Source organism: Janthinobacterium sp. HH104 (assembly GCF_001758715.1).
In the GTDB taxonomy this organism is placed as follows: domain Bacteria; phylum Pseudomonadota; class Gammaproteobacteria; order Burkholderiales; family Burkholderiaceae_D; genus Janthinobacterium; species Janthinobacterium aestuarii.
Map to the genome: position 1 here is coordinate 686,340 of NZ_LRIB01000013.1, position 44,857 is coordinate 731,196.

The following is a 44,857-nucleotide window of genomic DNA, read 5'->3' on the forward strand; positions in this document are numbered from 1 at the left end:
TCAACGCCATCTACGGCAAGCTGATGAAAAAGCCGGCGCAAACCCATGCGGGCGCCGTGAGCAAGGATGGCATCCGCGCCACCCAGCGCCTGTGGCTGGCGTACCGCGATGCCTGGATGAACTTTGGCGCCGTGCGCTATCCATCCGTGACGAGCGAAACCTGGGCCGGCCGGCTGACGTCACGGCGCAATGTACAACTGCAAGACTTGCTGGAGAACTAAAACATGCGGGAAGCGTACTACCACGAAGACGATTTTTGCATGATCGAACTGCTGCCACTGGATAACTTGCAGCACTGTCTGACGCAGATGGGCGAGCAAGAGGCGTTTGCCGACGCGCACCGCAGCGGCGCCGGCTGGACGCAGATGTACGTGCCCGAGGCGCCGCCGTCGCAGATGGGTGCGCTGGGCCTCACGATGGAACAGCTGCGGCTGGCGCTGGCCGACGCCTTGCCGCCGTATGACGCCGTCTACACGGGCTACAGCACTTACCGCGTGGAATGCAAGAACGTGCTGGCCTTTGGCGGCGACAAGACGGAGACCCTGTTTGCCGGCCTGGACGACAAGGGCATCGTGTGCGACCTGTGGTGCAGCGACGCCATGCCCGAGCTGTTGCTGCTGCCCTTGAAAGAGCAATTGCTGCTGGCCGACTGGGGCGCGGGGTTTGCGTGTCCGCTATCCGATGGGGAATTGTTTGCCCGTTATCTGCAGGAGTATGAACTGAACTGATTACTCGCAGGCGATGGCGTTCGGCTGCGCCACCTTGACCACCGACGCCAGGCGCGCCATGTCGTTGCCGTCGCCTTGCTCCACATACGGTTGATAGCTGTCGATGACGATGCGCGCACGCGCCTGCCAGCCGCAATTGTCGGCCTGGCCTGCGGGCACGCGCAGCAGACGGCGTGCCTCGCCATCGTTGGAAAAACAGAACCACGCATCGTGCGTGGCGGCAGGGCGGGGCAAACGGCCCCACTGCGCCTTGTCGGGCGCGAAGCAGACGCGCTTGCCGATGATCTCCAAGCTCATCTCGTCCGTGCGCGCGCTGTACTGGCCGTCGAGCACGATCGGTGTTTGCGTTTGCGCGTGGGCGGACAGGCAGGCGGTGGCCAGGAGGAGGGTGGCAGCAAGTTTCATGCGTTTCTTTCAGGGCTGGCAAGACGAAGTGCCAGTATAACCGTGGGGGCCGGAAACGAAAAAAGCCCATCCGTGAGGATGGGCTTTTTAGTACTGCGCATTCGTGGTAGGCCGTGCGGGATTCGAACCTGCGACCAACGGATTAAAAGTCCGCTGCTCTACCAGCTGAGCTAACGACCCGAAAGAGGCCGCATTATATATCAGTTGAAAAAGAATGCAAAGCATTCCTGTGAGAAAGTGCTGGCCTGCTAGTGCAGGGCAGCCGTGAGTTTCAGCACTTCGTCGATGCTGGTCGTGCCATCGATGATTTTGCGCGCGCCGGCGATGCGCAGCGGCGTCATGCCGTCGAGGATGCTCTGGCGGCGCAGCGCGTGCAGGTCGGCGCCGGCCTTGACCAGCTGGCCGAACGTTTCCGTCACGCTCAGCAGTTCATAAATGCCGGCACGCCCCAGGTAGCCGCTGTGCCGGCACAGGGTGCAACCGACGGGGCGGTACCCGGCGGCCGGCCGCTCCAGCTGGCCGCCCGTCAGGCGTTGCCATGTCGCGGCGTCGGGGGCGTCGTCCAGCTGTTTGCAGCCCGCGCACAGGCAGCGCAGCAATCGCTGCGCCAGCACGCCGATCAGGCACGCTTCCAGCAGATAGGCGGGCACGCCCAGTTCCAGCAGGCGCATGACGGCCGAGGGCGCGTCATTGGTGTGCAGGGTCGACAGTACCAGGTGGCCCGTCAGCGCTGCCTGGATGGCCATCTCGGCCGTGGCCAGGTCGCGGATTTCTCCCACCATGATGATGTCGGGATCTTGCCGCATCAGCGCCCGCACGCCATCGGCAAACGATAGCTCGATGCCGGCTTGGGTTTGCACCTGCATCTGGTTGAAGGCCGGTTCGACCATTTCGATGGGGTCTTCCACCGTGCACACATTGACTTCGCTGCTGGCCAGCGCCTTCAAGGTGCTGTACAGCGTGCAGGTCTTGCCCGAACCGGTAGGGCCCGTTACCAGCACGATGCCGTGCGTGCGCGCCGTCAGCTGGCGCCAGCGTTCGGCATCCGCCGGCGGAAAGCCCAGGTCAAACAGGCTCTTGACGGCCACTTCCGGGTCGAAGATGCGCATGACGAGCTTTTCGCCGAAGGCCGTGGGCAAGGTCGACAGCCGCAGTTCGACTTCCTGACCCTGCGCATTGCGCGTCTTGATGCGGCCATCTTGCGGACGGCGCTTTTCCACCACGTCCATGCGCCCGAGTAACTTGATGCGCGCCGTCATGGCCAGCAGCACGACGGGCGGCAATTGATAGGCCTGGTGCAGGCGGCCGTCGATGCGCAGGCGTACGAGGCCCGCGTCGCGCTTCGGTTCCAGATGGATGTCGGAAGCGCGCTGGGCAAACGCGTATTGCCACAGCCAGTCGACGATGCGCACGACGTGCTGGTCGTTGGCGTCGAGGCTGCTCTTGTTGCGCCCTAGTTCCACCAGTTGTTCGAAATTGTGGCGCAGCGCCAGGTCTTGCGTGGACGCCTGCCGGGCTACCTTGACGGAACTGGCCAGGCTGAAAAATTGCGCGATGGCGTCGGCGATGTGCAGCGGGTTGGCGATGACCAGGCTCAGCTTGCGTGGCGCAAGATTCCCCAGCTGCGCCTGCCAGGCGAGCGCATAAGGCTGGGCCGTGGCGATGACGATGCGGTCAAGCGTGCTTTCCACGGGCAGGATGTTGAAACGGGCCGCATAGCCTGCCGTCATGACGTCGGCCACCTGGCTGAAATCGATGTGCAGGGGATCGATGCGCACATACGGCAAGCTTGAGCGTTGCGCCAGCCACGCGCACAGGGTATCGAGCGTGAGTGCGCCGTGGGCGATGCTGCACAGAGGATGCAAGGCCGGCGCCGGCAGCAGGGCGGCCTGGGTGCCGATGGCGGCCGCCTGCACCGCATCGAGCAAGCCGTCTTCCTGCAGCCAGGCCAGCAGTTGCGGCAGTTCCAGCGGCGTGTCGGGCGAGGTGGAAGAGGGGGGAGGGGAAGCGGGCATGGCCGGCGCCTTTCCAGGCTGCCGGCCTTGCCTGGACAGGCCGGCGGTTACAGGGTGCTGACGATGCCCTTGACCCAGGATTTGGCGGGCAGCTTGGTCTCGGCGACGATCTGCTTTGCGCGCTCGAGCAGGGCGGCTTGCGCTTCGGCATCGAGTGCCACTTTCGTCTTGAACGCGATCGCCACCACGTTCCCATCATGGACTTCCGGCAGGCAGACCACCTGTTCAAACGCAAACTTCATCGCCTTGATGTTTTTCGCGTAGCTGGGATGGTCGCCAAACAGGTTGACCGTCATGATGCCGTGCGGCGCCAGGCAAGCGCAGCAGGCGGTATAGAAATCGGCGCTATCGAGCACGGGACCGCGCGCCGTGGCGTCATACAAGTCCACCTGCAGGGCGTCCAGGGTGCCGTGATTGGCGTCGTCGTTGACGTAGTCGAGCGCATCCATCTCGCGCACGTGCAGGCGCTCGTCGTTGGGCGGCAGCTTGAACATCGATTCGCAGATGGTGATGACGGACGGATTCAGTTCGATGGCCTCGACTTGCGCCTGCGGGAACTGGCGGTAGCAGAACTTGGTCAGCGCGGCCGTGCCCAGGCCCAGCTGGGCGATACGCTGCGGCTGCTCGATCCACAGCATCCACGCCATCATCTGCTGCGCGTATTCGAGTTCCGGCCAGTCCGGCTTGCGGATGCGCATGGCGCCCTGCACCCATTCCGTGCCGAAATGCAGATAGCGCACGCCATCCATTTCCGACAGGGTGACAGGGGCGTAGCGGGGCTTGCGCGCGGGGCGCGAGGATTCGACTTGTTCGATGGATTTTCGTTTGATAAGCATAAGGCGGCCTGAAAGTGTGCCGCATTATAGCCCGTGCCGGAGCGCCATAAAAAATGCCAGCCGCTGGGGCTGGCATGGTATGGGCCGGTTGCTACTCTTACTGTTGTGCGGGCTCGATCGATACACGCAGACGGATGCGCTCGCCCGGATCGTAGGACATGATGCTCGTGTAGTTGCGGCCGCGGTAGTCGTAGGTGACCTGGTAGCCATTGTTGCGCGATTCCCAGTGGTCGACCTGACGGCATTGCTTGACGGCTTGTTCCTGCATGCCACCCTGGTAATTGTTCTGGTTGTCGACACGGTCGCCGACGACGGCGCCGGCAATCGCGCCAGCGGCTGCGGCGGCCGTGCGGCCATTGCCGCCACCGACCTGGCTACCGAGCAGGGCGCCAGCGATACCGCCGACGATGGAGCCGCCAGCGCTGCGCTGTTGCGGCGGCGCCTGGACTTGCACGTATTCCGTACGGCATTCCTGGCGTGGACGGTTGATCTGTTCCACTTGCGGCACGACGCGCACGACCTTGCCGAAATCTTCAAAGTCGGCGGCCTGGGCGAGTGGCAATGCACCGATACAAAGGGCTGACATCATCAATTTGGCTTGCAAGTTCATTTGTAACCTCGTTATCTAGAGAATCTTTCAGGGTATTTTTTACAACTTGGGACTATAGTAATCCCGCCAGACCGGGACAAGTGTTTCGGCTGGCAACAAAATGTAACAGCCCAAGTCCCTTGCCCCACAGTCTGTAACATGCACTTTCAATCGATACAAGATGTTGAAATGACTTGAAACCAGCGGTTTGTAACAAATCTTGCGTTTGACATCATATTCGGGTTGATTCATGCAGGACAACACGTTACCCTAATACGCGTATGGCTTATATAAAATCGCACTGAATCGCATAAAAGTTGATACAGATCGAATCACCGCGTGCGCATTGACCCGCGTGCGGGGATGCAATAAGAAGAGCAGCTAGAAGAGATCCATACATAACAGGTCGATTTGAGGGAAAAATGAGTTTGTTACTAACCGTGCCGCCCAACCTTGTCCAGTCCATCCGTGCCTTTCGCGTGACCGAATTACAAGACGAGGCGATCCGTCTCGGGCAGCACTTTTTATATGCACATTGCAACGCTGGACAGACCAAACAACAAGTCATCGGCATTATTGCAGAAGCATTCCTGTTTCCGAAAAACCTGGCGAAGAATTTCGATGCGCTGCGCCTGTGCCTGACGGACACCATGTTCAAGGCGGGCACGCAGACAGGCTTCCTGGTGGTGCTCGAGCAATTGCCAAATACGCAAAAATTCGACAAGGAAGCGCGCGAGATCCTGCTCGACGTGTTCCGCGACGCGGCCGACTACTGGGCCGAGAAGAAAGTCCCGTTCCGCGTCTTCTATTCGTTCGAGTAAACACTTACTCACGTTGTGATAGCGTAAAATCAGCCTTTTTCCCGCTTGGCAGGCAGCATTGTCCGGCGAAAGCGCTTGTTGTGCGATCATGTTGCGGCGCAACAATATCGCCGGCCTTTCTTGGTTCGCATCGCCATAGCGGGTACAATGCGCGCTATGAAAAATATCGTTATCCTCATTTCCGGACGCGGCAGCAACATGGAAGCGGTCGTACGCGCGGCGCAAGCCGAGCAATGGCCAGCCCGTATTGCCGCCGTCATCAGTAACCGGGCCGATGCCCAGGGATTGGTTTTTGCCGCGGAACATGGGATAGCGACCGCAGTCGTTGCCAACAAGGATTATGCCAGCCGCGAACAGTTCGATGCGGCGCTGCAAGCCGTGATCGACGGTTTTGCCCCCGACCTGGTCGTGCTGGCCGGTTTCATGCGCATCCTGACGCCGCCCTTCGTCGAGCATTACGCAGGGCGCATGCTCAATATCCACCCGTCGCTGCTGCCGCTGTTCCCGGGCATGGCGACACACCGCCAGGCGCTCGAGGCTCGTGTAACGGAACACGGCGCGACCGTGCATTTCGTGACTGCCGAGCTCGATCATGGCCCGGCCGTGGCAAGCGCGAAAGTCCCCGTCTTGCCAGGCGACACAGAAGAGAGCTTATCGGCGCGCGTGCTGGTACAGGAACATCTGCTTTACCCGCGCGCCATCCGCCTGTTCATTGACGATAAACTGTCAGTCGAGCATGGCCAGGTCCGCGTGGACCCTCAATAAAATATTACAGAAAGAATAACAATGAGATTGCCACCAGCGATACTTGCCAATGCTGAAGAAGTATTGCGCGAAATTTTACGTTTCACGGCCCCGGCCGACACCACCCTGTCGCGCTATTTCCGCGACCATCCGCGCCTCGGTTCGCGCGAACGCGGCGCCATTGCCGAAGGCATCTATGCCGTGCTGCGCAACAAATCGTTCTTCACGGACTTCGCCGAAGCGGGCAGTGGCCCGACCATGCGCCGTTTGACCATCCTCGGCCTGGCCGAAGCGGTGGGCGCCGATTCGCTGGGCGGCCTGACGGAAGAAGAAGTGGAATGGCTGGAACGCATCACGCAGATCGACCGCAGCCTGATGCCGTCGAACATGCGCGCCAACATGCCGACCTGGCTGTTCGACAAGCTGATCGCCCAGTTCGGCGAAGCGGAAACCATGACGCTGGCCGATGCGCTGAACGCGCCGGCGCCGCTGGACTTGCGCGTGAACTCGCTCAAGGCCACGCGTGACGACGTGATGCTGGCCCTGGCCGAAGCGCCGATCCTCAGCACGCCGACGCCCTATGCGCCGCTGGGTTTACGCGTGATCAAGAAGCCATCGCTGCAAAACCTGCCCCTGTTCCAGAGCGGCGCCATCGAAGTGCAAGATGAAGGCAGCCAGATCCTGTCGCAAATCGTCGGCGCCAAGCGCGGCGAGATGGTGGTCGATTTCTGTGCCGGCGCAGGCGGCAAGACGCTCGCATTGGGCGCGCTGATGCGCAACACGGGCCGTTTGTACGCATTCGACGTGTCGGAAAAACGCCTGGCCAAGCTGAAGCCGCGCATGGCCCGCAGCGGCCTGTCGAACGTGCATCCGGTGCAGATCGCGCATGAGCGCGATGCCAAGATCAAGCGCCTGGCCGGCAAGATCGACCGCGTGCTGGTCGATGCCCCATGTAGCGGCCTGGGCACCCTGCGCCGCAATCCGGACGTGAAATGGCGCCAGCAGCCGAACTCGATCGTCGAGCTGCAAGCCAAGCAGGCAGCCATCCTGGCCGGCGCGGCACGCCTCGTCAAGGGCGGTGGCCGTCTGGTGTACGCCACCTGCAGCTTCCTGAATGAAGAAAACGATTTTATCGCCGAGCAATTCCTGGCGGCCCATCCGGACTTCACCCTGGTGCCGATGAACAAGGTGCTGGCCGAGCAGAAGATCGAGCTGGAAATGGGCGACTACCTGAAATTGTTGCCGCACCTGCATCAGACCGACGGTTTCTTCGCCGCCGTGTTCGAGCGCAAGGTTATGCCGAAAAAAGTCTACGCCGATGAAAAACCGGCCGACGACGTTGACGCCGAGCCAGCCGAATAAGTTTGTCACCGGCCATCGCTGCAGCATCGCAGCGGTGGCCATGCACTTGCGCCAGCCAGTCTGGCGCAGGCTGTGGGCACCCCGCCCGTTTGTTTTCCCGCACCACCTTCCAGATTCCATCCGCCATGAATGAAACCCCGCTGCTCAACCTGATCACTGACTTTGTCGACGATTTCCGTCAACCGGCCATCCTGTGGCAGGCGCTGGTCATCGTCGGCTGCCTGGCCCTGAGCTGGCTGCTGGTGCGGCAGTTGCGCGTGTTCCTGCACCAGCGGGCCGAGGCGGCCGCGACGCCGGCCACGCCGGAAACCCTGCAGCGCACCGATAGCTTTATCCGCATCCTGACGCCCGTGCTGGCGGCCATGCTGCTGGGCATTGCGCAGCATTTCCTGGCCAAGTTCCAGTCGGTGAATCTGCTCAGCATCGCCATCCCCCTGTGCACGTCGATGGCGCTGGTGCGCTTCGGTTTTTATGTGCTGCGCCGCATTTTTGCCCGTCATGGCGATATCAGCCCCACCATGTTGCTGCTGGAAAAGATCTTCACGGTCGTTGTATGGGCCGGCATGGCCCTGTACATCACAGGCCTGTGGCCGGAGCTGCATACCTTTCTGGAAAGCATCGTCGTGCCGCTGGGACGCAACAAGGTGTCCGTGGCTGCTATCTTGCAAGCCGCTATTTCCGTAGCCGTGCTGCTGGTGCTGGCCATGTGGGCCGGCACTTCGCTCGACGAGCGCCTGATGAAAATGCAGGGCCTGCACACCTCCTTGCGCGTAGTGCTCTCGCGCATGGGCCGCGCCGTGCTGATCCTTGTTTCCGTGCTGGTCAGCCTGTCGCTGGTGGGGATCGACCTGACGGTGCTGTCCGTGTTTGGCGGCGCCTTCGGCGTGGCGCTGGGCTTCGGCTTGCAAAAGATCGCCGCGAACTTCGTCTCCGGTTTCATCATCCTGCTCGACCGCAGCCTCACCATCGGCGACATGATCACGGTCGGTCAATTTACAGGCAAGGTCACGCAGATCAATACGCGCTATACTGTGTTATTGGGTGGCGATGGGGTTGAATCCATCGTGCCCAATGAAATGCTGATTTCCGGCGGCGTCCAGAACATGTCGCTGAGCAACCGCATGGTCTGGCTGTCGACGGCCGTGTCGGTGGGTTACGAAACGGACCTGGACGTCATCTTCCCCTTGCTGGAAGAGGCGACCGCCAAGGTGCCGCGTGTGTCGCAAAGCAATCCGCCATCGGCTACCCTCGTGCGTTTCGGCGCCGACGGCCTCGATGTGCAGATCGGCTTCTGGATCGCGGATCCGGAAAACGGCACGGGTGGCGTGAAGTCGAATGTGAACCGCGCCATCTGGCGCACCTTGCAGGAACATAAGGTCACTGTACCGTTTCCGCAACGCGAATTGCGTATTGTTGGTACGCCTCCTGCCCCGCTCGCCAGCGCGGCAGACGGTGAGTCCGCGCCATCCGGCACCCAGCCTTAACCTCGCTGCCTGCCTCCGATTTTGCCTGATAGCACCCATTAGGGCGTACAATCACGCCTAAAATTAACTCTGCCGGACCTCCAGAGTCACTGGAGCGACCGTGCGCACGCCCTGTCCACTTGGAGTAGTAGTAATGACATTGAGTTCCGTTTTACACGACGTTTTGCAGTTCATGGCAACTGGCATTACCGATCTGTCCGCATGGCAAGTTTTCCTGTACACCATGGTGGTCACCCACATCACGATCGCCAGCGTCACGATTTACCTGCACCGCCATCAGGCCCATCGGGCGCTGGAATTGCATGCGCTGCCCAGCCATTTCTTCCGTTTCTGGCTGTGGCTGACGACGGGCCAGGTCACCAAGGAGTGGGCCGCCATCCACCGCAAGCACCATGCCAAGTGTGATACGGAAGAAGATCCGCACAGCCCCGTGACGCGCGGCATCAAGAAAGTGTTCTGGGAAGGCGCCGAGCTGTACCGCGCTGAATCGAAGAACATGGAAACCATGGCCAAGTATGGCCACGGCACGCCGACGGACTGGATCGAGCGCAATCTGTACACCAAATACAGCTGGTTGGGCGTGGTCATCCTGTTCTTCGTGAACTTCGCCCTGTTCGGCGTGATCGGCATTTCCGTGTGGGCCGTGCAAATGATGTGGATCCCGATCACGGCGGCAGGCATCATCAACGGCATCGGCCACTACTGGGGCTACCGCAACTACGACTGCGCCGACGCGGCCACCAATATCATTCCCTTCGGCATTTTGATCGGCGGCGAAGAGTTGCACAACAACCACCATACCTATGCGACGTCGGCCAAGCTGTCGTCGAAATGGTATGAAATCGATATCGGCTGGGCATATATCCGCGCGCTGGAAATGCTGGGCCTGGCCAAGGTGAAAAAACTGGCGCCGGAACCGAAGTTCTCGCACGGCAAGCTGGAAGCGGACTTCGAGACCTTGCAGTCCGTCATCGCCAACCGCTATGACGTGATGGCCAAGTATGCGAAATCGATCAAGCATGCCTGGAAAGAAGAACTGGAACACCTGAAGCACAAGGCCGAGCTGGAAAAGCGCTTCCTGAAATCGTCGCGCAAGCTGATGCAGCGCGAACCGGGCAAGCTGGCCGATGCGCATCACGAACAGTTGTCGGAACTGTTCCAGCACAGCAAGGCGCTGGAAACCATGCACCACATGCGCGTGGAGCTGGGCGCCATCTGGGAGCGTTCGCACTTTACGCGCGAGCAATTGCTGCAAAAGCTGCAAGACTGGTGCACGCGCGCCGAAGCGTCGGGCATCAAGTCGCTGCAAGACTTTTCCTTGCGCCTGCGCAGCTATGCATAAGTAAGCTGCGGTAGCAGATAAAAGCCCTGGTTTCCAGGGCTTTTTTTCGTCGGTACAAAGGTGAAGAGAGTCGGTCGAAAATCAGGGCGAAAAAAAACCGCTCATCGGAGCGGCTCTTTTTACAGAACACAATATCAATTACTTGATTTTGGTTTCTTTGTACGTTACGTGCTTGCGTGCTTTAGGATCGAATTTCATGATCTCCATTTTCGCAGGCGTCGTACGCTTGTTTTTGGTAGTCGTGTAGAAGTGACCCGTACCGGCGGTCGATTCTAACTTGATTTTGTCGCGGCCTGATTTTGCCATGATAGCTCCCTTATTCTGCTAATTAGACTTTTTCGCCACGAGCGCGCATATCGACCAATACGGCGTCGATGCCGACTTTATCGATGACGCGCAGACCGGCGTTGGACAAACGCAGGGAGACCCAGCGGTTTTCAGATTCAACAAAAATACGACGATTCTGCAAGTTAGGCAAAAAACGACGTTTGGTTTTGTTGTTTGCATGGGAAACATTGTTGCCGACCATCGGCTTCTTCCCAGTGACTTGGCAAACACGTGCCATGGCGCACTCCTTAAAGATATTCCAAATTGGAAAAACGAGAGTATATCCAAAATAAGCAGATTTATCAATGACTTGCGAAAAACAATTGTGTCATGTTGTATTGAAATAATTTAACAATTTGACTTTTACCCTTCCTCATAGGGAAAAGCACTGGTAAACAGCGCTGTTTACTGCTAGACAAGCCTGCTTCCTTTGTCACGTATGTCCTTGTTTACACATGGTTAACTGCGGTGGAGCGGGCTCTGGCCTAGATTTGCCCATGTTCCGCAAACGAATGCACTTGCCGCCCGGCCACGACGAAATGGTCGAGGATGCGCACATCCACCAGCGACAAGGCTTGCACCAGCGCGCGCGTCAGCAGCAGATCCGATTCGCTCGGTTCCGGCGTGCCGGACGGATGGTTGTGCGCCAGCATGACGCTGGCCGCGTTGTGCAGCAGCGCCTGCTTGACCACTTCGCGCGGATACACGCTGGTGTGGGTGAGGGTGCCGCGAAACATTTCCTGGGTCGTGATCAGCCGGTTCTTGACGTCCAAAAACAACACGTGAAACGCTTCATGCGCCAGGTTGCCCAGAGTCAGGCGTAAATAGTCTTTGACCGCGTGCGGCGAATTGAGGGCCTGGCCCGCCTGCAAGTCCTCGATGATGGCGCGCCGCGCCAGTTCCAGCACCGCTTGCAGCTGGGCGAACTTGGCGCTGCCCATGCCGTGCACGGCGGAAAAACTCACGAGGCTGGCGCCAAACAGGCCCCGCAAGGAGCCGAAGTGCTCGACCGTATCGCGCGCCAGCTCCACGGCGCTCTTGCCGCGCACGCCAGTGCGCAGGAAGACGGCTAGCAATTCAGCGTCCGACAGCGATTGTGCGCCATCCTCGATCAGGCGTTCGCGCGGCCGTTCGCCGGCTGGCCAATCCTTGATGCCCATGTTGCCTCCCCGGTGCGCCCAGCTGGTCGTGGCGCCTGCCGATGATTGTCGCGCCTTCCCCGGGCGGCCATGCTGCGCTAGCTCGTCTTTATGTCAGGTCGTGCTAAAAAAACAAAAGCCAAGATGCCCGGAGCGGGTATTTTCAGGCGCTATCATTTGCCTGTCGTTGCATTCCATGCAAGTTGCAGCGACGGGGAGTCAGGGCCCTGAACTCAATGTCTTCCACTTGTTTTACAGGAGCAGTCATGCCGTACATCAAAGTTATCAATGGAGTCATGCAAGAGTTCAACGCCGCCGGCGTCAACACGGGCAAGGTCAGCGGCATCGGCCTCAATTCGCACGCGTACCTGGAGCGCCGCACCTGGAGCGCCGTAGCCGCAGCCACGACGACGAATGACAGCAACCCCGATTACCCGGCCGATTTTCCCTATCTCGCCGCCAATGGTTTCAAGTACATCCAGGTGATGATGGCGCCATTTAACGGCACAATGGCCGACGGCACCGGCTATCAGGTGTGGGACTACGTTGTCGGCAAGCCAAAATTTGCCGACGACAACACGGTCGTGGACCTGGGAATCAACGATACATACTGGGCTGCGGTGAAGGCGCTGCTCGACTGTGCGCTGGCCAACGGCATCGGCATCATTGCCTGTCCGTTCTGGAATCCCTATGCCGTGCCGGAGTTGGTGGGGGAGGCGGGCGCTACACGAACCGAGCACGATGTAATCGCGCGCGCTGCACTGATCAATCCTCAATCGAAAACACGCCACTATATGCGTGCCTTTGCCCAGGCGTTTGCGCAGCGCTACAGCAACCACGCCGGCATCGCCGCGTGGATGGCTGCGCAGGAACTGATGGCCGGGGCGAAGATAGACTTGAATTCGACGCGGGAAATCATCCAGGAAACGGCGCAATTGCTGCGCGACAACGATACCCTGGCCCGCATGATTTCGTCCGGCAATGCGGGCATTGCCCATACCTCGCCCCGTCAAGGCTCCTTGCAGCAATATGTTGAGGAAACCCTGCCATTCATGAATCCGGATCCGGTCGACTGTCTGTGCGAAAACCTGTTCCCGGGTAACGAATATGTCAGCAGTGGCCTGCTTGAGGGCGCGGATTTGCCATCCGACTTCGTTTCGTCTTCGCTCGCTTATTTGCAAGTGATGCAGCGCGCGGCCGAGAAATTAGGCAAACCGTATTACCTTGGCAGCTTTTGCCTGTCTAAAAAGCAAGAAAGGGCCTTGCAAGATACCGAACGGCAGGACAATTTGCACGCATTGCTGAGCGCCATACGCCGTACGGGTGTGCAACTGGCATGTTACTGGGCCTGGAATGCGGGCAAAGCCATGGAGGTCGGCGAAATGAACCTGGTGCAGACGCCGACGCATACTAACGAACGCGAGCCTGTCTGGAACGCCTTGCGCGGCGACGACGCCATCCGCCCTGCACCGCCCAAGCCGTGTTTCGGCGTGACGAAGACCTTGCAGTTCCAGCCTGGCCTGATGCTCACCGTGCCTTCGTCCGTGCGCTACGAGAGTGCGGATTTTTCACTGTCGTATTGTATCCGGCAGCAGGCTGTAACCTCGACCAAGGACGTTGATCAAGCGTTCATCAAGCGCCAATCGAATAGCAAAGGCTGGGCGCTGCTGCAAAAGTTTATTACTACGCAGAACAATCTGAGCACCTACCTCCAGTTATGGGGAGGAAATGCCGTGAGCTCGAACAGCAATGGCCACGGTGCGAAGGTGGATGTCACTGACCGCTGGCTGCGCTGCACTTACACCGTCAAGCATGATGGTTCCATCAGCCTATACGTCGACGATTTTCTCATGTACCAGGGGAACAAAATGGCGCAGCCATTCGTGAACGCTGCGGGCACACCCTTGGTGATCGGTCGTGCCGTCAATGCGCTGGAGCAGGGCACGCCCGCCTGGCAGTTGTCGGACGTTATCCTGTACGACCGCGTGCTGACGCCCAAGGAAGTGTATGACTATGGCCAGTACGGCATCGTGCACCGGCCTGTGGGGCGCTGGAAGCTCGACGGCAACCTGGAAGACAGCTCGGGCTTCGGCAATCATGCGAGCACGCCTGGCGGGTTGACGTACGTCAACGTCGGATAAGTGACAGGGTACGCGGCCATGTTTTTTGACAAAAGCATGGCCGCGCCGAGATGGCATGGGGCGCGCTGGCTCAGGGTGGCTTACAATATCGTTTTGCACCAGTTACTTGAAAACTACTATGTCCAACGAGCAACCAGCAGTCGTCACCGAAGCGGCTTACCTTACCCTGCATTATCGTCTTGCTACTGTTGACGGTACTGACATTGTCACGACCTTCAGCGGCAATCCCGCGACCTTGATGCTGGGACAGGGCCAACTGGCGCCATTCCTCGAGCAGCGTCTGCTGGGCTTGCCTGAAGGCACGCACCAGACGTTCGAGCTGGCAGCGGGCGAAGGCTTTGGCGAGCGCAATCCCGAGCTGGTGCAATCCGTCTCGCGCGCTACCCTGGACGAAAACTCGGTGCCGGGCGCCGACTACAAGATCGGCGACCTGGTCGACTTCGCCGCGCCGGGCGGCGGCCGCTTTGCCGGTGTGCTGCGCGAAATGCGCGACGATTCGGCCCTGTTCGACTTCAACCATCCGCTGGCCGGCCAGCCGCTGCGCTTTGAAGTCAAGCTCATTTCGGTCCTGTAAGGAGTAGCGATGGATAAAGAACTGTTACTGGCCCAGCCCCGCGGTTTTTGCGCTGGCGTCGACCGGGCGATTGAAATCGTCGAACGCGCCTTGCAGCAATTTGGCGCACCGATCTATGTGCGCCATGAAATCGTCCATAACGCCTATGTGGTGGCCGATTTGCGCAACAAGGGCGCCATTTTCATCGACGACCTCGATGACGTGCCTGCCGGCAATACGCTCGTGTTTTCCGCCCACGGCGTGTCGAAAGCCGTGCGTGCCGAGGCGGAATCGCGCGGCCTGAGCATTTTTGATGCGACTTGCCCGCTGGTCACCAAGGTGCACATGGAAGTGGGCAAGATGCGCCGCGAAGGCCGCGAGATCATCATGATCGGCCACGATGGCCATCCCGAGGTCGAGGGCACGATGGGCCAGGCCGATATGGGCATGCATCTGGTGGAAACGCTCGACGATGTGGCGAAATTGCAGGTCGCCAATCCGGAGAGCCTGGCCTATGTTTCGCAAACAACGTTGTCAGTTGACGACACCAGCGACATTATTGCGGCTTTGAAAGCGAAATATCCGAATATCGCCGAGCCGAAAAAAGGCGACATTTGCTACGCCACCACGAACCGCCAGGAAGCCGTGAAATTCATGGCGCCGCTGGTGGAAGTGGTGATCGTCGTGGGTAGCCCGAACAGCTCGAATTCGAACCGCCTGCGCGAAGTGGCAGACAAGATGGGCACGCCTGCCTACATGGTCGACAATGCCTCGCAGATCGACCCGGCGTGGCTGGAAGGCAAGCTGCGCGTGGGTGTCACGGCTGGCGCCTCGGCGCCCGAGGTGCTGGTGCAGGCCGTCATCGACCGCTTGAAAGAGTGCGGCGTGAAGAGCGTGCGCCCGCTTGACGGCGTGCAGGAAGCCGTCACGTTCCCGATGCCGAAAGGCCTCGACGGCATCAAGCGCGACGTCGCCTGAGGCTGTACGGCTGCTGAGTATCGATGAAATAGTTACCTCAAAACCGAATTTAATTCGGAAATGATTGATTTATTCCAAGCTTAGTTTTTGCAAAAGATCGTTATGATTGCTTCAAGCTTGAATATGTTGTCGTTATGACTAAGCAAGGTCACGCCTGTTTTCAGTGCGTGCACCATGTTGGTGAGAACGGTCCAGGGATGGCACTGCAGGAATTCTTCCTCCGGTGCCGTTTTTGTATCAGCGGCATGTTCTGGCGGAAGTTGTTCCCGAAAAATGCATATTTGATAGGGCAATCATGGATACATTCATCCAGCAGATCATTAACGGCTTGGTGTTGGGCAGCATGTATGCCTTAGTCGCCCTCGGTTACACCATGGTGTACGGCGTGCTGAACCTGATCAACTTCGCCCACGGCGACGTGCTCATGATCGGCGCCATGGTGGGCTTGACCATCCTCAAGCTGCTGGGCATTTATGTGCCCGACTGGCCCGGCTATCTGAAGCTGGCCACCGCCATCCTCGGCGCCATACCCATCTGTATTCTGGTCAACATCATCATTGAGCGGGTCGCCTACCGCCGCCTGCGCAATGCCCCCCGCCTCGCCCCCCTGATTACCGCCATCGGCGTCTCCATCCTGCTGCAAACCTTCGCCATGATGATCTGGACGCGCAATCCCTTGCCCTTCCCGCAATTGCTGTCGACCGACCCCATCAACATAGGCGGCGCCGTGATTTCGCAAACGCAAGTGTTGCTGCTGGCCCTGGCCGCGCTGTCGATGGGCGGATTGGTGTTGCTGGTGGAAAAAACCCGCATGGGCCGCGCCATGCGCGCCACGGCGGAAAACCCCCGCGTGGCAGGGCTGATGGGCGTCGATTCCGACAAGGTCATCGTGGCCACCTTTGCCATCGGTGCCGCGCTGGCGGCCGTGGCCGGCGTGATGTGGGGTGCCAACTATGCCTCCATTCAATTTTCCATGGGCGCCATTCCTGGTCTGAAAGCGTTCTGCGCGGCGGTGCTGGGCGGCATCGGCAATATCTACGGCGCCATGCTGGGCGGTATCTTGCTGGGCATTATCGAAAGCCTGGGCGCCGGCTATATCGGCGACATCACGGGCGGCTTCCTGGGTAGCCACTACCAGGATATCTTTGCCTTCGTCGTGCTGATCATCGTGCTGACCCTGCGCCCGTCCGGCATCATGGGCGAACGCGTGGCCGACCGTGCCTGATGTGAAACTGGGAGATTAAATCATGGCACTACTCGATTTTGACGCTAAGAAAAATCCGGCCAAGGCCTACGCCGGCATGCTGGGCCTGGCCGCGCTGCTGATGGTGTTCCCGTTTTTTGCCGCCCAGTTCGGCAACTCGTGGGTACGCATCATCGACATGGCCTTGCTGTACATCATGCTGGCCCTGGGCTTGAACATCGTTGTCGGCTTTGCCGGCCTGCTCGACCTCGGCTACATCGCCTTCTACGCCGTGGGCGCCTACCTGACGGCCTTGCTGGCGTCGCCCCAGTTCGCCATTCTGCTCGAATCGGTGGTGAATCAATATCCGGTGCTGGGCGAAACCCTGGTGCAGCTGATGGGGCCGGAAATCCGCGAAAACGGCATCCATTTGTCGATCTGGATCATCGTGCCGCTGGCCGCTTTTGTTGCCGGCCTGTTTGGCGCCCTGCTGGGTGCGCCCACCTTGAAACTGCGCGGCGACTACCTGGCCATCGTGACCCTGGGCTTTGGCGAGATCATCCGCATCTTCATGAACAACTTGAACGACCCGATCAATTTCACGAACGGGCCGCAAGGCATCAATCTGATCGACCCGATCCGCATCTTTGGCGTCAACCTGGCGGGCGAGGCGGGCACCAACAGCACCGTCACGGTGGCCGGTTTTTCCATGCCGTCCGTGAACGCCTATTACTTTTTGTTCCTCTTCCTGTGTATCGCCGTTGTGTTCGTCACCAAGCGGCTCCAGCATTCGCGTCTGGGCCGCGCCTGGGTGGCCATCCGCGAAGACGAGATCGCCGCCAAGGCCATGGGCATCAATACGCGCAACGTGAAATTGCTGGCCTTTTCCATGGGAGCCTCGTTCGGCGGCGTGGCGGGCGCCATGTTTGCCTCGTTCCAGGGTTTTGTCTCGCCGGAATCGTTTTCCCTGACGGAATCGATCGCCGTGCTGGCCATGGTGGTGCTGGGCGGCATCGGCCATATCCCCGGCGTGATCCTCGGCGGCGTGATCCTCGCTTCGATACCGGAAGTGCTGCGCCACGTGGTGGAGCCGGCCCAGCAGGCGCTGTTCGGCCACGTGGTGATCGAGGCGGAAGTGCTGCGCCAGTTGCTGTACGGCCTGGCCATGGTCTTGATCATGCTCAACCGTCCTGCCGGCCTGTGGCCATCGCCGAAGCACGAAGACCGGCCCGACCACGACGTCGACCAACCCAACAAATCCACCGGCGTCGTGTCCGCTTAAGGGAGGGATAGCATGAGCGAACAGATCATTCTCAATATTGCCGGCGTGAATAAACGTTTTGGCGGCTTGCAAGCGCTCACCGACGTGGGCATCACCATCCGGCAAGGCCAGATCTACGGCTTGATCGGCCCGAACGGCGCCGGCAAGACGACGTTTTTCAACGTGATCACAGGCCTCTACCAGCCCGACACGGGCACTTTCGAGCTGGCCGGCAAACCATATTCGCCATCCGCGCCGCACAAGGTGGCCAAGGCGGGCATTGCGCGCACCTTCCAGAACATCCGTTTGTTTGGCGACATGACGGCGCTGGAAAACGTCATGGTGGGGCGCCATGTGCGCTCGCATCAGGGCGTGTTCGGCGCCATCTTCCGCCACAAGGCGGCGCGCGAGGAAGAGGCGTCCATCCGCAAGCGGGCCATGGAGCTGCTCGACTTCGTCGGCATCGCCCAGTTCGCCAGCCGCACGGCGCGCTTCTTGTCGTATGGCGACCAGCGGCGCCTGGAAATCGCCCGCGCGCTGGCCACGGACCCGCAACTGCTGGCTCTCGACGAGCCGGCGGCGGGCATGAATGCCACGGAAAAATTGGCCCTGCGCGAGTTGCTGGTGAAAATCAAGGCCGAAGGCAAGACCGTGCTGCTGATCGAGCACGACGTGAAACTGATGATGGGACTGTGCGACCGCATCACCGTGCTCGAGTATGGCAAGCGCATCGCGGAAGGCTTGCCGGCCGAAATACAACAAAACCCGGCCGTCATCGAGGCTTATCTGGGAGGGTCGCACGCATGAGTAACGCTGGCTTGAACAGGAATGTATTGAAGGTATCGGGCCTGCACGTGGCCTACGGCGGCATCAAGGCCGTCAAGGGTATCGACCTGGAAGTCAACCAGGGCGAGCTGATCGCCCTGATCGGCGCGAACGGCGCCGGCAAGACGACGACCTTGAAAGCCATCACGGGCACTTTGCCGGCCTGCAAGGTCGAAGGCACGATCAGCTACCTGGGCGAGTCGCTCAAGGGCACGAAATCGTTCCACTTGGTGGAAAGGAAACTGGCCATGGTGCCGGAAGGGCGGGGCGTATTTACCCGCATGTCGATCCGCGAAAACCTCATGATGGGCGCCTACACGCGCACGGACAAGGCCGGTGTCGAGGACGATATCGCCCGCTGGTTCGACGTCTTTCCACGCCTCAAGGAACGGGCGGCGCAGATGGCCGGCACCTTGTCTGGCGGCGAGCAGCAGATGCTGGCCATGGCGCGCGCCCTGATGAGTCATCCGAAGCTGCTGCTGCTCGACGAGCCGTCGATGGGCTTGTCGCCCATCATGGTCGAGAAAATTTTCGAGGTGATCCGCAAGGTGTCGTCCGAAGGCATCACGATCTTGCTGGTCGAACAGAATGCCCGTTTGGCCCTGCAAGCGGCGCATCGCGGCTATGTGATGGATTCCGGCCTCGTCACCATGGGCGGCAACGCGGCCGCCATGCTCGACGACCCGCGCGTCAAGGCGGCGTATCTGGGAGAGTAAGCGCGCATAAAAAATGCCCCAGCTGGGCTGGGGCATAATGGCATCCGTCGGGGAAGTACGGGATGGATGCCTGGAGGAGCAGGTACAGCGGACCGCCGTAGCGGTCGCGCAAGAATTACTTGGCGGCAGCGCGTGGCACGACTTTTTCAGCTGCTTGCGTGAACTGGTTCACGGCCGAGGTCAGGTTCGCTTCGATGGCTTCGACGGCTTGCTTGCTGGTTTTCGAGAATTGCTCGTAGCCCGCATTGGCGTTGCCGATGGCGCTTTTCAGGATGGCGACGGCGTTTTCCGAACCGGCTGGCGCGTTCTTGGTGACTTCTTCCACCAGGGACAGGACTTTACGGTTGGTTTCAGCGATTTGCGATTCAGCAGCTTTGCTGAATTCGGCTTGGGTGCCCGACGTGATGGCAGCCAGGTGACGGCCGTAAGCGATGGCTTTTTCGGCGCTAGGCTGGGCTTGAGCAGCGCTCAGCGAGAAGAATTCTTGTGGATCTTTTGCCGACAGCAATTGCTTGGCGGCGGCGGTCGATTCTTCCAGGGTCGCTTTGGCAGCGGTCAGGTTCAGTTCGACGATCTTTTCGATGCCTTCGAAGGCTTTGCCCGTCAGCGACGAGAACAGGGCGAATTGGGCTTCCAGGTTGGCTTTGGTAGCGGACGAAAATTGCTCAGGAATTGAAAACATATAAATCTCCAAAAAATCGAAATCTGGTTAATTTGATGCTGCGTGTACCGTTTGGGAAAGCAGGTGAATCTAAATTTTTCAAGCTGAACAAGAATTGTGCAACGCAACAAACCCTATTCTACGGTGAAAAAAAACGAAGTCAAGCGTTTCTTGTGCGATGCAACAATTGAATAGATTTGGATCAAAAGTCATTGTTTCTAAAGAGAAATATTTGATTTCTGGGTGTCAATGGTTTATGCCTAAACTATCGTTTCCAGCGGCTACGGGGACGATTGCGGCGCAGCATGCTAGACTTTGCCTCCCGCACTGGCGCAGCACCTGGTGCCGATCCCGTTTCCCGAGTTGATACCATGTCCAATCTTCCCGCCGCGGCTGGCGCCAGCGGCAAAGCCTCTCTTCTGACCACTCTGACGCCGATGGCCTTGCCTGGCTTCTTCGTGTTGTTATGGAGCACAGGTTTTATCGTGGCCAAGTTCGGCCTGCCGTACGCGCCCCCGCTGACTTTTTTGCTGCTGCGCTTCCTGGGCGTGCTGGTGATCCTGCTGCCGCTCGTGCTGCTGTTGCGCGCACCGTGGCCCGTAGGACAGTTCCGCCAGATCGCCGTGGCCGGCATCTTGATGCAGGCCGGCTACCTGGCTGGCGTCTGGTGCGCCATCAAGCTGGGCATGCCGGCCGGCCTGTCCGCGCTGATCGTGGGCATGCAGCCCGTGCTGACGGCCTGCGCCGCACCGTTGATCGGCGAATCCGTGCGCCCGCGCCAGTGGCTGGGCCTGTTCTTCGGCTTGCTGGGCGTGGCCCTCGTCGTGTATGCGAAGATCAACCTCGTGGGCCTGACCGTGGAAAGCGTGCTGCTGTGCGTGTTCGCGCTGCTGTCGATGACGGCCGGCACCATGTACCAAAAACGCCACTGCCCGCAATTCGACTTGCGCACGGGCACCGTGGTGCAGTTTGCCGCCTCCATCGTCGTGGTCTTGCCATTCGCCCTGTATTACGAAGGGCTGGACCTGCATTTCAGCAATGTGCAATGGACGGCGAATTTCATCGGCGCCTTGCTGTGGTCGGTACTCGTGCTGTCCATCGGCGCCATCTTCCTGCTGTTCGCCCTGATTCGCCGCAGCGATGCGACGAAAGTGACGGGCTTGCTGTACCTGACGCCGCCCACGACGGCCGTGATGGCCTGGCTGATGTTTGGCGAAGCGTTCAATATGCTGGGCATCGCCGGCATGCTGGTGGCCGTGGTCGGCGTCGTGTTTGTCGTCAAGAAATAGTTAGAGCAGGAGAGCAGGGCAGTGAACAAGCAAGCATCTGAAACACAGGCGGCGCAGCAAGCCGTCGACGCCGTCATTCTGTCGCGCCGTTCGATCCGCGCCTTTTTGCCCACGCCGGTGGCGCAGGACGATATCGCGCGCATCCTGGAAGTGGCGGCGCGCGCGCCTTCGGGCGCCAACATGCAGCCGTGGAAAGTGTATGTGCTGTCGGGCGAGGCGCGCGCGCGGCTGTCGCGCCGCATCCTCGACGTCTATGCCGCACCGAAGGCGCCCGATGCGCCCGCGCGCACGGCGTCGTATATCTATTACCCGCGCCAGTGGACGGCGCCGTTCATCGAACGCCGGCGCAGGATCGGCCTGGACCTGTACCAGCTGCTGGGCCTGGAGCGGAGCGACACGGCCGGCATGGCGGCTCAGCATGGACGCAATTTCCAGTTTTTCGATGCGCCCGTCGGGCTGATCTTTACCATCGAACGGGTGCTGGAGCAGGGTTCCTGGCTTGACTACGGCATGTTCTTGCAAAATATCATGCTGGCGGCGCGCGCGCGGGGACTCGACACGTGCCCGCAAGCGGCCTTCATCCACTACCATGACATCATCCGCGACGAGCTGGGCGTGCCGGCCAGCGAAATGGTGGTGTGCGGCATGGCCCTCGGCTATGCCGACCCGGACAAGGTCGAGAACCGCTTGAGCACGGAACGCGAGCCGCTGGCCGGTTTTGTTAAATTCATGGACAAATAGACATCCCGGCGATGTGCACCAGCAAATAGCCGTCAAGGATGAGCTTGTTTGCTGATCGCTAACGATTTGTATTTCAGTACTGCAATAAATACTGTCCTAACTGTTAAATAGGCTTGCGAATACTCTGCATTTCGCTACACTGCAATAAGGCAACAGCTTCACGGGGAATTATCGAATGGCTAAGTTTAAACTTGCGCTGGGTATCCTGGCTTCCCTGCTGTTTGCACTGGCGCCGGCTGCGGCCGTGCACGCCAAGGAAGCGAACGGCAAATCCTCAGCCTCCAAGAAACAGAACACCAAGAAAGTCAAAGTCGTGCTGCGCAAGAGCGCGACGGCCGCGCCGCGCGAAAAGAGCGTGCGCCGGGTTGTCATGGTGCGCGGCAAACGCAAGGTCATCTATCAAAAAATCAGCAGCGTGGCCGTGCCCATGGCCGCGCCGATGCCCACTATGGGCGACCTGGCGGGCCTGAACCTCACGCGCGATCCGCTCGACCTCAAGTCGAGCGTGGCGCTGGTGCTGGACCAGAACAATTCGGAAGTGCTGTTTGAAAAGAATTCGAATGTGGCCCTGCCCATCGCCTCCATCACCAAGATGATGACGGGCCTGGTGGTCGTCGAAGCGCACCAGGACATGGATGAATTGCTGACGATCACGGACGAGGATGTCGATCGCGCCAAGTTCAGCAGCTCGCGCCTGAAAGTGGGTTCGCAATTGACGCGGGCGAATATGCTGCACATCGCCTTGATGAGCTCGGAAAACCGTGCCGCCTCGGCGTTGGGCCGTAATTATCCGGGCGGCTTGTCGGCGTTTGTCGACGCGATGAACAGCAAGGCGCGCCAGCTGGGCATGATGGATACGCATTACGTCGATTCCAGCGGCTTGTCGAAGATGAACGTGGCCAGCGCGCGCGACCTGGGCAAGCTGGCCATGGCCGCCTTCCGCCATCCGCTGCTGCGCGAGTACTCGACGGACCCGAAAGCCATCGTCGAAGCCAGCGGCCAGCCCATGCAGTTTGGCAATACGAATCACCTGGTGGCGAATCCCGGCTGGGAAATCGGCTTGCAAAAGACGGGCTTTATCAATGAGGCGGGACGTTGCCTGATGATGCAGGCTGTCATCGAAGGACGGGCCGTGATTATGGTTTTCCTTGATTCCAAGGGAAAACAGTCGCGCACGGCCGATGCGGGCCGCATGCGCAAGTGGCTGGAAGCCCTCAAGCCTGCCAACATGAGCTTGCCTGGCGGCTAACAGAAACAGGGCAGCGTTGCTGCCCTGTTTCTTTAGTCTTGGGGTATAAAACCCAAAGTCACTGAAATCTGGTTCGCCGTTTCCACCAGGTCCACCAGCCACTCATCCTGCAGGCGGTCGGCTGGCGCCGAGATCGACAGGCCGGCGATCAGCTTGCCTGTATCGTCGCGGATGCCGGCGGCCATGCAGCGCACGCCCAGTTCCAGCTCTTCATTGTCGCGCGCATAGCCGCGCTCGCGCACCAGGCTCAGTTCGCGCTCAAGCTTTTGCAGATCCGTGATGGAATTCTTGTTGTGTCCGGCCAGGCCCGTGCGCGTGGCGTACGCGCGGATGGCTTTCGGCTCGTCCACGGAGAGGAACAGCTTGCCGGTCGAGGTCAGGTGCAGCGGGCCGCGGCCGCCGATGGCGCGCACCACCTGCATGCCCGAGCGTTCGGAAAAGGCACGGTCGATGTAGACGATCTCGTCGCCCTGGCGCACGGACAGGTTGATCGTTTGCTGGGTTTTCTTGTGCAGCTGGCGCATGAAGTCCAGCGCCGCTTCGCGCACGCTGAGGCGGCTTTTCACTACATTGCCCAGTTCCAGCAGGCGCATGCCCAGCCGGTACGTGCCCGGTTCGATGCGGTCGACAAAGCGCGTCAGCACCATGTCGTTGAGGATGCGGTGCGCCGTCGAGGGGTGCAGGCCCGATACTTTGGACAATTCCTTCAGGCTGACCGGGTCGGAATATTTGGCCAGGGCATCGAGCAGGGCGACCATGCGTTCGATGACCTGGATCGTCGTCTTCGGGGCAGCGACCGGTTCAATTTTCATGATGGATTTGGTGCAATGCAGTATTCATCCTTCTTTATACCATGATGTGAAAAAATAGTGAAATGTTCCGAGATAGATAGCGAATAAATTGTCACAATCCCTATTGTGCCCGTCATAATGCGTGGATAGCATGTGCTTTGAACCATGGAAAACTATGCAACCTGTAAATGAATTCAAGAGCAAAAGCGGCTTGAAACGGATTTTCTCCGCCTTTTTCTACTCGCTCGATGGCTTGAAAGCGGCCTGGCGCCACGAACATGCGTTCCGGCAGGAACTGGGCCTGTTCGTCGTCGGCACGGTGATCGCCTTGCTGCTGCGCGTTTCCGCGTTTGAAAAGCTGGTGCTGATCGGCGTGCTGCTGCTGGTGCTGATCGTCGAATTGATCAATTCGGCAATTGAAGCCGTGGTTGACCGCATTTCGCTCGAACGTCATCCGCTGTCGAAAAACGCCAAGGACTTTGGCAGCGCCGCCGTGCTGCTGACCTGCATCCTGGCCTTCGCCACCTGGGCCGTCATTTTGTTTAACCGTTTTTATTAACTGCTAAATCCCCGTTGCGCGCCGTCCATATGTGAAAAACGCATATCAAACGGCGAAACGCTTCGTTCTCTTTGCGGCCATGGCGCCGTAATCTGGTGGCTCTGCAAGTTCAACCACACGGGGATCTTAGATGCTGTCGAAAAAAATCATCATTGCCGCCGCCATCAGCGCGTTTGCCATTCTGCAAACGGTGCAGGCTGCCGATATCACCCTGCTCAACGTGTCGTACGACCCGACGCGCGAGCTGTACCAGGATGTGAATACGGCGTTTGCCAAGGAGTGGAAAGGCAAGACGGGCGACAACGTCAAGATCAAGCAATCGCACGGTGGTTCGGGCAAGCAAGCGCGCGCCGTCATCGACGGCCTGGAAGCTGATGTCGTCACCCTGGCTCTGGCCTATGACATCGATGCGCTGGCCGAGCACAAGCTGCTGGCCGGCGACTGGCAAAAGCGTTTGGCGCACAACAGCTCGCCTTACACCTCGACCATTGTCTTCCTGGTGCGCAAGGGCAATCCGAAAGGCATCAAGGATTGGAACGACCTGATCAAGCCAGGCGTCTCCGTCATCACGCCGAATCCGAAAACCTCGGGCGGCGCTCGCTGGAACCACTTGGCAGCATGGGGCTACGCGCTGCGCCAGCCGGGCGGCAACGAAGCGAAGGCCAAGGATTTCCTCGGCAAGCTGTATAAAAACGTGCCCGTGCTCGATTCCGGCGCGCGCGGCGCCACCACCACGTTCGTCGAGCGCGGCATCGGCGACGTGCTGATCGCCTGGGAAAACGAGGCTTACCTGGCCGTCAAGGAACTGGGCCCGACCAAGTTCGACATCATCACGCCATCCGTCAGCATTCTGGCCGAGCCGCCCGTCGCCGTCGTCGACAAGTTTGCCGACAAGCACGGCACGCGCAAGGTGGCCGAGGCTTACCTGAACTACCTGTACACGGATGAAGCGCAAGACATCATCGCGAAGAATTACTACCGTCCGGCAACGGACAAGGCGGCGAAGAAATACGCGTCGCAGTTCGCCAAGGTCAACCTGTTCACCATCGAGCAAGTGGCCGGTGGCTGGACGGCCGCACAGAAGGCGCACTTTGCCGACGGCGGCATCTTCGACCAGATCTACCAGCCTAAATAATACCGGATGGCACGATTGCCAGACCGTTACTAAAAGGATACATCATGGCGCTGCGCAGCTTTTCCGATTACCGGGTACTGATCGTGCCGGGCTTGCATAACAGCGGTCCCGAGCATTGGCAGAGCCGCTGGCAGCGCCTATATCCGCAATTCGAGCGGGTCGAGCAGGACGACTGGAACGCGCCCGACCTGGCCACCTGGTCGGCGCGGCTGGACCAGGTGCGGCGGCAGGATGCGCGCCCGACCCTGATCGTCGCTCACAGCTTCGGCTGCCTGACGACGGCGCACAGCCTGGCGCACGATCCGCAGGGCGTGGCCGGCGTGCTGCTGGTGGGACCAGCCGATCCCGACAAGTTTGGCGTGGCGAAGGCATTGCCGCAAAAGCGGCTGCCTTGCCCCGGCATCCTGATCGCCAGCCAGACCGATCCGTGGATGACGGCCGAACACGCGGCGCAGTGGGCACGGCGCTGGAATTGCAAGTATATTGATGGCGGTGCGCTGGGCCATATCAACGCCGAGTCGCGCCTTGGCGACTGGGTCTACGGCCAGGCGCAATTGCAAACGCTGTTTGATCTGGCGCAAAGCGACAAGCGCCACCGTCAGGCAGCCTGATTCGACCAACATCCCGATACACAACCTCACAGGAGATCACGATGACTTTACGCCTGGGCGATGTCGCCCCTGATTTTGAACAAGACAGCTCGATCGGCCCGCTCAAGTTCCACGAGTGGGCGGGCAATTCCTGGGTGGTGCTGTTTTCCCATCCGGCCGACTTTACCCCCGTATGCACGACGGAACTGGGCTTGACGGCCAAGCTCAAGCCGGAATTCGACAAGCGCAACGTAAAGGCCATTGCCCTGTCCGTGGACGCGGCCGAGTCGCACAAGAGCTGGATCAAGGATATCGAAGAGACGCAAAACACGGTCGTGGGCTTCCCCATCATCGCCGACGTCGACAAGAAAGTGTCGGTGCTGTACGACATGATCCACCCGGAGCAATCCGTCACGGCCACCGTGCGCTCCGTCTTCATCATCGACCCGAACAAGAAAGTACGGCTGATCCTCACGTACCCGCTGAGCACGGGGCGCAACTTCAATGAAATCCTGCGCGTCATCGACGCCCTGCAACTGACGGACGGCTACACGGTGGCCACGCCAGGCAACTGGAAAGACGGCGACGACGTCATCATTCCATTGACCGTGCAAGACCCGGACGTGATCAAGCAGAAGTATCCGAAGGGGTTTACGGCAGCCAAGCCCTACTTGCGCTTGACGCCGCAGCCGAACAAGTAAGAACGGGGTCAGTCGCTTCGCGATTGAAATGCGTCCTACTAGGACGCATTTCCCCGTCGGGTCTGACCCCAGCCGTCAAGGTGTTGGGTTAAGTGTGTGCCCACCCCAACCCCACCCCAAAAGCCGGGGTCGGACCCGCAGGGTCCGACCCCTTTTTTTCGCCCATAGATTCCGCCAGCAAGTATGCAAAATCCATCTAAGCAAATGAGAAATGGTTAGTTCTTTTTATAACGGTTGCATGTGATTATTGCGCCCTATAACTCAAAAATGTAATAAGAAGGGGTTTCTATGTCTGCAGCATCAGCAGCACCGCTCAAGGCGCGCGGAGCGCCGTTTCGGGTCATGCCGGGGTTTAAGCTGTCACTGGGCTTCACGCTCTTTTACCTGGCCTTGATCGTTCTCATCCCGCTGTCGTCGGTGTTCCTGAAGACCTTTACCATGACATGGGACGCCTTCTTCAGCGCCGTCACGTCCGACCGCGTGATGGCGTCCTACCGCCTGACGTTTGGCGCTTCGCTGATCGCGGCCCTGTTGAACGTGGTGTTTGGCGGCATCCTGGCCTGGGTGCTGGTGCGCTATAAGTTTCCCGGCAAGCGCATCATCGACGCGCTGGTCGACTTGCCGTTCGCCTTGCCGACGGCCGTGGCCGGCATCACCCTGACGGCCCTGTATTCGTCGAACGGCTGGTTCGGCCAGTTCATCGAAGGCGTGCTGGGCATCAAGGTGGCGTTTACGCCGCTGGGCGTGGTGGTGGCGCTGACCTTCATCGGCTTGCCTTTCGTCGTGCGCACGGTGCAACCGGTGCTGGAAGACGCGGAAAAGGAACTGGAAGAAGCGGCAGCCAGCCTGGGCGCCAATTCCCTGCAAACGTTTATCCGCGTCATCTTCCCCACGATCTTGCCGTCCTTGCTGACGGGCTTTGCGCTGGCCTTTGCCCGCGCCACGGGCGAGTACGGTTCCGTGATCTTTATCGCCGGCAATATGCCGATGGTGTCGGAAATCACGCCGCTGTTCATTATTACCAAGCTGGAACAATACGATTACGCAGGCGCCACGGCCATCGCCGTGGTGATGCTGGTGGTCTCCTTTTTGCTGTTGTTGACGATTAACCTGCTGCAAGCATGGACGCGCGGAAAGGCGAAGAAATCATGAGTACGAATACGACTGCCGCCGCTGGCGTGGACAAGGCGCTGCCGACAGCGCGCCGCTTCGAACCGAATGTCGGCCCCGTCGTGCTGGAACCATTGTGGGTACGCACGGTCTTGATCACCATCGCCTTGCTGTTCCTGACGGCCTTCCTCATCGTGCCCCTGGTGGCCGTGTTTGCGGAAGCGTTCAAAAAGGGCTGGGAAGCGTATATCGCCGCCATCATCGATCCGGACGCGATTTCCGCGATTAAATTGACCCTGATCACGGCCGCCATCGCCGTGCCGCTGAACCTGGTATTCGGCGTGGCCGCTTCCTGGTGCATCGCCAAGTTCGAGTTCCGCGGCAAGAGCATCTTGCTGACCCTGATCGACTTGCCGTTTTCCGTCTCGCCCGTGATTTCCGGCCTGATCTACGTGCTGATGTTTGGTGCCCAAGGCTGGTTCGGCCCGTGGCTGCAGGCGCATGACATCAAGATTTTGTTTGCCGTGCCCGGCATCGTGCTGGCCACGATCTTCATCACCTTCCCGTTCGTCGCGCGTGAATTGATCCCGCTGATGCAGTCGCAGGGCAGCGAAGAGGAAGAGGCCGCAATCGTGCTGGGCGCGTCGGGCTGGAACACTTTCCGCCGAGTCACCTTGCCGAATATCAAGTGGGGTCTGCTGTATGGCGTGATCCTGTGTAACGCCCGCGCCATGGGCGAGTTCGGCGCCGTGTCCGTGGTCTCCGGCCATATCCGCGGCGAAACGAACACCATGCCGCTGCAAGTGGAGATTCTGTACAACGAGTACAACTTCGCCGCCGCATTTGCCGTCGCCTCTCTGCTGGCCTTGCTGGCCTTGGTGACCCTGGCCTTGAAAGCTTTCATTGAGTGGCGTTTGAACGAGAGCGACGCCGACGATTCCGCCTTACGTTCTACGGAGCACTGACATGACCATCGCAGTTAAAAACATCCACAAGCGTTTTGGCGATTTCGTCGCCCTCGACAATATCTCGCTGGACTTTCCCGCCGGCGAATTGACGGCCCTGCTGGGCCCTTCGGGTTGCGGCAAGACCACCTTGCTGCGCATCATTGCCGGCCTCGAACATCCGGACAGCGGGCAAGTGCTGCTGGACGCGGAAGATGCGTCGAACCGCCACGTGCGCGAGCGGCAAGTCGGTTTCGTTTTTCAACACTATGCGCTGTTCAAGCACATGACCGTGTTTGAAAACGTGGCCTTCGGCTTGCGCGTGAAGTCGCGCAGCGAGCGCCCGTCGGAAGACCAGATCCGCCGCAAGGTCAAGGATTTGCTGGAACTGGTACAGCTCGACTGGCTGGCCGACCGCTATCCGCCGCAGTTGTCGGGCGGACAACGCCAGCGTATCGCCTTGGCGCGCGCCTTGGCCGTGGAGCCGCGCGTGCTGCTGCTTGACGAACCGTTCGGCGCCTTGGATGCCAAGGTGCGCAAGGAATTGCGCCGCTGGCTGCGCCGCCTGCATGACGACTTGCACGTGACCAGCATTTTCGTCACGCATGACCAGGAAGAAGCGCTGGAAGTGGCCGACCAGGTCGTGCTGATGAACAAGGGTACCGTCGAGCAGCTCGGTTCCCCTGAGCAAGTCTACAACCACCCGGCTTCGCCCTTCGTGTATGGCTTCCTCGGCAACGTCAACCTGTTCCACGGCCGCGTGCATGACGGCGTGATGGCCACCGGCGACGCCAGCTTCGAAGTGCCCGATTATGCGGGCGTGAGCGACAGCAAGGGCACGGCCTATGTGCGTCCGCACGACCTGGAAATCGACCGCTACACGCAGGGCGCCGAAGGCATCGTCGTCAAGCTGAGCCGCGCGCATGCGATCGGCCCGCTGGCCCAGCTGGACTTGCAGCGCGTCGATAACAGCGAGCTGATCGAAGCGGTGATGTCGAACGAGCGTTTTACGCATCTGCAGCTGAAAGAGGGCGAGACCCTGGTCGTGCGTCCAAAGCGTTTACATGTGTTCGTTGAACCGACAAGAACCTGAGAGGCTGGAACACTATGAATTTTCAACAACTGCGTTCGATCCGCGAAGCGGCCCGCCGCGGCTACAACCTGACGGAAGTGGCCAACGCCCTGTTCACGTCGCAGCCGGGCGTAAGCCGGCAAATCCGCGAACTGGAAGATGAGCTGGGCGTGGTGATTTTCGAGCGCAACGGCAAGCGCTTGACGGGTTTGACGGAGCCGGGCAAGGGCATCCTGAAGATCGTCGACCGCCTCTTGATCGAGGCGGAAAACCTGCAGCAGGCCAGCCTCGAGTACAGCGGCCAGACCAGCGGGACCTTGTCGGTGGCGGCCACGCACACGCAGGCGCGCTATGCGCTGCCGAAAGTGGTGCAGGGCTTCCGCGCAGCTTTCCCTGAGGTCCGCATCGCGCTGCAGCAAAGCGCGCCCGAACACATCGCGGAATGGGTGTTGTCGGGCAAGACCGATATCGGCATCGCCACGGAAGGCTTGAGCCAGTTTCCCGACCTCGTGTCGTTTCCGTGCTACCGCTGGAGCCATCTGATCGTCGTGCCGGACGGCCACCCGCTGCTCGAGCACTCGCCGATCCGCCTGGAAGACCTGGCGAAATACCCGTTGATCACCTACGACAAGGGGTTCACGGGACGCGGCCATATCGACGATGCGTTCGCCAAGGCGGGCGTGACGACCGACATCATTTTGACGGCCATGGATTCGGACGTCATCAAGCAGTACGTGGCGCTGGGCCTGGGCGTGGGCATCGTGGCTTCGATGGCCTTCGACCATGGCCGCGACAAGGGGCTAAGGGCCGTGGAAGCGTCGCACCTGTTCGCCACCAACACGACGCGCCTGGCCGTGCGCCGCGGCGCCTACCTGCGCGCCTACGCCTACGAGTTCATCCTGCAGCTGGCGCCGGACTTGACGCGCGAAGACATCGACCGCGCCATGGCGGGAGAGGAAGCGCTCTAGGCGATGGCCGCCCGCTGCGCGCGCGTCAGGCTGGCCACGGCGCGCGCGTAGCTATCGCGCACCAGTTCCGCCAGGTAATCGGCGGGGAAGCGCGCCACGTCGACGATGGTCACCCAGTGAAAGCGGCCCATGTAGCGGGCCGGTTTGATGCCGGGCATGTCCGTCAGTTCGATAAAGCGCTCGGCGCTGACCCGCAGGCTGAAGCGCCACTGCTCGGGCGCGCTGGTCTTGAAATAGGCAAATTTCTTGCCGCTCACTTCACACAAGAGGATGTTCGACGGCGGGCCATACAGCACAGCTTGCGCGCCGGGCAGGGCCGCGCAAAATTGCTTCAGTTCATCTGTTGTCATTCGTCCACCGCCATGAATTGTTGCGTGTTGTGGTCGAAGGCATAGGCCGATCCGGCGGGAGAATCCAGCAGCGCAATACAACGATCGTCCACGCTGAGCACGGCGCCCAGCGATACGAGGGCCACGTTGGCGCTGTCGTTCATGTAGTCGTCGCTTTCGTCGTTGGCCGTGAAGCGCCAGCCGCTGTCGTCGTCGTTGTCCGGTTCCTCGCGGTATAGATAGCCGACGGGCGCGCCGTCTTCCAGCACTTTTTTCGTCACGAAGCACAGGCCCGCGTAGCGGTTGACGAGGTTATCATCATCGTCGTGCTGCGTATTGATGATGTGGCGCGCCGCGAAGGCGATGGGGTCTTTCGCCTGCAAATCGGCGATGTAGCCGGGCATGTTGTCGAGCTTGCCGGTGAAGTGCCCATGCGGCTCGACTGTATCGACCAGCACCCACATGCGCTCGGCACCCGGCGCTTGCGGGTCGTCGCTGTGGAAGGCGAAGATCAGCTTGACCACTTCGCCGGGGCGCACCTGGGCGATGGCCTCGGGCGGCGATTTATAAAAAGTATAGGGATGGCGCGCCGCCAGTTCGGCGGCGTCGGCCAGGTGCCAGCTGGGCATGGTGGTCCGTCATCGGAGTCGAAGAGCTCCCATGGTAGCTGATTGCCCGCCGGCCTGGCTACTCCCCACGCCAGTTCAGGCTGCCTTGCGGGCAAACAGCCTGGCCGCCAGCAGTACGCCGGCCGCGCCCATGACCCAGGCCGTGGTGCTGCTGGAAAAACCGACCAGCGTATTGGCGGCGATCTTGCCCGCTTGCGGTTTGACCAGGGCCATGCGGCGCTGCGTCATCTGTGCGCCCAGCTCGCTCAAGCGCCTTGCTGTCAGCTGCGTCTCGGCTTCCGGCAGCAGCACGGTTTCTTCATCGGCGACATGGTGCAGCACGCCGCGCATCATTTCCAGCAGCAGGGTGTCATGGCGCGTGGTCGCCGCATCGGTTGCGCGCAATTCGGCGATCAGGCGGCGCATTTCCTGGTGCTCTGGCACGCTTTTCTGGCGTACCGCGGCATCGCCGTCCAGCTGGCGCATCTGCGGATAGAAAATTTCCTCTTCCAGCTGCGCGTGGATGTCCAGTGCGCTACAGATGGTTTCTGCCAGGGCTTTTTTGACGGCAGGTTTTTTGCTGGTGGTGTACTGATGGAAGGCCAGCAGCACGTGGCTATGGTCGAAGCGGATCATGTCGGTGATGGAGGGACTCAATTTGCTTAAAGTCAGCATGGCGTGCTCCGTGATGGATGTCGGCAGGAGCATGCATGATAGGGCGCGGCGAGGGGCCGTCCGGCAGGAAGCATGGCGTTTGTCTGCGCTGGCGCAAGACGGCGTGCGATAACGCCGGCCGTGCTTGCCTGAACGGCGCATGCGTCTGTGTGAATTAACAACACTTCCATCCAGTCAGCAGGTTTCGTCGTCCCGGTTGTACGAAGCATGACACTACGCAAAGCAGGCTAATGCATTCAATGCATGAGACCGATTGAAATTTTCAATGACTCAAGATGTTTCTTTTATTGCATTTTGATTTCCTGAATGATATCTTTTGTCCAATCGCAAAGAAGCGTAATAAAAATATAAACAACATTGTAATTTTTGAAATTCATCAATAGGGGAAACTATGAACATGACTAAACGTGCTGTACTGGGTCTCTGCCTTGCTGTCTCGGCTTGCCTGGCGCCATTGGCCCAAGCTGCGAGCTGGGTGGAAATTACCGATCCTGCCATGAGCGGCTTCGCTGTGGGCGGCAAGACCGTCACCTACGGCAGCGTGGCAGCGGACTCGGTCTGGGTCTATGACGGCGCCAACCCGTCGGGCGCGCAAAGTGCGGCCGCCATCAAGAGCTTGGTCAGCAGCAAATTTGGTCTGCCATCGAGCGGCACCGGTTCGCTGGTCTTGGCCGCCCAAGGCGACCTGGTCAGCAGCAAGTCCGGTTCGTTCACCGTCAACTCCAGCTTTGACTACCTGGCCGTGCATTATGGCCGTGGCGAACTGTTGTTCCACTGGGACACGCCGCTGGCCGCCAATACGGTTTTCAGCCTGGGCAACCTGCCGCGTGGCCTGAGCAATTTCCGCGCGTTCAATTCGGTCTCGGCAGTGCCTGAGCCAGCGACCTACGGCATGATGCTGCTGGGCCTGGGCCTGGTCGGTTTTGCCGCGCGCCGCCGCCGCGCCTGAGCCTGCAGCGCCTGCGGGCGCAAGACGTGAAAAAGCCCGGAAACGCGTTATGCGTTCCGGGCTTTTTACATGGCAGAGCGCTATTTACCAGCTATAGCCAGCCTTGGCGTAGTAGTAGCGGCCGTTGAAACCGTTCGGCGCGAAGATGCTGTAGGGCTGGGTGCCGTTGACGTTCAGGTTGCCCGCGCTCGTCACTTGCGCCGGGTAGCGGTTGGTCACGTTGTCGATGCCGGCCACGAGGCGCCAGTTCTTGCCCAGTTTCACGGAACCGGACACGTCCAGCACCCATTGCGGGTCATACGTCTGGTCCAGCTTGACGTCGTTCTGCGGCACGGTGAAGCTGCCGTAGCGCGTCACGACGCCGTGCGCATTCCAGATGCCGAAACCGTAGTCGGCGGCCAGGCTGAACTTGTCCTTCGGCGACGCCACCGTGATGCGGTCGATGCTCTGGCGGTCAATCAGTTTCAGGTTGTTGGCCGTCAGGATGGCCGGATTGTCGGCGATTTTCTGTACCTTGCTCTTGTTGTGGTTGTACGCCACGGTGAGGTCGAGGCGGTCCTTGTCCTGCAGGTCGATGCGGTAGGTGCTGACGATGTCGACGCCTTCCGTGCGCGTGTCGACGGCGTTGGTGAAATAGCGTCCCGAGCCCACAGGCGTGCCTTGCGCGGCCAGGACGCTTTTCAATGCATTGTTGAGGACCAGATTGGCCGAGAACAGGATGCGGTTGTCGATGTCGATGCGGTAGGCATCCACCGTCGTCGTGAAGTTGCGGTTAGGCTGGAACTGCAGGCCCAGGCTGTAATTGCGGGCCTTTTCCGGTTTCAGATCCTGTGCACCGAGGGCGCGCGCCTGCGGCGTGTTGACGGCGAAGGTACCCGTTTCGATCGGCGTGTTGACGCCGTTGACGACCTGGAAGTTGGTGGTGGTGATGGTGTAGTACTGCTGCGCCAGCGATGGCGCGCGGAAGCCGCTCGACACGGTGCCGCGCAGGGACAGGGCGTCCGTGAACGCATAGCGCGCGGAACCCTTGGCCGAGGTGGTGCTGCCGAAATCGCTGTAGCGCTCATGGCGCAGGGCCACGCCGCCCGACAGTTTCTTCGTCGCTTCCGCTTCCAGGTTGACATAGATCGACTCGTTGTGGCGCGAATGGCTGCCCGCGTTGGCAGGACGGAAGCCGGCAAAGCCTTGCGAGCCGCCGCCCGTGTACGACGCTTCGTCGCCGGCGCCGATGCTGTACTTTTCATGGCGCGCTTCGGCGCCCACGGCTACCGTCAGCGGGCCCGTAAAGTAAGAGACGGGAAATTCGCGCGCGGCATCGAGGTTGAATACGGTCTGTTCGTTTTTCAGCGAGCCGGCATAGAAATGCGTGGGGCTGTTCGCGCCCAGCGACTGGTTGACCGTGTTGTCGAGGTCCAGTTCGAACTTGTTGCTGCCGTAATTGAGGCTGGCATCCCAGCGCCAGCCGGCCGCTTCACCGCGCAAGCCCGTGACGATGGACTGGTCCGTCAGGGTGCTGTTTTGCAGCGGCAAGAAGCCTTCCGGGAACAGCGGCGTGCGCAGGGCGGTGCCGTTGTAGGCCGTGCGCCAGGTGGCGGCGGCCGACGTGTCGCGCTTGCCATAGTTGCCGAAGGCGTACCAGTCGATGTTGTCGTTGATGCGGTATTCGCTGTTGAGGAAAATCGTCGCCGGCTTGCTTTCCGGATCGCCATAACGCTGGTTGACCTTGCCGTAGCGCGGCTCGGCCGGATTGCGGAAGTCGGCGCCGGCGCGGTTGGTCGGATCGCGTTCCGCCACTTCCGCCGAGACGCGCACCCAGCCGTCGTCGCCGAGCGCGAAGCCGGCCGAACCCTTGATGGATTTTTGCTTGCCGTCGCGTTCCTGCGTCTGGCCATAGCCCACTTCGACGTCGCCGCCGGCCGCGCCTTTTTTCAGGATGATATTGATCACGCCGGCAATCGCATCGGAACCGTACTGGGCCGCCGCGCCATCGCGCAGCACTTCCACGTGGTCGATGGCGGCCAGCGGAATGGCGTTCAGGTCGACGGGCGCCGAACCGCGGCCCAGCGAACCGTTGACGTTGACGACGGCCGACGTGTAGCGGCGCTTGCCGTTCACCAGCACCAGGGTCTGGTCGGGCGACAGGCCGCGCAGCTGGGCCGGACGCACGGCGTCGCTGGCGTCGGCGCCCGTGGCGCGGGCAAAGTTCAGCGATGGCAGCAGGCGCGCCAGCACGGTGGCCAGTTCAGCGGAACCCGTGCTTTGCAGGTCGCGCGAGGTGAGGATGTCGATCGGCGATTCGGAATCGATGGTGCGGCGGTTCTTGGCGAAGGTGCCGGTAACCACCACCGATTGCAATTCGCCTTCGGCCGGCAGCTCTTGCTGCGCTTGCGCCTGCATCGGTAGGCTGAAGCAGGCGACCAGGCTGGCGGCGATAACGGTTTTGACGGGGAGGGCGGGAAGCTGGGAGCGGGCGGTGCTTGAACTCATCGACGATATCTCTTCGGTTGGTGGTTGCGCGGACCATGGCGGTCCGATGATGCAATCAGATTAACAGTGGGCACGCGGCGTGCTTACGAATCGTTCTGTCTATCGATATGCAATAAATATCTGAAAGACGTCAACATGGCGCGAGTAGCGCATATGGCCTCGTTTCCAGCATACGACCGGGCAAGGCAAGGCCGCAATGCTGCACAGCAGTAAATTGCCAGCTGTTGTATAAATACGACTAGTTGCGATGAAAGGGGGGAGCCTGGCGGCGGCCTGCGCCGCCAGGAGGGGCGCGCTTACTGCCCAGGGTTGGGCAGGCTGGCGTGGATGGCGTCGACGGCCGCCACGAGGTCCGGCGACAGGCTGACTTGATGGGCATCGATATTTTGCTGCAACTGCGCCACGCTGGTGGCGCCGATGATGGTCGAGGCCACGAACCAGCGCGAGTAGCACCAGGCCAGCGCCAGCTGCGCCGGCGTCAAGCCGTGCGCGCGGGCCAGCGCCGCATACTGGGCGGCTGCCGCTATGGTAGCGGGGCGCACGTAGCGGGGACTCCAGCCGGGCGGGAAAATCGTCAGGCGGCCCCTGGCTTGCGGATCGTCGAGGTATTTCGCCGTCAGCTGGCCGAACGCCAGCGGGCTGTAGGCCAGCAAGCTGACATTTTCCCGGTGGCAGGTCTCGTCGAGCAAGCTCGTCTCGAAATGGCGTGCCGTCAGGTTGTACAGGTTCTGGATCGAGGCGATGCGCGGCAAGCCCTTCAGCTCGGCCTGCTTGATGTATTCGCACACGCCCCACGACGATTCGTTCGACACGCCGATGTGGCCGATCTTGCCCTCGTCGACCAGCTTGCCCAGCACGGCCAGGGTGTCTTCGATGGCGACCGAAACGTGTTCCTTGCGCGGGTTGTACACGCTGGCGCCGAAGATGGGCAGGTTGCGGCTGGGCCAGTGCAACTGGTACAGGTCGATGTGCTCTGTCTGCAGCCGGCGCAGGCTGTCCTCGACGGCGGCGCGGATGTTGACGGCGTCGTGGTCCGTCTTGCCATTGCGTATCCAGTGCATGCGCGAGTTCGGCCCGGCCACCTTGCTGGCCAGCACGATCTGGCTGCGCTTGCCGCTTTTCTTCAGCCAGCTGCCGATGTAGCGCTCGGTGCTGCCCTGCGTTTGCGCGCTGGCCATCACCGGATACATCTCGGCCGTGTCGATGAAGTTGATACCGCGTTCGAGCGCGTAATCGAGCTGGCTGTGCGCTTCGGCTTCGCTATTCTGCTCGCCGAAGGTCATCGTGCCCAGGCAGATCGTGCTCACTTCCAGGCTGCTGGAGCCCAGCTTGACCTTGTCGATCATTTCGCCTGCTTGCCGCGCAGCGCGCGGGCGCAATCCTTGATCAGGGCGGGGCCCGCGTAGATCAGGCCGCTGTACAGCTGCACCAGCTGCGCACCCGCTTCGAACTTGGCCACGGCGTCCAGGCCCTGCATGATGCCGCCCACACCGATGATGGGCAGCGCGTCGCCCAGTTCCGCTTTCAGCAAGCGGATGACATTGTTCGACAGTTCGAACACGGGCGCGCCCGACAGGCCGCCCGCTTCCGCGCCGTGCGGCATGCCTTCGACGGCGCTGCGCGACAGGGTCGTGTTGGTGGCGATGACGCCGTCGATCTGGTGGCGCGTCAGCGACTCGGCGATGCTTTTCACCTGTTCGTCATCCATGTCCGGCGCGATTTTCAGGGCCAGCGGCACGTAGCGTTTATGCTTGTCCGCCAGGCGCGCCTGGGCTTCCTTGAGCTGCGACAGCAGGGCGTCGAGTTCGGACGCGCCCTGCAGCTGGCGCAGGTTTTTCGTGTTCGGCGACGAGATGTTCACCGTCACATAGCTGGCATACGGGTAGACTTTTTCCAGGCACAGCAGGTAATCGTCGGCCGCCCGCTCGATGGGCGTGTCGGCATTCTTGCCGATGTTCAGGCCCAGCACGCCCGCGCGGTTCTGGTAGAACTTCGACGCCTGCACGTTGGCGACGAAGGCGTCCACGCCGCCATTATTGAAACCCATGCGGTTGATGATGCCCTGCGCCTGCGGCAGGCGGAACATGCGCGGTTTCGGATTGCCCGCCTGCGCGCGCGGCGTGACGGTGCCCACTTCGATGGAACCAAAACCCAGGTCGGCCAGCGCGTCGATATAGGCGCCATCCTTGTCCAGACCGGCGGCCAGGCCGACCGGGTTGGGGAAGGTGATGCCCATCACCGTGCGCGGGTCCGCCGCCGGTTTGCCGGCCAGCTTCGTCAGGCCCAGCGCGCTGGCGCGTTTCAGGGCGGGCAGGGTCAGATGGTGGGCCGCTTCGGCATCCATCGAGAACAGCAGCGGGCGAGCGAGGGAGTACAGGAATTTTTCAGACATGGGGCGCTTTGAGTAGGTGTGCGGGCCGCCGGGAAGGGCTGGAGGCGCGCGAAATAAGTGCCGTATTTTACCGTGTTCCGCACGGCTGCCGGGTGTATAGTTCTCTTTGGTCTAAAGCAACATTAATTCATTCATAATTTGCATTGGGCCGCCGACCTTCCTGTTTTTTCTCTGTTCTGTTGACTTCATAAGCGAGACATCGATTGAAAAAGACACGCATCTTGACGGCCATCGCGGCCGCCAGCGCACTGCTGCTGAGCCACCCGGCCCTGGCCCTGCCCAATACGCAAGACACCCGCATGCTGAGCGAACCGGCCGTCTCCAGCCGCCACATCGCCTTCATCTATGCGGGCGATTTGTGGCTGTCCAACCTCGATGGCGGCGGCGCGCGGCGCCTGACCTCGGACCTGGGCGACAAGTCCAATCCCGTGTTTTCGCCCGACGGCAGCCTGATCGCGTATAGCGCGAATATCGACGGCAATGTCGACGTGTACGTGATCGCGGCGGCCGGCGGCGTGCCGCGCCGCCTGACCTTCCACCCGGGCGCGGACCTGGCGCAGTCGTTCACGCCCGATGGCCAGGCCGTGATGTTTACCTCGCCCCGCGCCGCCTTCAACAACCGCTTCCAGAAGCTGTTCACGGTACCGGTGGCGGGCGGCGTGGAAACGCAGCTGGAAATCCCGAACGCGTCGCGCGCCACGTATTCGCCCGATGGCAAGCGCATCGCGTACAACCCGCTGGCGCCCGCCTTCAAGCAGTGGAAGCGCTACCGGGGCGGCACCAATTCCTGGCTGTGGCTGTTCTCGTCCGCCGATAAATCGATTGAAAAAATCCCCCAGCCGACGACGCGCTCGAACGACGTCGACCCGATGTGGATAGGCGACACCGTGTACTTCCGCTCCGACCGCAACGGCGAATTCAACCTCTTTGCGTATGACGTGAAAACGAAGGCCGTGCGCCAGTTGACGCGGCATGCGGATTTCCCCGTGCTGAACGCGTCGGCCGCGAACGGTAAGATAGTCTACGAGCAGGCCGGCTATCTGCACGCGTTCGACATCGCCAGCGGCCAGGCGCACAAGCTGACCATCGCCGTGGCCAGCGACCTGGGGCAGACACGCCCCCGCTGGGTCAAGAACGCGAAATACATCCGCGACGCGTCGATTTCGCCATCGGGCGCGAGGGTCGCCTTCGAGTACCGGGGCGAGATCGTCACCATCCCCGCCGACAAGGGCGACGTGCGCAATCTGACGCAGACGGCCGGCGCCCACGAACGCACGCCGATCTGGTCGCCCGATGGCCGCTCGGTCGCATATTTCTCGGACGAGTCGGGCGAATATGAATTGCATGTGCGGGCGCAGGATGGCAAGGGCGCCGTGCGCAAATTCAAGCTCAATGGCAGCGGCTTCTATGACAACGCCGTCTGGTCGCCCGACAGCAGGAAGATCGCGTTTGCCGACAATGGCTGGAGCATGTACGTGATCGACGTCGGCACGGGCAAGGTGCAGAAGGTCGCCACGGAGCCGATGTATGGCGTCGACAAGAGCATGCGCGCCTCATGGGCGCCCGACTCGCGCTGGCTGGCCTACACGCTCAATTCGCCCACCTACACGCGCAGCGCCTACATCTATTCCGTCGAGCAGAACAAGTCGATGCCCGTGACCGATGGCCTGTCCGACGTGGCCGAACCTGTGTTCGACAAGAGTGGCAAGTACCTGTACTTCTTCGCGTCCACGAATGCGGGCCCCAGCAACAACTGGTTCTCGCAGCAGAATGAAGACAACCTGGTGACGCGCACCGTGTGGATGGCCGTGCTGCGGCGCGACCTGCCGTCACCGCTGATCAAGGAGAGCGACGAGGAAAAGGCCGCCAGCACGGACGCGAAAAAAGACACGGCCAAGGCGGAAGCGGAGCCGAAGAGCGAACCGAAGGTCGATCCGAAGACGGGCCGCGACGATCCGAAAGTGGCCGTGGCGCCTGTGGCGCCGATCAGCATCGATTTCGACGGCATCGCCACGCGCATCGTCGACTTGCCGCTGCCGGCCGCGCAGTTTTCCAGCCTCGCCGCTGGCGCTGCGGGGCAGATCTTTTTGCTGCGCGAAAGCGATGGCAAGAAGGCCGTGCAGCGCTTTGATCTGAAGGAGCGCAAGGCGGAAACCGTGGTGGCGGAAGCTGATGATTTCGAGGTCTCGGCCGACGGCAAGAAGCTGCTGTACCGCCAGAAGGATAACTGGGCCATGGGGGCCGCCACGGGCAAGCTGCTGATGCCGGGCGAAGGCAAGATCAAGGTCGACGCCATCGAAGTAAAAGCCGACCCGCGCGCCGAATGGACGCAGATTTTCAACGAAGTGTGGCGCATCAACCGCGATTACTTCTATGACCCGGGCATGCATGGCGTGGACTGGAAGGCCATGCGCGACAAGTACGCCGTGTTCCTGCCCGAGCTGTCGAGCCGGGCCGACCTGAACCGCCTGATCCAGTGGATGTGCAGCGAATTGGCCGTGGGCCATCACCGCGGTGGCGGCGGCGACGATTTTATCGAGGCGAAGAAGGTGCCGGGAGGACTCCTGGGCGCCGACTATGACGTGAGCGACGGCCATTACCGCTTCAAGAAAGTGTATGGCGGCTTGAACTGGAACCCGGCCCTGCGCGCGCCGCTGACTGAGCCGGGCCTGAACGTCAAGGCGGGCGAATACCTGCTGGCCGTCGACAGCCGCCCGCTGGCGCCGCCCACCAATTTGTACAGCGCCTTCGAGAACACGGCCGGCAAGGCCATCGACCTGACCGTCGGTCCATCGGCCGACGGCAAGGGTGCGCGCACGATCACCGTGGTGCCCGTGCCCACCGAGGATGCCTTGCGCAACCGCGACTGGATCGAAGGCAATATGCGCAAGGTCAATGCCGCTACGGGCGGCAAGGTCGCGTACGTGTACGTGCCGAATACGGCGGGCCTGGGCCACACCTACTTCAAGCGCTATTTCTTCCCGCAGGCGGACAGGCAGGCCATCATCGTCGACGAGCGTTTCAATGGCGGCGGCAGCGTGGCCGATTACTACATCGAGATCCTGCAGAAGAAGGAAATCGCCTGGTGGACCATGCGCTACGGCGCCGACATGAAGACGCCGTCCGCGTCGATCCAGGGCCCGCGCGCCATGCTGATCGACGAGACGGCCGGTTCGGGCGGCGACCTGCTGCCGTGGATGTTCCGCAAAAATAATATGGGCCCACTGATCGGCAAGGCAACGTGGGGCGGCCTGGTGGGCATCCTCGGCTTCCCCGTGCTGATGGATGGCGGCACCATCACGGCGCCGAACCTGGCGTTCTGGACCCGCGAAAACGGCTGGGGCGTGGAAAACGAAGGCGTGCCGCCCGATATCGAAGTCGAGCAAACGCCGGCCGACGTCATCGCCGGCCGCGATCCGCAGCTGGAAAAAGCGATCGAGGTGATACAGGCCGAGCTGGCGAAAAACCCGCCCGTGCTGCCCAAGCGTCCGGCGTTTCCGGACAAGAGCAAGTGAAAGAGTAGGTCGGATTAGCGGAGCGTAATCCGACAATATTGTTGGCGCCGCCGGTGGTGTCGGATTACGCGCTTGGGCGCTAATCCGACCTACCAACTGCCCTCCCAGCGACATGCGCTTGGTTTTACATCACCACCCACTGTCCTTTGATTCTGGCTTCCAGCGGCTTGAAATTGATTTTATAAGCCATCTTCGGGCTCTGCGCGATCCAGTAGCCGAGATACACATACGGCAGCCCCAGCTCGCGCGCCTGGGCGATCTGCCACAGTACGTTGTAGGTGCCGTACGAGGCGCCCGGCACGTCCGGGTCGAAGAACGTGTAGACGGACGACAGGCCATCGGCCAGCACGTCGATGATGCTGACCATGCGCAGGATGCCGTCGGGGTCACGGAACTCCACCAGGCGCGTATTGACCCGGCTTTGCAGCAAAAACTGCGCGTACTGGTCGCGGCTGTCCTGGTCCATGCCGCCGCCCGCGTGGCGCGTGCTCTGGTAGCGCAGATACAGTTCGTAGTGCTCGTCGAGGAAGGATAGGGTGGCCACGCCCGCCTGCAGGCCGGCGTGCCGGCTCCAGGCGCGGCGCTGGTTGCGGTTGGGCGTGAAATCGCCCGTCACCACGCGCACGGGGATGCAGGCCTGGCAGCCGTCGCAATACGGGCGGTAGGTAAAAATGCCGCTGCGGCGAAAGCCGTTGCGCACCAGTTCCGAATACACGTCGCTGTTGATCAGGTGCGAAGGCGTGGCCACCTGCGAGCGGGCCTGGCGGTCGTCCAGGTAGCTGCATGGGTACGGTGCCGTCGTATAGAACTGCAGGGTGGCAAACGGTAGTTCGTTCAGGTGCGTCATGCTGATCCTGTCTGGTCTGTCCGCGGCGGTGTGCCTTGATCTATCATAGCTTTTTTACGCCGTGGGCGCAGCATGCCAATCGGTGATTTGCGCTGCTTCAATGGCGATCCGTACATGGGCCAGGAAGCGCGCGCGCGAAATGGGCGCCGCGCCCAGCGAGGCCAGGTGTTTCGTTTCTTGCTGGCAGTCAATCATGGCCACGCCGCGCGCCTGCAAAAACCGTACGAGGTGGGCCAGCGCGATCTTCGAGCCATCGGAAACGTGGGCGAACATCGATTCGCCATAGAACATGCGGCCGATCGACACGCCATACGCGCCGCCCACCAGTTCACCGTCAAACCACAGTTCCGACGAATGCGCGTAGCCCAGCTTGTGCAAGCCCGTGTAGCCGGCGATGATTTCGTCCGAAATCCAGGTGCCCGGGCCATCCTTGCGCGGCGCCGCGCAGGCGCGCATGACGGCCTCGAAATCGCCGTCGAAGCGCAACTGCCAGCGGCCATCCGTGGCGGCGCTGCGCTCGACCTTGCGGATCGCCTTGGCCAGGCTGTCGGACACCTTGAAATCCTCCGTCATCAGCACCATGCGCGGATCGGTGCTCCACCACAGTATGGGCTGGCCTTCGGAAAACCAGGGGAAGATGCCGCGCCGGTAGGCGTCGAGCAGGCGCGCGGGCGACAGGTCGGCGCCGGCCGCCAGCAGGCCGGGCGCCTCGTCGCTCAGGGCGCGCGAGACGTCGGGGAACGGGGTGTGGATGTCGAGCCAGGGAATCATGCGGCGGTTGCTTATTCTGCGTCCGCGCGGGCCATCGGGCGCGTGATATCGCCCGTATGGACGCCATAGCTGCCGCCTTCGCGGATTTTCACGCGGTCGGCAAAGAACAGTTCCAGGGTGGCGCGGATGGTGGGGAAGGCCAGGTCATCCCAGGGAATCTGCGCTTCCGTAAACAGCTGCACGTCCAGGCTTTCGATGCCGGGCGCGAAATCGAGGTCGCGCAAACGCGCCAGGTAGAACAGGTGCACCTGGTGCACGCGCTGCACGTTGAGCAGCGAAAACAGGGGGCCCAGTTCGATATTCGCGCCCGCTTCCTCCACCGTTTCGCGTTCGGCCGCGTCGGACGTCGTTTCATCGTTTTCCATGAAGCCGGCCGGCAGGGTCCAGTAGCCGAGGCGCGGCTCGATGGCCCGCTTGCACAGCAAGACCTGCAGCTGGCCATCTTCTTCCCAGACGGGAATCGAGCCGACCACCATTTTCGGGTTCTGGTAATGGATGGCGTCGCAGTTGGCGCACACATAGCGGGGACGGTTGTCGCCTTCCGGAATGGACAGGCTGACAGGATGGGCGCATTCGGAGCAGAATTTCATGGGCAGCTTAGGATAAGAGATGTCTCGTGTAACGCTTACTGTACACCGATTGCGTGCCGCGTGGCGAGCAGCGCAGGCACGATTGGCTACCGCTCGTGCCGCCTGCGTATTCATTAGATTGGTCTATTACGGTTGAATTTGAGATAGCTATTGCCTAAGTCACCCGTTTGCCCTTATAATTCTTGTGCGGGGTGGAGCAGTCTGGCAGCTCGTCGGGCTCATAACCCGAAGGTCACAGGTTCAAATCCTGTCCCCGCAACCAATACCGGAAAGCCGCTGATTCTTGCAAAAGATCAGCGGCTTTTTTCATTCTCAAGCCGCCCATGCAGCTCTTCCAGCCCGCTGCCGCGATTAGCTCCCCGCAGTGCAGCAAACTGGTATATAATTCGCCTGCGGGGTGGAGCAGTCTGGCAGCTCGTCGGGCTCATAACCCGA

45 protein-coding genes and 2 tRNA genes (1 of these 47 running past the window's edge) are annotated in these 44,857 nt (G+C 60.8%); 28 read left to right on the forward strand and 19 right to left on the reverse strand.

Annotation, left to right across the window (positions count from 1 at the left end):
- Window positions 1–221 carry the 3' portion of a lysozyme inhibitor LprI family protein gene (locus tag JAB6_RS29540; RefSeq protein WP_083292512.1) on the forward strand. It extends 826 nt beyond the left edge of the window, so the window shows 221 of its 1,047 coding nt (coding positions 827–1,047); the start codon falls outside the window, past its left edge; its stop codon occupies window positions 219–221.
- 3 nt (window positions 222–224) lie between these two features.
- Window positions 225–728: a hypothetical protein gene (locus tag JAB6_RS03865; protein WP_070301428.1), complete on the forward strand. Its 504-nt coding sequence runs from the start codon at window positions 225–227 to the stop codon at window positions 726–728.
- Here JAB6_RS03865 and JAB6_RS03870 read toward each other — a convergent pair whose 3' ends face one another.
- From JAB6_RS03870 to JAB6_RS03890, 5 genes are all read right to left on the reverse strand, one after another.
- Entirely contained in the window at window positions 729–1,133 is a 405-nt protein-coding gene (locus JAB6_RS03870) for a hypothetical protein (RefSeq protein WP_070301429.1), read from the reverse strand.
- Between the two features lie 104 nt (window positions 1,134–1,237).
- Window positions 1,238–1,313 (reverse strand) — tRNA-Lys (locus tag JAB6_RS03875).
- A gap of 68 nt (window positions 1,314–1,381) precedes the next feature.
- Window positions 1,382–3,148 (reverse strand): GspE/PulE family protein, encoded by a 1,767-nt coding sequence (locus JAB6_RS03880; protein WP_070301430.1) that lies wholly within the window; start codon window positions 3,146–3,148, stop codon window positions 1,382–1,384.
- 47 nt (window positions 3,149–3,195) lie between these two features.
- Entirely contained in the window at window positions 3,196–3,984 is a 789-nt protein-coding gene (locus JAB6_RS03885) for a spermidine synthase (RefSeq protein WP_070301431.1), read from the reverse strand.
- Window positions 3,985–4,081: 97 nt separating this feature from the next.
- On the reverse strand, window positions 4,082–4,594 hold the full coding sequence (locus JAB6_RS03890; RefSeq protein ID WP_034785134.1) for a glycine zipper 2TM domain-containing protein: 513 nt from the start codon (window positions 4,592–4,594) through the stop codon (window positions 4,082–4,084).
- A 401-nt stretch (window positions 4,595–4,995) separates the two neighbouring features.
- On the opposite strand from JAB6_RS03890, the gene JAB6_RS03895 reads away from it, so the two are divergent.
- The 5 genes from JAB6_RS03895 to JAB6_RS03915 all read left to right on the forward strand — a co-directional run bounded on the left by JAB6_RS03895 (window position 4,996) and on the right by JAB6_RS03915 (window position 10,326).
- The gene (locus tag JAB6_RS03895; protein ID WP_034747450.1) at window positions 4,996–5,394 is read left to right on the forward strand and encodes a barstar family protein; all 399 of its coding nucleotides are present in this window, start codon (window positions 4,996–4,998) and stop codon (window positions 5,392–5,394) included.
- Window positions 5,395–5,550: 156 nt separating this feature from the next.
- Window positions 5,551–6,159, forward strand: coding sequence for a phosphoribosylglycinamide formyltransferase (gene purN, locus JAB6_RS03900; RefSeq protein WP_034747453.1), 609 nt, complete (start codon window positions 5,551–5,553; stop codon window positions 6,157–6,159).
- A gap of 21 nt (window positions 6,160–6,180) precedes the next feature.
- The gene (locus JAB6_RS03905; RefSeq protein WP_070301432.1) at window positions 6,181–7,500 is read left to right on the forward strand and encodes an RsmB/NOP family class I SAM-dependent RNA methyltransferase; all 1,320 of its coding nucleotides are present in this window, start codon (window positions 6,181–6,183) and stop codon (window positions 7,498–7,500) included.
- 125 nt (window positions 7,501–7,625) lie between these two features.
- Window positions 7,626–8,984 carry a mechanosensitive ion channel family protein gene (locus JAB6_RS03910; RefSeq protein WP_070301433.1) on the forward strand — a complete coding sequence of 453 codons (1,359 nt, stop codon included), beginning with the start codon at window positions 7,626–7,628 and terminating at the stop codon, window positions 8,982–8,984.
- Window positions 8,985–9,117: 133 nt separating this feature from the next.
- Window positions 9,118–10,326: a fatty acid desaturase gene (locus JAB6_RS03915; RefSeq protein WP_034747459.1), complete on the forward strand. Its 1,209-nt coding sequence runs from the start codon at window positions 9,118–9,120 to the stop codon at window positions 10,324–10,326.
- Between the two features lie 138 nt (window positions 10,327–10,464).
- Here JAB6_RS03915 and rpmG read toward each other — a convergent pair whose 3' ends face one another.
- From rpmG to radC, 3 genes are all read right to left on the reverse strand, one after another.
- On the reverse strand, window positions 10,465–10,632 hold the full coding sequence (gene rpmG, locus JAB6_RS03920) for a 50S ribosomal protein L33 (protein WP_010400929.1): 168 nt from the start codon (window positions 10,630–10,632) through the stop codon (window positions 10,465–10,467).
- 22 nt (window positions 10,633–10,654) lie between these two features.
- A complete protein-coding gene (gene rpmB / locus JAB6_RS03925; RefSeq protein ID WP_010400928.1) occupies window positions 10,655–10,891 on the reverse strand; it encodes a 50S ribosomal protein L28 in 237 nt (78 codons plus the stop codon).
- 247 nt (window positions 10,892–11,138) lie between these two features.
- Complete coding sequence (gene radC, locus JAB6_RS03930; protein WP_070301434.1) at window positions 11,139–11,813, reverse strand: DNA repair protein RadC; 675 nt, start codon at window positions 11,811–11,813, stop codon at window positions 11,139–11,141.
- A 245-nt stretch (window positions 11,814–12,058) separates the two neighbouring features.
- Here radC and JAB6_RS03935 point away from each other — a divergent pair, with 245 nt between their 5' ends.
- From JAB6_RS03935 to JAB6_RS03965, 7 genes are all read left to right on the forward strand, one after another.
- Window positions 12,059–13,933: a LamG-like jellyroll fold domain-containing protein gene (locus tag JAB6_RS03935; protein ID WP_070301435.1), complete on the forward strand. Its 1,875-nt coding sequence runs from the start codon at window positions 12,059–12,061 to the stop codon at window positions 13,931–13,933.
- Window positions 13,934–14,051: 118 nt separating this feature from the next.
- Window positions 14,052–14,507: a peptidylprolyl isomerase gene (locus JAB6_RS03940; RefSeq protein ID WP_034785165.1), complete on the forward strand. Its 456-nt coding sequence runs from the start codon at window positions 14,052–14,054 to the stop codon at window positions 14,505–14,507.
- A 9-nt stretch (window positions 14,508–14,516) separates the two neighbouring features.
- The gene (gene ispH / locus JAB6_RS03945) at window positions 14,517–15,464 is read left to right on the forward strand and encodes a 4-hydroxy-3-methylbut-2-enyl diphosphate reductase (RefSeq protein ID WP_034747471.1); all 948 of its coding nucleotides are present in this window, start codon (window positions 14,517–14,519) and stop codon (window positions 15,462–15,464) included.
- Between the two features lie 295 nt (window positions 15,465–15,759).
- Window positions 15,760–16,689: a branched-chain amino acid ABC transporter permease gene (locus tag JAB6_RS03950; RefSeq protein WP_034747477.1), complete on the forward strand. Its 930-nt coding sequence runs from the start codon at window positions 15,760–15,762 to the stop codon at window positions 16,687–16,689.
- A 22-nt stretch (window positions 16,690–16,711) separates the two neighbouring features.
- Window positions 16,712–17,929, forward strand: coding sequence for an ABC transporter ATP-binding protein (locus JAB6_RS03955; protein ID WP_034747480.1), 1,218 nt, complete (start codon window positions 16,712–16,714; stop codon window positions 17,927–17,929).
- 12 nt (window positions 17,930–17,941) lie between these two features.
- Entirely contained in the window at window positions 17,942–18,715 is a 774-nt protein-coding gene (locus JAB6_RS03960; protein ID WP_034747484.1) for an ABC transporter ATP-binding protein, read from the forward strand.
- Between the two features lie 11 nt (window positions 18,716–18,726).
- Complete coding sequence (locus JAB6_RS03965; protein WP_139143277.1) at window positions 18,727–19,449, forward strand: ABC transporter ATP-binding protein; 723 nt, start codon at window positions 18,727–18,729, stop codon at window positions 19,447–19,449.
- Window positions 19,450–19,564: 115 nt separating this feature from the next.
- Here JAB6_RS03965 and JAB6_RS03970 read toward each other — a convergent pair whose 3' ends face one another.
- Entirely contained in the window at window positions 19,565–20,131 is a 567-nt protein-coding gene (locus tag JAB6_RS03970; protein WP_034747490.1) for a phasin family protein, read from the reverse strand.
- Between the two features lie 416 nt (window positions 20,132–20,547).
- Between JAB6_RS03970 and JAB6_RS03975 the strand changes: the two genes are divergently transcribed.
- The 3 genes from JAB6_RS03975 to pbpG all read left to right on the forward strand — a co-directional run bounded on the left by JAB6_RS03975 (window position 20,548) and on the right by pbpG (window position 23,389).
- Window positions 20,548–21,399 (forward strand): DMT family transporter, encoded by an 852-nt coding sequence (locus JAB6_RS03975; RefSeq protein ID WP_070224559.1) that lies wholly within the window; start codon window positions 20,548–20,550, stop codon window positions 21,397–21,399.
- A gap of 21 nt (window positions 21,400–21,420) precedes the next feature.
- Window positions 21,421–22,140, forward strand: a complete 720-nt coding sequence (locus JAB6_RS03980; RefSeq protein ID WP_070301437.1) for a nitroreductase — start codon at window positions 21,421–21,423, stop codon at window positions 22,138–22,140.
- Window positions 22,141–22,315: 175 nt separating this feature from the next.
- Window positions 22,316–23,389 carry a D-alanyl-D-alanine endopeptidase gene (pbpG, locus tag JAB6_RS03985; RefSeq protein WP_070301438.1) on the forward strand — a complete coding sequence of 358 codons (1,074 nt, stop codon included), beginning with the start codon at window positions 22,316–22,318 and terminating at the stop codon, window positions 23,387–23,389.
- Window positions 23,390–23,421: 32 nt separating this feature from the next.
- Here pbpG and JAB6_RS03990 read toward each other — a convergent pair whose 3' ends face one another.
- Window positions 23,422–24,201 carry an IclR family transcriptional regulator gene (locus JAB6_RS03990; protein ID WP_034747499.1) on the reverse strand — a complete coding sequence of 260 codons (780 nt, stop codon included), beginning with the start codon at window positions 24,199–24,201 and terminating at the stop codon, window positions 23,422–23,424.
- A 154-nt stretch (window positions 24,202–24,355) separates the two neighbouring features.
- On the opposite strand from JAB6_RS03990, the gene JAB6_RS03995 reads away from it, so the two are divergent.
- The 8 genes from JAB6_RS03995 (at window position 24,356) to JAB6_RS04030 (ending at window position 31,259) form a co-directional block, all read left to right on the forward strand.
- Window positions 24,356–24,739, forward strand: a complete 384-nt coding sequence (locus tag JAB6_RS03995; RefSeq protein ID WP_034747502.1) for a diacylglycerol kinase — start codon at window positions 24,356–24,358, stop codon at window positions 24,737–24,739.
- A gap of 130 nt (window positions 24,740–24,869) precedes the next feature.
- On the forward strand, window positions 24,870–25,874 hold the full coding sequence (locus JAB6_RS04000) for a sulfate ABC transporter substrate-binding protein (RefSeq protein WP_070301439.1): 1,005 nt from the start codon (window positions 24,870–24,872) through the stop codon (window positions 25,872–25,874).
- A gap of 44 nt (window positions 25,875–25,918) precedes the next feature.
- Window positions 25,919–26,485, forward strand: a complete 567-nt coding sequence (locus JAB6_RS04005) for an alpha/beta hydrolase (protein ID WP_070301440.1) — start codon at window positions 25,919–25,921, stop codon at window positions 26,483–26,485.
- A 41-nt stretch (window positions 26,486–26,526) separates the two neighbouring features.
- On the forward strand, window positions 26,527–27,165 hold the full coding sequence (locus JAB6_RS04010) for a peroxiredoxin (RefSeq protein WP_034747512.1): 639 nt from the start codon (window positions 26,527–26,529) through the stop codon (window positions 27,163–27,165).
- Window positions 27,166–27,507: 342 nt separating this feature from the next.
- Window positions 27,508–28,317 (forward strand): sulfate ABC transporter permease subunit CysT, encoded by an 810-nt coding sequence (cysT, locus tag JAB6_RS04015; RefSeq protein ID WP_099408869.1) that lies wholly within the window; start codon window positions 27,508–27,510, stop codon window positions 28,315–28,317.
- The gene (gene cysW, locus JAB6_RS04020) at window positions 28,314–29,240 is read left to right on the forward strand and encodes a sulfate ABC transporter permease subunit CysW (protein WP_070301500.1); all 927 of its coding nucleotides are present in this window, start codon (window positions 28,314–28,316) and stop codon (window positions 29,238–29,240) included. The genes cysT and cysW overlap by 4 nt, the downstream gene beginning before the upstream one ends.
- Window position 29,241: 1 nt before the next feature.
- Complete coding sequence (locus JAB6_RS04025) at window positions 29,242–30,312, forward strand: sulfate/molybdate ABC transporter ATP-binding protein (RefSeq protein WP_034747519.1); 1,071 nt, start codon at window positions 29,242–29,244, stop codon at window positions 30,310–30,312.
- 14 nt (window positions 30,313–30,326) lie between these two features.
- A complete protein-coding gene (locus JAB6_RS04030) occupies window positions 30,327–31,259 on the forward strand; it encodes a CysB family HTH-type transcriptional regulator (RefSeq protein WP_070301441.1) in 933 nt (310 codons plus the stop codon).
- Here JAB6_RS04030 and JAB6_RS04035 read toward each other — a convergent pair.
- The 3 genes from JAB6_RS04035 to JAB6_RS04045 all read right to left on the reverse strand — a co-directional run bounded on the left by JAB6_RS04035 (window position 31,256) and on the right by JAB6_RS04045 (window position 32,871).
- Window positions 31,256–31,609 carry an MmcQ/YjbR family DNA-binding protein gene (locus tag JAB6_RS04035; protein ID WP_070301442.1) on the reverse strand — a complete coding sequence of 118 codons (354 nt, stop codon included), beginning with the start codon at window positions 31,607–31,609 and terminating at the stop codon, window positions 31,256–31,258. The two genes, JAB6_RS04030 and JAB6_RS04035, sit on opposite strands and share 4 nt — an antisense overlap.
- Window positions 31,606–32,217 (reverse strand): DUF2185 domain-containing protein, encoded by a 612-nt coding sequence (locus JAB6_RS04040; RefSeq protein ID WP_070301443.1) that lies wholly within the window; start codon window positions 32,215–32,217, stop codon window positions 31,606–31,608. The genes JAB6_RS04035 and JAB6_RS04040 overlap by 4 nt, the downstream gene beginning before the upstream one ends.
- Before the next feature lie 75 nt (window positions 32,218–32,292).
- A complete protein-coding gene (locus JAB6_RS04045) occupies window positions 32,293–32,871 on the reverse strand; it encodes a hemerythrin domain-containing protein (RefSeq protein ID WP_175444482.1) in 579 nt (192 codons plus the stop codon).
- A gap of 397 nt (window positions 32,872–33,268) precedes the next feature.
- On the opposite strand from JAB6_RS04045, the gene JAB6_RS29665 reads away from it, so the two are divergent.
- The gene (locus tag JAB6_RS29665; RefSeq protein WP_254671447.1) at window positions 33,269–33,820 is read left to right on the forward strand and encodes an FxDxF family PEP-CTERM protein; all 552 of its coding nucleotides are present in this window, start codon (window positions 33,269–33,271) and stop codon (window positions 33,818–33,820) included.
- A gap of 84 nt (window positions 33,821–33,904) precedes the next feature.
- Here the strand turns inward: JAB6_RS29665 and JAB6_RS04055 are convergent, their stop codons facing one another.
- The 3 genes from JAB6_RS04055 to JAB6_RS04065 all read right to left on the reverse strand — a co-directional run bounded on the left by JAB6_RS04055 (window position 33,905) and on the right by JAB6_RS04065 (window position 38,699).
- The gene (locus tag JAB6_RS04055) at window positions 33,905–36,307 is read right to left on the reverse strand and encodes a TonB-dependent siderophore receptor (RefSeq protein ID WP_070301445.1); all 2,403 of its coding nucleotides are present in this window, start codon (window positions 36,305–36,307) and stop codon (window positions 33,905–33,907) included.
- Window positions 36,308–36,603: 296 nt separating this feature from the next.
- Window positions 36,604–37,650, reverse strand: a complete 1,047-nt coding sequence (locus JAB6_RS04060) for an aldo/keto reductase (protein ID WP_070301501.1) — start codon at window positions 37,648–37,650, stop codon at window positions 36,604–36,606.
- Entirely contained in the window at window positions 37,650–38,699 is a 1,050-nt protein-coding gene (locus JAB6_RS04065) for a quinone-dependent dihydroorotate dehydrogenase (RefSeq protein WP_070301446.1), read from the reverse strand. Before JAB6_RS04065 ends, JAB6_RS04060 begins: the two co-directional genes overlap by 1 nt.
- A 203-nt stretch (window positions 38,700–38,902) precedes the next feature.
- Here JAB6_RS04065 and JAB6_RS04070 point away from each other — a divergent pair, with 203 nt between their 5' ends.
- The gene (locus tag JAB6_RS04070; protein WP_070301447.1) at window positions 38,903–42,214 is read left to right on the forward strand and encodes a S41 family peptidase; all 3,312 of its coding nucleotides are present in this window, start codon (window positions 38,903–38,905) and stop codon (window positions 42,212–42,214) included.
- A 124-nt stretch (window positions 42,215–42,338) separates the two neighbouring features.
- On the opposite strand, the gene JAB6_RS04075 is transcribed toward JAB6_RS04070, so the two are convergent.
- Genes JAB6_RS04075 through JAB6_RS04085 form a run of 3 tightly spaced genes read right to left on the reverse strand, consistent with a single transcriptional unit; the run spans window position 42,339 to window position 44,422 of the window.
- Entirely contained in the window at window positions 42,339–43,061 is a 723-nt protein-coding gene (locus tag JAB6_RS04075) for an arginyltransferase (protein ID WP_070301448.1), read from the reverse strand.
- A gap of 54 nt (window positions 43,062–43,115) precedes the next feature.
- Window positions 43,116–43,832 carry a leucyl/phenylalanyl-tRNA--protein transferase gene (aat, locus tag JAB6_RS04080; protein WP_070301449.1) on the reverse strand — a complete coding sequence of 239 codons (717 nt, stop codon included), beginning with the start codon at window positions 43,830–43,832 and terminating at the stop codon, window positions 43,116–43,118.
- An 11-nt stretch (window positions 43,833–43,843) separates the two neighbouring features.
- Window positions 43,844–44,422 (reverse strand): NUDIX hydrolase, encoded by a 579-nt coding sequence (locus tag JAB6_RS04085; RefSeq protein ID WP_034747557.1) that lies wholly within the window; start codon window positions 44,420–44,422, stop codon window positions 43,844–43,846.
- Window positions 44,423–44,607: 185 nt separating this feature from the next.
- On the opposite strand from JAB6_RS04085, the gene JAB6_RS04090 reads away from it, so the two are divergent.
- A tRNA-Met gene (locus JAB6_RS04090) sits at window positions 44,608–44,684 on the forward strand.
- Window positions 44,685–44,857: the final 173 nt, after the last annotated feature.

Coding starts and splice junctions, on each gene's coding strand:
- JAB6_RS03865 (WP_070301428.1), top strand. CDS start 225: ATGCGGGAAGCGTACTACCACGAAGACGATTTTTGCATGATCGAACTG.
- JAB6_RS03870 (WP_070301429.1), bottom strand. CDS start 1,133: ATGAAACTTGCTGCCACCCTCCTCCTGGCCACCGCCTGCCTGTCCGCC.
- JAB6_RS03880 (WP_070301430.1), bottom strand. CDS start 3,148: ATGCCCGCTTCCCCTCCCCCCTCTTCCACCTCGCCCGACACGCCGCTG.
- JAB6_RS03885 (WP_070301431.1), bottom strand. CDS start 3,984: ATGCTTATCAAACGAAAATCCATCGAACAAGTCGAATCCTCGCGCCCC.
- JAB6_RS03890 (WP_034785134.1), bottom strand. CDS start 4,594: ATGAACTTGCAAGCCAAATTGATGATGTCAGCCCTTTGTATCGGTGCA.
- JAB6_RS03895 (WP_034747450.1), top strand. CDS start 4,996: ATGAGTTTGTTACTAACCGTGCCGCCCAACCTTGTCCAGTCCATCCGT.
- purN (WP_034747453.1), top strand. CDS start 5,551: ATGAAAAATATCGTTATCCTCATTTCCGGACGCGGCAGCAACATGGAA.
- JAB6_RS03905 (WP_070301432.1), top strand. CDS start 6,181: ATGAGATTGCCACCAGCGATACTTGCCAATGCTGAAGAAGTATTGCGC.
- JAB6_RS03910 (WP_070301433.1), top strand. CDS start 7,626: ATGAATGAAACCCCGCTGCTCAACCTGATCACTGACTTTGTCGACGAT.
- JAB6_RS03915 (WP_034747459.1), top strand. CDS start 9,118: ATGACATTGAGTTCCGTTTTACACGACGTTTTGCAGTTCATGGCAACT.
- rpmG (WP_010400929.1), bottom strand. CDS start 10,632: ATGGCAAAATCAGGCCGCGACAAAATCAAGTTAGAATCGACCGCCGGT.
- rpmB (WP_010400928.1), bottom strand. CDS start 10,891: ATGGCACGTGTTTGCCAAGTCACTGGGAAGAAGCCGATGGTCGGCAAC.
- radC (WP_070301434.1), bottom strand. CDS start 11,813: ATGGGCATCAAGGATTGGCCAGCCGGCGAACGGCCGCGCGAACGCCTG.
- JAB6_RS03935 (WP_070301435.1), top strand. CDS start 12,059: ATGCCGTACATCAAAGTTATCAATGGAGTCATGCAAGAGTTCAACGCC.
- JAB6_RS03940 (WP_034785165.1), top strand. CDS start 14,052: ATGTCCAACGAGCAACCAGCAGTCGTCACCGAAGCGGCTTACCTTACC.
- ispH (WP_034747471.1), top strand. CDS start 14,517: ATGGATAAAGAACTGTTACTGGCCCAGCCCCGCGGTTTTTGCGCTGGC.
- JAB6_RS03950 (WP_034747477.1), top strand. CDS start 15,760: ATGGATACATTCATCCAGCAGATCATTAACGGCTTGGTGTTGGGCAGC.
- JAB6_RS03955 (WP_034747480.1), top strand. CDS start 16,712: ATGGCACTACTCGATTTTGACGCTAAGAAAAATCCGGCCAAGGCCTAC.
- JAB6_RS03960 (WP_034747484.1), top strand. CDS start 17,942: ATGAGCGAACAGATCATTCTCAATATTGCCGGCGTGAATAAACGTTTT.
- JAB6_RS03970 (WP_034747490.1), bottom strand. CDS start 20,131: ATGTTTTCAATTCCTGAGCAATTTTCGTCCGCTACCAAAGCCAACCTG.
- JAB6_RS03975 (WP_070224559.1), top strand. CDS start 20,548: ATGGCCTTGCCTGGCTTCTTCGTGTTGTTATGGAGCACAGGTTTTATC.
- pbpG (WP_070301438.1), top strand. CDS start 22,316: ATGGCTAAGTTTAAACTTGCGCTGGGTATCCTGGCTTCCCTGCTGTTT.
- JAB6_RS03990 (WP_034747499.1), bottom strand. CDS start 24,201: ATGAAAATTGAACCGGTCGCTGCCCCGAAGACGACGATCCAGGTCATC.
- JAB6_RS03995 (WP_034747502.1), top strand. CDS start 24,356: ATGCAACCTGTAAATGAATTCAAGAGCAAAAGCGGCTTGAAACGGATT.
- JAB6_RS04000 (WP_070301439.1), top strand. CDS start 24,870: ATGCTGTCGAAAAAAATCATCATTGCCGCCGCCATCAGCGCGTTTGCC.
- JAB6_RS04005 (WP_070301440.1), top strand. CDS start 25,919: ATGGCGCTGCGCAGCTTTTCCGATTACCGGGTACTGATCGTGCCGGGC.
- JAB6_RS04010 (WP_034747512.1), top strand. CDS start 26,527: ATGACTTTACGCCTGGGCGATGTCGCCCCTGATTTTGAACAAGACAGC.
- cysT (WP_099408869.1), top strand. CDS start 27,508: ATGCCGGGGTTTAAGCTGTCACTGGGCTTCACGCTCTTTTACCTGGCC.
- cysW (WP_070301500.1), top strand. CDS start 28,314: ATGAGTACGAATACGACTGCCGCCGCTGGCGTGGACAAGGCGCTGCCG.
- JAB6_RS04025 (WP_034747519.1), top strand. CDS start 29,242: ATGACCATCGCAGTTAAAAACATCCACAAGCGTTTTGGCGATTTCGTC.
- JAB6_RS04030 (WP_070301441.1), top strand. CDS start 30,327: ATGAATTTTCAACAACTGCGTTCGATCCGCGAAGCGGCCCGCCGCGGC.
- JAB6_RS04035 (WP_070301442.1), bottom strand. CDS start 31,609: ATGACAACAGATGAACTGAAGCAATTTTGCGCGGCCCTGCCCGGCGCG.
- JAB6_RS04040 (WP_070301443.1), bottom strand. CDS start 32,217: ATGCCCAGCTGGCACCTGGCCGACGCCGCCGAACTGGCGGCGCGCCAT.
- JAB6_RS04045 (WP_175444482.1), bottom strand. CDS start 32,871: ATGCTGACTTTAAGCAAATTGAGTCCCTCCATCACCGACATGATCCGC.
- JAB6_RS29665 (WP_254671447.1), top strand. CDS start 33,269: ATGACTAAACGTGCTGTACTGGGTCTCTGCCTTGCTGTCTCGGCTTGC.
- JAB6_RS04055 (WP_070301445.1), bottom strand. CDS start 36,307: ATGAGTTCAAGCACCGCCCGCTCCCAGCTTCCCGCCCTCCCCGTCAAA.
- JAB6_RS04065 (WP_070301446.1), bottom strand. CDS start 38,699: ATGTCTGAAAAATTCCTGTACTCCCTCGCTCGCCCGCTGCTGTTCTCG.
- JAB6_RS04075 (WP_070301448.1), bottom strand. CDS start 43,061: ATGACGCACCTGAACGAACTACCGTTTGCCACCCTGCAGTTCTATACG.
- aat (WP_070301449.1), bottom strand. CDS start 43,832: ATGATTCCCTGGCTCGACATCCACACCCCGTTCCCCGACGTCTCGCGC.
- JAB6_RS04085 (WP_034747557.1), bottom strand. CDS start 44,422: ATGAAATTCTGCTCCGAATGCGCCCATCCTGTCAGCCTGTCCATTCCG.